Source organism: Arthrobacter sp. G119Y2 (genome assembly GCF_038069765.1).
GTDB lineage: Bacteria > Actinomycetota > Actinomycetes > Actinomycetales > Micrococcaceae > Arthrobacter_B.
In genome coordinates this window covers 1-54,374 of record NZ_JBBPFS010000002.1, presented here as the reverse complement: position 1 = coordinate 54,374, position 54,374 = coordinate 1, and the positions used below count along the sequence as shown (strand labels likewise).

58 protein-coding genes and 1 riboswitch (1 of these 59 running past the window's edge) are annotated in these 54,374 nt (G+C 65.6%); of the genes, 23 read left to right on the top strand and 35 right to left on the bottom strand.

What is annotated here, in order from left to right; genetic code table 11:
• Both WKB88_RS03950 and WKB88_RS03945 read right to left on the bottom strand, forming a co-directional pair.
• Nucleotides 1–194, bottom strand: the 5' end (the start) of a protein-coding gene (locus WKB88_RS03950) for a geranylgeranyl reductase family protein (RefSeq protein ID WP_341393268.1). It extends 1,153 nt beyond the left edge of the window; the window shows 194 of its 1,347 coding nt (coding positions 1–194); the start codon lies at nucleotides 192–194; its stop codon lies off the left edge, out of view.
• The gene (locus WKB88_RS03945; RefSeq protein ID WP_341393267.1) at nucleotides 195–902 is read right to left on the bottom strand and encodes a demethylmenaquinone methyltransferase; all 708 of its coding nucleotides are present in this window, start codon (nucleotides 900–902) and stop codon (nucleotides 195–197) included.
• A 164-nt stretch (nucleotides 903–1,066) separates the two neighbouring features.
• On the opposite strand from WKB88_RS03945, the gene WKB88_RS03940 reads away from it, so the two are divergent.
• The 5 genes from WKB88_RS03940 to WKB88_RS03920 all read left to right on the top strand — a co-directional run bounded on the left by WKB88_RS03940 (nucleotide 1,067) and on the right by WKB88_RS03920 (nucleotide 5,921).
• Nucleotides 1,067–2,386, top strand: a complete 1,320-nt coding sequence (locus WKB88_RS03940; protein WP_445818865.1) for an isochorismate synthase — start codon at nucleotides 1,067–1,069, stop codon at nucleotides 2,384–2,386.
• A 156-nt stretch (nucleotides 2,387–2,542) separates the two neighbouring features.
• The gene (locus WKB88_RS03935; protein WP_341393266.1) at nucleotides 2,543–3,334 is read left to right on the top strand and encodes a basic amino acid ABC transporter substrate-binding protein; all 792 of its coding nucleotides are present in this window, start codon (nucleotides 2,543–2,545) and stop codon (nucleotides 3,332–3,334) included.
• Between the two features lie 145 nt (nucleotides 3,335–3,479).
• The gene (locus tag WKB88_RS03930) at nucleotides 3,480–4,268 is read left to right on the top strand and encodes a transporter substrate-binding domain-containing protein (RefSeq protein WP_341393265.1); all 789 of its coding nucleotides are present in this window, start codon (nucleotides 3,480–3,482) and stop codon (nucleotides 4,266–4,268) included.
• Nucleotides 4,269–4,356: 88 nt separating this feature from the next.
• Nucleotides 4,357–5,142, top strand: coding sequence for an amino acid ABC transporter permease (locus WKB88_RS03925; protein WP_341393264.1), 786 nt, complete (start codon nucleotides 4,357–4,359; stop codon nucleotides 5,140–5,142).
• A 5-nt stretch (nucleotides 5,143–5,147) separates the two neighbouring features.
• On the top strand, nucleotides 5,148–5,921 hold the full coding sequence (locus WKB88_RS03920) for an amino acid ABC transporter ATP-binding protein (RefSeq protein WP_341393263.1): 774 nt from the start codon (nucleotides 5,148–5,150) through the stop codon (nucleotides 5,919–5,921).
• Here WKB88_RS03920 and WKB88_RS03915 read toward each other — a convergent pair.
• From WKB88_RS03915 to WKB88_RS03900, 4 genes are all read right to left on the bottom strand, one after another.
• On the bottom strand, nucleotides 5,918–6,091 hold the full coding sequence (locus WKB88_RS03915) for a hypothetical protein (protein WP_341393262.1): 174 nt from the start codon (nucleotides 6,089–6,091) through the stop codon (nucleotides 5,918–5,920). The two genes, WKB88_RS03920 and WKB88_RS03915, sit on opposite strands and share 4 nt — an antisense overlap.
• A 16-nt stretch (nucleotides 6,092–6,107) precedes the next feature.
• Nucleotides 6,108–7,811, bottom strand: coding sequence for an HNH endonuclease signature motif containing protein (locus WKB88_RS03910; RefSeq protein ID WP_341393261.1), 1,704 nt, complete (start codon nucleotides 7,809–7,811; stop codon nucleotides 6,108–6,110).
• Nucleotides 7,812–8,040: 229 nt separating this feature from the next.
• A complete protein-coding gene (gene menD / locus WKB88_RS03905; protein ID WP_341393260.1) occupies nucleotides 8,041–9,786 on the bottom strand; it encodes a 2-succinyl-5-enolpyruvyl-6-hydroxy-3-cyclohexene-1-carboxylic-acid synthase in 1,746 nt (581 codons plus the stop codon).
• A gap of 191 nt (nucleotides 9,787–9,977) precedes the next feature.
• A complete protein-coding gene (locus WKB88_RS03900; protein ID WP_341393730.1) occupies nucleotides 9,978–10,631 on the bottom strand; it encodes an SDR family NAD(P)-dependent oxidoreductase in 654 nt (217 codons plus the stop codon).
• Here WKB88_RS03900 and WKB88_RS03895 point away from each other — a divergent pair.
• Entirely contained in the window at nucleotides 10,560–10,718 is a 159-nt protein-coding gene (locus WKB88_RS03895; RefSeq protein ID WP_341393259.1) for a hypothetical protein, read from the top strand. The two genes, WKB88_RS03900 and WKB88_RS03895, sit on opposite strands and share 72 nt — an antisense overlap.
• A 75-nt stretch (nucleotides 10,719–10,793) precedes the next feature.
• Nucleotides 10,794–11,156: a winged helix-turn-helix transcriptional regulator gene (locus WKB88_RS03890; protein ID WP_341393258.1), complete on the top strand. Its 363-nt coding sequence runs from the start codon at nucleotides 10,794–10,796 to the stop codon at nucleotides 11,154–11,156.
• A gap of 212 nt (nucleotides 11,157–11,368) precedes the next feature.
• Here WKB88_RS03890 and WKB88_RS03885 read toward each other — a convergent pair whose 3' ends face one another.
• From WKB88_RS03885 to hisC, 3 genes are all read right to left on the bottom strand, one after another.
• Nucleotides 11,369–13,081: a thiamine pyrophosphate-dependent enzyme gene (locus WKB88_RS03885; RefSeq protein WP_341393257.1), complete on the bottom strand. Its 1,713-nt coding sequence runs from the start codon at nucleotides 13,079–13,081 to the stop codon at nucleotides 11,369–11,371.
• 146 nt (nucleotides 13,082–13,227) lie between these two features.
• Nucleotides 13,228–14,895, bottom strand: coding sequence for a thiamine pyrophosphate-binding protein (locus tag WKB88_RS03880; RefSeq protein WP_341393256.1), 1,668 nt, complete (start codon nucleotides 14,893–14,895; stop codon nucleotides 13,228–13,230).
• Between the two features lie 15 nt (nucleotides 14,896–14,910).
• Nucleotides 14,911–15,996 (bottom strand): histidinol-phosphate transaminase, encoded by a 1,086-nt coding sequence (hisC, locus tag WKB88_RS03875; RefSeq protein ID WP_341393255.1) that lies wholly within the window; start codon nucleotides 15,994–15,996, stop codon nucleotides 14,911–14,913.
• A 318-nt stretch (nucleotides 15,997–16,314) separates the two neighbouring features.
• On the opposite strand from hisC, the gene WKB88_RS03870 reads away from it, so the two are divergent.
• Nucleotides 16,315–17,721, top strand: coding sequence for an amino acid permease (locus WKB88_RS03870; RefSeq protein ID WP_341393254.1), 1,407 nt, complete (start codon nucleotides 16,315–16,317; stop codon nucleotides 17,719–17,721).
• Nucleotides 17,722–17,931: 210 nt separating this feature from the next.
• Here the strand turns inward: WKB88_RS03870 and WKB88_RS03865 are convergent, their stop codons facing one another.
• Nucleotides 17,932–19,479, bottom strand: a complete 1,548-nt coding sequence (locus WKB88_RS03865; RefSeq protein ID WP_341393253.1) for an LTA synthase family protein — start codon at nucleotides 19,477–19,479, stop codon at nucleotides 17,932–17,934.
• A gap of 192 nt (nucleotides 19,480–19,671) precedes the next feature.
• Between WKB88_RS03865 and WKB88_RS03860 the strand changes: the two genes are divergently transcribed.
• A complete protein-coding gene (locus WKB88_RS03860; RefSeq protein ID WP_341393252.1) occupies nucleotides 19,672–20,556 on the top strand; it encodes an NAD-dependent epimerase/dehydratase family protein in 885 nt (294 codons plus the stop codon).
• 10 nt (nucleotides 20,557–20,566) lie between these two features.
• Here WKB88_RS03860 and WKB88_RS03855 read toward each other — a convergent pair whose 3' ends face one another.
• Nucleotides 20,567–20,806: a hypothetical protein gene (locus tag WKB88_RS03855; protein WP_341393251.1), complete on the bottom strand. Its 240-nt coding sequence runs from the start codon at nucleotides 20,804–20,806 to the stop codon at nucleotides 20,567–20,569.
• A gap of 139 nt (nucleotides 20,807–20,945) precedes the next feature.
• The gene (locus WKB88_RS03850) at nucleotides 20,946–21,740 is read right to left on the bottom strand and encodes an SDR family NAD(P)-dependent oxidoreductase (protein ID WP_341393250.1); all 795 of its coding nucleotides are present in this window, start codon (nucleotides 21,738–21,740) and stop codon (nucleotides 20,946–20,948) included.
• 243 nt (nucleotides 21,741–21,983) lie between these two features.
• On the opposite strand from WKB88_RS03850, the gene WKB88_RS03845 reads away from it, so the two are divergent.
• Entirely contained in the window at nucleotides 21,984–22,406 is a 423-nt protein-coding gene (locus WKB88_RS03845; RefSeq protein WP_341393249.1) for a hypothetical protein, read from the top strand.
• Between the two features lie 109 nt (nucleotides 22,407–22,515).
• Here WKB88_RS03845 and WKB88_RS03840 read toward each other — a convergent pair whose 3' ends face one another.
• From WKB88_RS03840 to WKB88_RS03830, 3 genes are all read right to left on the bottom strand, one after another.
• The gene (locus WKB88_RS03840; RefSeq protein WP_341393248.1) at nucleotides 22,516–24,213 is read right to left on the bottom strand and encodes a BCCT family transporter; all 1,698 of its coding nucleotides are present in this window, start codon (nucleotides 24,211–24,213) and stop codon (nucleotides 22,516–22,518) included.
• 517 nt (nucleotides 24,214–24,730) lie between these two features.
• Nucleotides 24,731–24,931 carry a stress protein gene (locus tag WKB88_RS03835; protein WP_341393247.1) on the bottom strand — a complete coding sequence of 67 codons (201 nt, stop codon included), beginning with the start codon at nucleotides 24,929–24,931 and terminating at the stop codon, nucleotides 24,731–24,733.
• Between the two features lie 100 nt (nucleotides 24,932–25,031).
• Complete coding sequence (locus tag WKB88_RS03830) at nucleotides 25,032–25,427, bottom strand: VOC family protein (RefSeq protein ID WP_341393246.1); 396 nt, start codon at nucleotides 25,425–25,427, stop codon at nucleotides 25,032–25,034.
• Between the two features lie 91 nt (nucleotides 25,428–25,518).
• Here WKB88_RS03830 and WKB88_RS03825 point away from each other — a divergent pair, with 91 nt between their 5' ends.
• Entirely contained in the window at nucleotides 25,519–26,532 is a 1,014-nt protein-coding gene (locus WKB88_RS03825) for a S66 family peptidase (RefSeq protein ID WP_341393245.1), read from the top strand.
• 10 nt (nucleotides 26,533–26,542) lie between these two features.
• Here WKB88_RS03825 and WKB88_RS03820 read toward each other — a convergent pair whose 3' ends face one another.
• The gene (locus WKB88_RS03820; protein WP_341393244.1) at nucleotides 26,543–27,130 is read right to left on the bottom strand and encodes a TetR/AcrR family transcriptional regulator; all 588 of its coding nucleotides are present in this window, start codon (nucleotides 27,128–27,130) and stop codon (nucleotides 26,543–26,545) included.
• 26 nt (nucleotides 27,131–27,156) lie between these two features.
• On the opposite strand from WKB88_RS03820, the gene WKB88_RS03815 reads away from it, so the two are divergent.
• Complete coding sequence (locus tag WKB88_RS03815) at nucleotides 27,157–28,329, top strand: MFS transporter (RefSeq protein WP_341393243.1); 1,173 nt, start codon at nucleotides 27,157–27,159, stop codon at nucleotides 28,327–28,329.
• Here WKB88_RS03815 and WKB88_RS03810 read toward each other — a convergent pair.
• The gene (locus WKB88_RS03810) at nucleotides 28,326–28,628 is read right to left on the bottom strand and encodes a helix-turn-helix transcriptional regulator (RefSeq protein WP_341393242.1); all 303 of its coding nucleotides are present in this window, start codon (nucleotides 28,626–28,628) and stop codon (nucleotides 28,326–28,328) included. The genes WKB88_RS03815 and WKB88_RS03810 overlap by 4 nt on opposite strands.
• Nucleotides 28,629–28,692: 64 nt before the next feature.
• Between WKB88_RS03810 and map the strand changes: the two genes are divergently transcribed.
• Entirely contained in the window at nucleotides 28,693–29,460 is a 768-nt protein-coding gene (gene map, locus WKB88_RS03805) for a type I methionyl aminopeptidase (RefSeq protein WP_341393241.1), read from the top strand.
• Between the two features lie 112 nt (nucleotides 29,461–29,572).
• Here the strand turns inward: map and WKB88_RS03800 are convergent, their stop codons facing one another.
• The 5 genes from WKB88_RS03800 to WKB88_RS03780 form a co-directional block, all read right to left on the bottom strand.
• A complete protein-coding gene (locus WKB88_RS03800; RefSeq protein WP_341393240.1) occupies nucleotides 29,573–30,004 on the bottom strand; it encodes a hypothetical protein in 432 nt (143 codons plus the stop codon).
• Entirely contained in the window at nucleotides 29,994–31,187 is a 1,194-nt protein-coding gene (locus WKB88_RS03795; protein ID WP_341393239.1) for an alpha/beta hydrolase family protein, read from the bottom strand. The genes WKB88_RS03800 and WKB88_RS03795 overlap by 11 nt, the downstream gene beginning before the upstream one ends.
• Nucleotides 31,187–32,176, bottom strand: coding sequence for a hypothetical protein (locus WKB88_RS03790; protein ID WP_341393238.1), 990 nt, complete (start codon nucleotides 32,174–32,176; stop codon nucleotides 31,187–31,189). The genes WKB88_RS03795 and WKB88_RS03790 overlap by 1 nt, the downstream gene beginning before the upstream one ends.
• Entirely contained in the window at nucleotides 32,176–32,646 is a 471-nt protein-coding gene (locus tag WKB88_RS03785) for a hypothetical protein (protein ID WP_341393237.1), read from the bottom strand. Before WKB88_RS03785 ends, WKB88_RS03790 begins: the two co-directional genes overlap by 1 nt.
• Nucleotides 32,647–32,862: 216 nt before the next feature.
• Nucleotides 32,863–33,177: a DMT family transporter gene (locus WKB88_RS03780; RefSeq protein ID WP_341393236.1), complete on the bottom strand. Its 315-nt coding sequence runs from the start codon at nucleotides 33,175–33,177 to the stop codon at nucleotides 32,863–32,865.
• Between the two features lie 10 nt (nucleotides 33,178–33,187).
• Nucleotides 33,188–33,258: riboswitch (guanidine-III (ykkC-III) riboswitch) on the bottom strand.
• Nucleotides 33,259–33,313: 55 nt separating this feature from the next.
• Between WKB88_RS03780 and WKB88_RS03775 the strand changes: the two genes are divergently transcribed.
• Entirely contained in the window at nucleotides 33,314–33,847 is a 534-nt protein-coding gene (locus WKB88_RS03775; RefSeq protein ID WP_341393235.1) for a hypothetical protein, read from the top strand.
• A 69-nt stretch (nucleotides 33,848–33,916) separates the two neighbouring features.
• The gene (locus WKB88_RS03770; protein WP_341393234.1) at nucleotides 33,917–34,561 is read left to right on the top strand and encodes a DUF305 domain-containing protein; all 645 of its coding nucleotides are present in this window, start codon (nucleotides 33,917–33,919) and stop codon (nucleotides 34,559–34,561) included.
• Between the two features lie 115 nt (nucleotides 34,562–34,676).
• On the opposite strand, the gene WKB88_RS03765 is transcribed toward WKB88_RS03770, so the two are convergent.
• The gene (locus WKB88_RS03765; RefSeq protein WP_445818879.1) at nucleotides 34,677–34,913 is read right to left on the bottom strand and encodes a metal-sensitive transcriptional regulator; all 237 of its coding nucleotides are present in this window, start codon (nucleotides 34,911–34,913) and stop codon (nucleotides 34,677–34,679) included.
• Between the two features lie 434 nt (nucleotides 34,914–35,347).
• Here WKB88_RS03765 and WKB88_RS03760 point away from each other — a divergent pair, with 434 nt between their 5' ends.
• Genes WKB88_RS03760 through WKB88_RS03750 form a run of 3 tightly spaced genes read left to right on the top strand, consistent with a single transcriptional unit; the run spans nucleotide 35,348 to nucleotide 38,276 of the window.
• Nucleotides 35,348–36,745, top strand: coding sequence for an MBL fold metallo-hydrolase (locus WKB88_RS03760; protein ID WP_341393232.1), 1,398 nt, complete (start codon nucleotides 35,348–35,350; stop codon nucleotides 36,743–36,745).
• 30 nt (nucleotides 36,746–36,775) lie between these two features.
• Nucleotides 36,776–37,360, top strand: a complete 585-nt coding sequence (locus tag WKB88_RS03755) for a rhodanese-like domain-containing protein (protein WP_341393231.1) — start codon at nucleotides 36,776–36,778, stop codon at nucleotides 37,358–37,360.
• Between the two features lie 4 nt (nucleotides 37,361–37,364).
• Nucleotides 37,365–38,276: a sulfite exporter TauE/SafE family protein gene (locus WKB88_RS03750; RefSeq protein WP_341393230.1), complete on the top strand. Its 912-nt coding sequence runs from the start codon at nucleotides 37,365–37,367 to the stop codon at nucleotides 38,274–38,276.
• A 36-nt stretch (nucleotides 38,277–38,312) separates the two neighbouring features.
• Here WKB88_RS03750 and WKB88_RS03745 read toward each other — a convergent pair whose 3' ends face one another.
• From WKB88_RS03745 to WKB88_RS03730, 4 genes are all read right to left on the bottom strand, one after another.
• Nucleotides 38,313–39,239: an LLM class flavin-dependent oxidoreductase gene (locus WKB88_RS03745; protein WP_341393229.1), complete on the bottom strand. Its 927-nt coding sequence runs from the start codon at nucleotides 39,237–39,239 to the stop codon at nucleotides 38,313–38,315.
• A 66-nt stretch (nucleotides 39,240–39,305) separates the two neighbouring features.
• Nucleotides 39,306–40,019, bottom strand: a complete 714-nt coding sequence (locus WKB88_RS03740) for a class I SAM-dependent methyltransferase (protein WP_341393228.1) — start codon at nucleotides 40,017–40,019, stop codon at nucleotides 39,306–39,308.
• A 96-nt stretch (nucleotides 40,020–40,115) separates the two neighbouring features.
• Nucleotides 40,116–40,616, bottom strand: coding sequence for a GNAT family N-acetyltransferase (locus WKB88_RS03735; protein ID WP_341393227.1), 501 nt, complete (start codon nucleotides 40,614–40,616; stop codon nucleotides 40,116–40,118).
• 9 nt (nucleotides 40,617–40,625) lie between these two features.
• On the bottom strand, nucleotides 40,626–42,677 hold the full coding sequence (locus WKB88_RS03730; protein ID WP_341393729.1) for a PhoX family protein: 2,052 nt from the start codon (nucleotides 42,675–42,677) through the stop codon (nucleotides 40,626–40,628).
• A 241-nt stretch (nucleotides 42,678–42,918) separates the two neighbouring features.
• Between WKB88_RS03730 and WKB88_RS03725 the strand changes: the two genes are divergently transcribed.
• The gene (locus WKB88_RS03725; protein WP_341393226.1) at nucleotides 42,919–43,164 is read left to right on the top strand and encodes a hypothetical protein; all 246 of its coding nucleotides are present in this window, start codon (nucleotides 42,919–42,921) and stop codon (nucleotides 43,162–43,164) included.
• Entirely contained in the window at nucleotides 43,161–44,156 is a 996-nt protein-coding gene (locus WKB88_RS03720; RefSeq protein ID WP_341393225.1) for an SRPBCC family protein, read from the top strand. The genes WKB88_RS03725 and WKB88_RS03720 overlap by 4 nt, the downstream gene beginning before the upstream one ends.
• Nucleotides 44,157–44,170: 14 nt before the next feature.
• Here the strand turns inward: WKB88_RS03720 and WKB88_RS03715 are convergent, their stop codons facing one another.
• Both WKB88_RS03715 and WKB88_RS03710 read right to left on the bottom strand, forming a co-directional pair.
• Nucleotides 44,171–44,512, bottom strand: a complete 342-nt coding sequence (locus tag WKB88_RS03715) for a hypothetical protein (RefSeq protein WP_341393224.1) — start codon at nucleotides 44,510–44,512, stop codon at nucleotides 44,171–44,173.
• Nucleotides 44,513–44,764: 252 nt separating this feature from the next.
• Nucleotides 44,765–44,917, bottom strand: a complete 153-nt coding sequence (locus WKB88_RS03710; protein ID WP_341393222.1) for a hypothetical protein — start codon at nucleotides 44,915–44,917, stop codon at nucleotides 44,765–44,767.
• Nucleotides 44,918–45,024: 107 nt separating this feature from the next.
• Between WKB88_RS03710 and WKB88_RS03705 the strand changes: the two genes are divergently transcribed.
• Nucleotides 45,025–45,372: a hypothetical protein gene (locus WKB88_RS03705; protein ID WP_341393221.1), complete on the top strand. Its 348-nt coding sequence runs from the start codon at nucleotides 45,025–45,027 to the stop codon at nucleotides 45,370–45,372.
• Between the two features lie 153 nt (nucleotides 45,373–45,525).
• Here the strand turns inward: WKB88_RS03705 and WKB88_RS03700 are convergent, their stop codons facing one another.
• Nucleotides 45,526–46,617, bottom strand: a complete 1,092-nt coding sequence (locus WKB88_RS03700; protein ID WP_341393220.1) for an o-succinylbenzoate synthase — start codon at nucleotides 46,615–46,617, stop codon at nucleotides 45,526–45,528.
• 98 nt (nucleotides 46,618–46,715) lie between these two features.
• On the opposite strand from WKB88_RS03700, the gene WKB88_RS03695 reads away from it, so the two are divergent.
• Nucleotides 46,716–47,627, top strand: a complete 912-nt coding sequence (locus WKB88_RS03695; protein ID WP_341393219.1) for a phosphatase PAP2 family protein — start codon at nucleotides 46,716–46,718, stop codon at nucleotides 47,625–47,627.
• Here the strand turns inward: WKB88_RS03695 and WKB88_RS03690 are convergent.
• From WKB88_RS03690 to pdhA, 5 genes are all read right to left on the bottom strand, one after another.
• Nucleotides 47,599–48,924 (bottom strand): MFS transporter, encoded by a 1,326-nt coding sequence (locus WKB88_RS03690; RefSeq protein WP_341393218.1) that lies wholly within the window; start codon nucleotides 48,922–48,924, stop codon nucleotides 47,599–47,601. The genes WKB88_RS03695 and WKB88_RS03690 overlap by 29 nt on opposite strands.
• Nucleotides 48,925–48,942: 18 nt before the next feature.
• Nucleotides 48,943–49,794 carry an MBL fold metallo-hydrolase gene (locus WKB88_RS03685; protein WP_341393217.1) on the bottom strand — a complete coding sequence of 284 codons (852 nt, stop codon included), beginning with the start codon at nucleotides 49,792–49,794 and terminating at the stop codon, nucleotides 48,943–48,945.
• Nucleotides 49,795–49,904: 110 nt separating this feature from the next.
• Nucleotides 49,905–51,431 (bottom strand): dihydrolipoamide acetyltransferase family protein, encoded by a 1,527-nt coding sequence (locus WKB88_RS03680; protein ID WP_341393216.1) that lies wholly within the window; start codon nucleotides 51,429–51,431, stop codon nucleotides 49,905–49,907.
• Nucleotides 51,428–52,522, bottom strand: coding sequence for an alpha-ketoacid dehydrogenase subunit beta (locus tag WKB88_RS03675; protein ID WP_341393215.1), 1,095 nt, complete (start codon nucleotides 52,520–52,522; stop codon nucleotides 51,428–51,430). The genes WKB88_RS03680 and WKB88_RS03675 overlap by 4 nt, the downstream gene beginning before the upstream one ends.
• A 12-nt stretch (nucleotides 52,523–52,534) precedes the next feature.
• Nucleotides 52,535–53,698: a pyruvate dehydrogenase (acetyl-transferring) E1 component subunit alpha gene (gene pdhA, locus WKB88_RS03670; protein WP_445818864.1), complete on the bottom strand. Its 1,164-nt coding sequence runs from the start codon at nucleotides 53,696–53,698 to the stop codon at nucleotides 52,535–52,537.
• A 184-nt stretch (nucleotides 53,699–53,882) separates the two neighbouring features.
• On the opposite strand from pdhA, the gene WKB88_RS03665 reads away from it, so the two are divergent.
• Complete coding sequence (locus tag WKB88_RS03665; RefSeq protein WP_341393214.1) at nucleotides 53,883–54,350, top strand: Lrp/AsnC family transcriptional regulator; 468 nt, start codon at nucleotides 53,883–53,885, stop codon at nucleotides 54,348–54,350.
• Nucleotides 54,351–54,374: the final 24 nt, after the last annotated feature.

The window sequence follows — 54,374 nt, the reverse complement described above, 5'->3', positions numbered from 1 at the left end:
CAGCCGTCGGCTTCGTCGTGGGGCAGATCCAGGAGCTGGACTTCCCGGACGGCACGCGGAGTAAGGCCGTCGCCGCAGACCTTTTCCCGCGGAAACGAGGTTTTTTCCAGGACGGTAACTTCCACTCCGGCCCGGGCAAGGTGGTAGGCCGCGGTGGAACCGGCGGGGCCGGCTCCGACAATGAGGACGCTCACTTAGATGGCTGTCCTCCCCGGCTTCACAGCGCGGTGAATGGCCACGATGCCGCCGGTGAGGTTGCGGTAGGCGACGTCGGTCCAGCCGGATTCGGCGACCCAGGCAGCCAGTTCGTCCTGATTGGGCCAGGCGCGGATGGACTCGGCCAGGTAGACGTAGGCGTCGGGATTGGACGCAACCTTCCGGGCAATCGGCGGCAGTGCACGCATCAGGTACTCGGTATACATGGTGCGCCACACGGGCACGGTGGGCGCGGAGAACTCGGCGATGACCAGGCGGCCGCCGGGCTTGGTAACACGCAGCATTTCAGCGAGGGCCTTCTTCGGCTCATTCACGTTGCGCAGGCCGAAGGAGATGGTGGACGCGTCAAAGGAGTTGTCCTCGAACGGCAGGTTGGTGGCGTCTCCGGCTACAAAGTCGATGTCGGGGCGGCGGCGCTTGCCCACCTTGAGCATGCCCAGGGAGAAGTCGCAGGCCACCACGTTGATGCCGGCGTCGGCGTAGGGCTCGCTGGAGGTTCCGGTACCGGCGGCCAGGTCCAGGACCCGCTGACCGGGCGAGGCGCCGACGGCGTCCACCACGATGCGGCGCCAGCGGCGTGTCTGCCCGAGGGACAGCACGTCGTTCACGACGTCGTATTTCGGTGCCACGTCGTCAAACATGGCAGCGACTTCATCCGGGCGTTTATCCAACGATGCGCGATTCACTCGATCATTGTCTCAAAGAATGTGCAGGGGACCGAACCCGAGGCGGCTGTGTCTGGTCCCTCACCTGCCCGGGCAGTGCCCGCCCGCCCCGGGCCGCAGGTACGGGGCCGGCGGGGTGCAGGTAACCTCCGGCACATCCGGACTGGGAGTAGGCTGGAGTCATTATGACCACCCTGCGTTCCCTGACCGTGCCCATTGGTGAGCTGTCCGCCACAATCGGGCTGCTGGAGTATCTGGTCCTCAATGACCAGCTTGCCTGGATCCGCAGCGGTGAGGGGCTGGTGGGCTTTGGCGAAAGCGCCCGTTTCACCGCGAGCGGGCCGGAGCGGTTTGCCGATGCGCAGCAGTGGTGGCTGAAGCTGGCCGACGACGCCGACATTGAGAATCCCCTGGAGGTTCCAGGCAGCGGGCTGGCCGCATTCGGCTCCTTCGGCTTCTCCAAGCGCTCCCCCTTTGAGTCCCGGCTCATCGTTCCGGAGATCATAGTCGGCTGCCGCGACGGTGCCGCCTGGATCACGCAGACAACCGCCGACCCCGACGCCGAGCTGAGCCTGGCCACCGCACAGACGGCCCTGGCCCACTATCTGGACGAAGTTCCCGTGGCCCGCGAGCCGGACCCCGAAGACCGCATCCTTCCGGGCGTCCTCACCGAGGCGGAATGGAAGAACGCCGTCGCCCGCTCCGTGGCGCACATTAATGCCGGCGACTTGAGCAAGATCGTCCTGGCCCGCGACATTGTCGCGTCGCTCGGATCACCGGTTTCCGCGGCACAGGTGCTGCGCGAGCTGGCCCTGCGCTACCGCAGCTGCTGGACCTATTCCGTTGACGGGCTGATCGGCTCCACTCCGGAAATGCTGATCAAGGTGGAGAACGGTGTAGCCCGCGCCCGGGTGCTCGCCGGAACGCTGGACCGGGCCACAGCGCCGGCCGATGACCCGGACTACCCGCAGCGGGTGCTCGCCGGATCCGACAAGCAGCGCCACGAGCATCAAATTGCCATCGACTCGCTCACCCGGCAGCTGGAGCCGTTCACTTCCTCGATGACCTCGCACACCGAACCCTTTGTGCTGGAACTGCCCAATGTGTGGCACCTGGCCTCCGACGTCGCCGCTGATCTGGCCCCCGGGGCCGACGGCGGGATCCCCACCTCGCTGGCGCTGGTGGAAGCACTGCATCCCACCGCAGCCGTGTGCGGGTTCCCGACGAGCGTTGCCGGTGAGCTGATCAGCGAGCTTGAACACATGGACCGGGGGCCGTACGCCGGCCCGGTGGGCTGGATGGATGCTGACGGCAACGGCGAATGGGGCATCGCCCTGCGCGGTGCCGTTATTGAGGATCCCCGCACCGTCCGCCTGTATGCAGGCTGCGGCATTGTTGCCGGTTCCAACCCCGCCGCGGAGCTGGCGGAGACCTGGAGCAAGTTCCGGCCCATGCTTGAAGCGCTGGAGCTGGACCGGGCCGCCGGCGCCGTCCAGTGGCCCTAGGTGCCCGGAACCAACCCTTGACCGTGTGATCCAAGACGTGTAAAAGCACCTCCCCGGAGTGCGTATAATTGAGTGAGCATGCATAATTATGCAGGCCCTGATGCGCTCCGGTTCGCCGGAACCGGTTCCGTCTTTTTCCGATCTGAGGTTCTTTCCATGCTGAACAAAGCACGCACCGCACTTGCAGCCGTTCTGGCTCTCGGCGCCCTGACCGCAACTGCCTGCAGCGGCGGCGGCGGGACGGCGGAAACGGAGTCCGGAATCCCTCTGGTCAACGAGGGTGCACTGACCGTTTGCTCCAACGTTCCGTTTGAGCCCTTTGAATACGTGGGCGACGACGGGGAGTACACCGGCTTCGACATGGACCTCACCCGGGAAATTGCTGCGGGGATGGGACTGGAGCTGGAAGTCCAGAACGCCAGCTTCGACGGCCTGCAGAGCGGCACCGTTCTCGCCGCCAACCAGTGTGACCTGATTGCGGCGGCTGTCTCCATCACCCCCGAACGCGAAAAGAACCTGGCGTTCTCCGACCCCTACTACGACTCACTGCAGTCGCTGCTGGTGTCGGCCGATTCCACGGCTAAGTCGCTGGAGGACATGGGCGGGAAGAAGATTGGCATCCAGCAGGGCACCACGGGTGAAACCTATGCCCGCGACAATGCACCCTCCGACACCGAGGTCATTGCCTACCAGACCGACGCCGAACTCTTCCAGGCGCTACAGGCCGGCAACATCGACGCGGTGCTGCAGGACCTGCCCGTGAACCTTACCCACACCGACGGTGATTCCTTTACGATCGCGGCCACTTACCCCACCGGTGAGGCGTACGGCCTGGCGATGAAGAAGGAAGGCAGCGAGAAGCTGGTTGAAGAGGTCAACAAGCAGCTCGCCGCCATGCGCGAGAATGGAAAGTACACCGAGCTTTACGACAAGTACTTCACCGAATAACGCCCGCGCGCGGACCGGTTGCCCGGCCGAGGCTCCGCCGTCGATACCCCCGCGGAATTCAGACGTGCGTAGAATCTAGATTGCTTTCATCTGTTTATGAAGGGGCAATCGCCACTGGCTCCGTCCACGAAAAGGTTATAGATCCATGCTGACAAAAGCACGCAGAACCGCCCTTGCCGCAGTGACTCTGGGCGCCCTGGCACTGACCTCCTGCGGCGGGGACGATTCGTCCGCCGACGCCGGTTCCGGTTCCGAACTTGGCCTGGTCTCGGAAGGAACCCTGACGGTTTGCTCTGAAATTCCGTACGTGCCGTTCGAGTATGTCGAAGACGGGGAATACACCGGTTTCGACATTGACCTTATTCGGGAAATCGCTGCGGGCATGGGACTCGAGACGGAAATCCAGCAACAGGGCTTTGAGGCTATTCAGGGCGGTACCGCCGTCAGCGCCGGAATGTGCGATCTGAGCGCCAGCGCCGTCACCATCACGCCCGAGCGCGCAGAAAAGCTGCTGTTCAGTGACCCGTACTACGACTCCCTGCAGACCCTGATGGTTCCGGAAGGCTCAGACATCAAGAGCATTGATGATCTGGCCGGCAAGCGGGTTGGCGTGCAGCAGACCACCACGGGTGCCGCTTATGCGCAGGAAAACGTCAAAGACGCCGAAATCATTGAATACCCCGGCGACGGCGAACTGTTCCAGGCCATCCAGGGCGGAAGCATTGACGCCATCCTGCAGGACATCGCGGTGAATACCTCCCACACGAAGGAGGGCGGCTACGACATCGTGGAGGAATACGAAACGGACGAGTCCTACGGCTTCGCCTCCAAGAAGGAAAACGCTGCCCTGATCGAAGAGGTCAACGCCCAGCTGGCCGAACTGCAGGACAACGGCAAGTACTCCGAGATCTACGACAAATACTTTGCTGAATAAGCACTGACAAGCACTGAACGTTCCGCCGTCCCGGGTTGCGATCCAATCCGGGACGGCGCCACACATATCTTCCGCGGAAGGCTCCACCTTGAAACCCTCCACCCGCAGACGCCTCTTCCGGGGCAGCCTGTATGCCGTCTTTATCCTGGTCGTTCTGGCCGTAGTCCTGCTTGCGGACTGGAAAGCCATCGGGGTGAACTTCTTTGACCCCGAAGTGGCAAAGGAGGCCTTCCCGACCATCATCACGGTGGCCGCGAAGAACACCATCATCTACACGGCCATCGCCTTTGCCGGCGGCCTGCTGCTGGGCCTGATCCTGGCCCTGATGAAGCTCTCCCCGGTGGCACCCTACCGCTGGGCCGCCACCGCGTACATCGAAATCTTCCGCGGCCTGCCCGCCCTGCTGGTGATCTTCGCCTTTGCCTTCGCAGTGCCGATCGCGTTCTCCTGGCGTCCGCCGGGCGGCAATGCCGGCGCCGGCCTGATCGCCCTGATCGTGGTGTCCGCCGCGTACATCGCCGAGACCATCCGCGCCGGCATCCAGGCGGTTCCTCCCGGCCAGATCGAAGCCGCCCGCTCGCTGGGCATGGGCCCGGCCTGGACCATGGTCTCCGTGACCCTGCCGCAGGCCTTCCGCATCATCACTCCCCCGCTGACCAACGAGCTGGTGATCCTGATCAAGGACACCTCGCTGCTGTTCATCGCCGGCATGGCGCTGGCGGACCGCGAACTCACCACGTTTGCCCGCGATGCCGTCTCGCAGAATGCCAACGCCACTCCGCTGGTGCTGGCTGCCCTGATGTACCTCATCATCACGCTGCCGCTGACGCAGCTGGTGGCCAAGCTTGAACGCCACAACCAGAGAGGCCGGTGACTGCCATGAGCACTGCAGCATCCAGCTCCCCCGCCGCCGCCAACACCGCCGTACCCGCCATCCAGGTGCGGAACCTGCACAAGAGCTTCGGCTCCAATGAGGTCCTCAAGGGCATCGACTTCCACGTGGACCAGGGCGAAGTGGTCTGCGTGATCGGCCCGTCCGGTTCCGGCAAGTCCACCCTGCTGCGCTGCGTCAACCGCCTGGAGGAGCCCACCAGCGGCACCATCCTGGTGGAGGGCGTAGACATCACCGATCCCGAGACGGACCTGGACAAGGTCCGCACCCGGATCGGCATTGTGTTCCAGCAGTTCAACCTCTTCCCGCACCTGAACGTGCTGAAGAACCTCACGCTGGCCCAGCGCCGCGCCAAAAAGCGCGGCAAGGCCGAGGCCGAGGAAGTTGCCCGGAAGAACCTGGCCAAGGTGGGCCTGGGCGACCGCGGCGATGCGTTCCCCGCCCAGCTTTCCGGCGGCCAGCAGCAGCGCGTGGCCATTGCCCGGGCGCTGTCCATGGATCCGGACATGATGCTCTTTGACGAGCCCACCTCCGCCCTTGACCCCGAGCTCGTGGGCGACGTGCTCGCCGTCATGCGCAACCTGGCTGAGGAAGGCATGACCATGATGGTGGTGACCCACGAGATCGGCTTTGCCCGTGAAGTCGGTGACCGCGTGGTCTTCATGGACGGCGGCGTCGTTGTCGAGCAGGGCCGCCCGAGCGACGTCCTGGACAACCCGCAGCACCCGCGCACCCGCGAGTTCCTCTCCAAGGTGCTCTAGGCCTTCTGCCGCAGCAGCCATCCCGCACTTCGGTGCGGGATGGCTGCTTTTGTTTTGGCCGGGCCTGCGCTGTCTGGGTATGCCCAGGCAACGGCGGCTTCTTCATCCAGGACATCGAGGTAGTGCGGTTCCCGGGGCGGGCTGCCGCTTCGTACGACGGGGTCGGACATGAACGGAGAAAGGCACCTAGAACGGCGGCGGGTCTGCGCCGTAGTCATCCGGGCCGTCGCTCTCGGGCACGTTCGGGATCGGGAAATGCGGTTGGACCCGATGGGGAGGTCCGGGAGGTTGCTCGGCATCGGAGGTGTCGGAAGTATCGGAGGCATGGGAAGCATCGGAGGCAAGGGAGAAGTGCGGTTCGGTCCGGTAGGTCCGGCCGGCGGGTGACGTCCACGCGATGATGCCGGGCTCGGGTTGTCGGGCCTTCCAGAAGCCCTCGGTTTTGAACATGTGGTGCCGCCGGCAGAGATGCTCGAGGTTGTCGTGGTCGGTGGCGCCGCCCTGGGCCCAGGGTTTGGTGTGGTCGATTTCGCAGATAACCGCGTTGGACCGGCACCCCGGGAACCGGCAGGTTCCATCGCGCGCCCGCAGCCAACGCTTGAGTCCGGAGGGGACTTTCCTTCTTCGGCCCAGGCGGAGGATTTCCTCGGTGTCCGGTTCCCGCTCCACCAGTGTCCATTTCGCTGCCTCGCGGGCCATTCGGCGGGCGGTCTGCGGACTGATCGGCCCGTACCCGTGCAGTTCGGCGGGCTGGTCGTCTGCGCCGAAGAGGGTTTCGGCGGTGATCAGCACCAGGATCTCTCCCCGGGCTTTGAGTCCGCCGCCGGCGCAGGTGGTACCGGATCCCTCGGCGGTACCGGAACCCTCGGCGGTACCGGATCCCTCGGTGGTACCGGAACGCTTGGGTGATCTGGCTTCCTCTTCCGAAGTTTCGCCGCTGCAGGTGTAGCCGCCATTGAGCAGCAGATCCTGCAGAATGTCCGCACGCAACTGATCCACCGTGCGCGGATCCCCGGCGGCCTGCTCACCCCGGGCCGCCTGGCACAGCTGGGTGAAGATTACTTGCACCTTCTCCGCAGGCAGCAACGCTGAAAGCCAGGACATCCCGTCCTGACCGGGTTCCAGACACACCTTCCGCTGCTCGAACGCAATATTTTGCCGCTCGACAATGGTCTCGGGGTACTGCTTCTCGCGCAGCCGGCGAGCGCGAATAGCGAACTGGGGCCGGGTTTGCCCGTCCGCCATCTCCAGTAGCTTCGCTTCGAAGGCGGGCAGCGCCGGGCCCGGCACACCGACCGATTGTTCCAGCGCTGTCTGGACATGTCCGTAACTGATTCCGCCGTCCTGCAACTTCGCCAGCGTGGCGGCATGGGTCTGGCACAGGGTTCCGGCCTCGACCATGAGCCGTTTCCCGGTGTTATACGGCAGCTGCAGGATCGTTGCCGCTTCCGAGGCAGCGAGGCTGAAGGCCAGCTTGGGGTCGAGTTTGCCGGTCGCGGAGCGAATGTCCTCCCGGTAGACGGTCTCGATCCGGTGCAGGACCTTGGCCTGCTGCGCCTGCGCCCACCGGATCAGGTGATCCAGATGCGAGAGGACGGCACCTGCTGCTTCATCGTCCAGGACCTCGACACCATGCAGTGCCAGCGACCCGGTGAGCCCGTCCCGGTATGCGGAGGCTGGTTCGGCAGCGGAGACCCGTTCGGCCGGATGTTCGGTGGATGTGGCCGCTGCTACGGGACCTTCGCGGGCGACGCCGTCAGATGCTGCCACAGGACTGTCGGTGGAGACAGCGGCAGGGACCAGCTCGGCCTCATAGACCGCCAGACTGCGGGGTTCCGCAGCCTGTTCAGGTCCGGCTTTCGTGCCGGGATTTCTCCGGTGCTGATCCATGACTTCAGGCTTTCACCCGCCTCTGACATTTCCGCTTCGAATAAGGTCCAAAACGGGTCAAAACAGGCCCGTTGTAGACCTTCCAAATACCCGTCTTTTCAGCGGCACCACTTGCTCGATTGTCCTAATACTCAGCCGCCGCTCAGCGGTCCCACCGGCGGAGGAGACTGGTTCAGTGACAGGGGCAGCTGCGGCAGCAATGGAACGCCCCCGGACGAGCCCGCCTGGACTAGGCGAGCACCTTCTGCACGGCTTGCCTGACCTTCGCATGCAGCTCCCGCAGGGAATCCCGGCGCACCGGGACCTCCAGGATGGAACGGCCGGCAACGGGAGCGTCCAGTGCGGCGTCGAGCTCATCCGCCGTGCGGACCAGCCGGTGCGGCACCCCGTAGGCGGCCGCCAGCGCCGAGATGTCCACGGTGTGCGGGGTACCGAAAAAGCGCTCGACGACGGCGGTGTACTCCGCCCGCTCCCCCAGCGCCCCGTGCTCGAGGGTGGAGAAGATGCCGCCGCCGCCGTCGTTCAGCACCACCAGCTGCAGGTCCGGCTCCGGTTCCCCGGGGCCCAGAAGGAGGGCGCCGGCGTCGTGCAGGAAAGTGAGGTCGCCCAGCAGCACCCGGGTGGGGATGCCGTTGGCCAGCGCGATGCCCGCCGCCGTGGCAATGGTGCCGTCAATGCCGGCCAGCCCGCGGTTGGCGTAGACGTCCAGCGGATGCCAGTCCGGGGCCGCCACCAGGTCCATGTCCCGGATCGGGTTGGAAGAGCCGAGCACCAGGTTGCCGTCGGTGTGGTCCCAGACTAGGTCGGCAACGTGCAGGCCGTTCAGTTCACTCTGCCCGTCGAGCAGCGAGGACACCGCGGCCATCGCCGCGGTCGAGGCGGTTTGCCAGCGTTCCAGCCAGCCCTGCGTGCCTTCGCCGGCAAAGTCGAACAGTCCGGCCAGATCGGTGATGATGGTTTCGGGGCGCCGTCCGGCGGTGAACCAGTTGACCGGGCGCGGCACGTAGATTGCTTTCTCCACGTCTGTGCGGGCGAGCAGCCCGGCCACGGGACGGGACAGGGTGGGCCGGCCGAAGACCACCACCCGCTCAATCTCCGGGCCCAGTTCCTCCAGCAGCAGCCGGTACGCGCCGATTGCGTTCGGGCCGAAGCGGGCGTTCGAGGACGGTTCGGCCAGCAGCGGCAGTCCGGCGCGGCGGGCAAACAGGGCGGCGATCTCACCGGCGCCGTCACCGGCAATGACGACGGCGCGGCGGGTGCCGGAGTGCTTGGCGAGCACTGCCGCTTCGCTGCCGGTGGCGACGGGGTCGGCGGGCAGTTCCGTGTCCGGGGCGGCCGCGGCGCCTGCGTCACCTGCGGGCAGTCCGGCCGTGTCGCCGTCCTGCGGGATCAGCGGTTCGCGGAACTGCAGGTTGATGTGGATCGGGCCTGCCGGACTGCCGGCGCTGACCCGGTCAAAGGCGGCGCTGATGGCTCCGGCGGGATCGTCTCCGGCGCGGATGTCGGCAGTGGCGGCGGGGAACTCGGCGAAGATCCCGGGCTGGACGGTGGTCTGGTTGGCGCCGGTGCCGTGCAGTTCCGCGGGCCGGTCGGCGGAGAGCACCACGAGCGGCACGCCGGCGTGGTGCGCCTCCATCACCGCCGGCATCAGTTCACCCACGGCGGTGCCCGAGGTGGTGGCAACTGCCGCCGGGCGGTGTCCGCCGCGGGCCAGGCCCAGGGCGGTGAAGCCGGCAACCCGCTCGTCGATCCGTACGTGCACCGTCACCCGGCCCTGCGCTTCGGCTTCCGCCAGCGCGTAGGCCAGCGGGGCGCTGCGCGAGCCGGGGGCAACGACGACGTCGGTCACCCCGGCTGCAATCAGTGCGGAGACGGCGGAGCGTGCGGCCTGCAGCGAGCTGAGGTTGTTTCCCGCTCCCGGCTCAGCGGAGCCTGCGGCGGAGGACGGGCTGGGAGTTTTCGAAGATCCGGTCACTCCTCCATCCTAGGGTTCGGGTTCAGGGGTGTGATGCCCGGATGCTGCTAGACAAACCCTTCCGCAAAGAGAATTGAACAGTTCGGAGCAGAAACAGTCATATGTCGGATAGTTCGGGTGCGAAGGGCATGAGATCAAGCCGGAGGGAACCGCTGATCCGCCAACGCTGAGCGTTGGCATGGCGGGCTGCTCTACATCGCAGCAACCATGCGGCTGACTCGCTGTGGGGTAAGCCGCATGAGCGTCGGAAGCATCTTGGTTCCTCCTGGCAGGGCCATCGGTTGCCGGTGAGCCAGGGCCTGAAGGGTTGCTTCGGCGACCGCTGAGGGTGGAAGCATCTTCCCGCTGGCCCCGGCATTCATGGGGGTGTCTGTTGTGGGAGGAAGCACCTCTAGTACATGCGTGCCATGCGGTGCGAGTTGTCTGCGAAGGCCATCTGCGAAACCGTGCAGTCCCGCTTTTACCGCCCCGTAGGTGGGGGCCCGTGTGGGCGACACCAGTGCGAACCCGGAGGTGATGAAAACAATCGCTTCCAGTTTCGGCCAATGGGACAGAGCTTCGCCGGTGAGCCGGATCGGTGCGGTGAGGTTGAGGTGTACTTCCTCTTCCAGATCGCGCATGGCGAGAGCGGCGGTAGTGAAGTCGCGCTCAATGAAAGTTCCGGCGTTGTTGACCAGGATATCGAGGCGCCCAAACCTCTCCGCAACCTTGTTTAGCATGGCCGCTCGCTTGGCGTCATCAGTCACATCTGCCTGAATGGCAAGGATTTCCGGGTGCTTGAGGCTGATGCGGTCGAGGGCGGGCCGGGATCTTCCGCAGACGGCCACAGCATCACCGCGACGCAGAAAGGCCTCCGCGAGGGCGAGCCCGATACCGGAGGTGCCGCCGGTGATGAGGACGACTCGTTGTGTATTGATGATGCATCTCCCTGATTACGGTGACATAGTTGGTATCCATCAGTTACTGACTCTATGCACAGAGTTGAAAGCCGTCGAGGGGGCACTTTTGTGAAACTAGATGACCTGCGGGAAACCGCCGACTGTGATCGCGCGACGGAAACGCTGGCACGGGTCGGTGACAAGTGGTCGGTCCTGGTCTTCATGCAGTTGGAGATCGAGGCAACACGATTCGCTGAGTTGCGGCGCCGCATCAGCGGGATTTCCCCCAAGATGCTTGCGTCGACTCTCCGCGGTCTGGAGAGGGAGGGATTCGTCGCTCGCACCGTGTATCCGACCAAACCTCCAAGCGTTGAGTACGCCCTGACTGATCTCGGCCGGGAGATGGCGGCCCCTATTCGGGCAGTCGGCACCTGGGTGCTGAACAACATTCATCGCATCGAACAGGCACGTCAGCGTTTCGACGCCCAGTAAGCAACACCGCGGAAGCCGGGCCCGGCGTCCGCTCCCTTAGCGCAACTTCGACTGACTGCGCGGGATGAGTGAGGTCCTCCTCCCTGCATGCTGTTGCGCGGTGATCCCGCCGCATAAAGGCTGCACGCCCCGTAGCTGAAGGCCAACGACGACGGCGATCTGGTCGTCGCCGCCGCCGGCGACGGCGGGCTCCCGCTCCCCCGCACCCGTCGTTAGTACGCCTTGACCCGCTGCTCCACAACCAGGTGGATAAGCGCAAACGTCTTGTCCTCATCAATCGCCCGGAGCGCAGCCTCAACAGCGGCGGGAACATCGGCGTCGAGCTCCACCTTGATGCCGAAGCCGCCAAAAGCCTGGGCCATGAGTGCAAACTCGGGGTTCTTCAGCTGGGTGCCGGAGACCCGGTCCGGATAATGGCGTTCCTGGTGGGTGCGGATGGTGCCGTACTCCTGGTTGTCCATCACGATCACCAGAGGGGTGGCCCCGTACTGGGCCGCGGTGGCCAGCTCCTGTCCGTTCATCAGGAACTCGCCGTCGCCGGCAATGGTCACCACACGCCGGCCCGGGTAGGTCAGTGACGCCGCGACCGCCGAAGGAACGGAGTAGCCCATGGAACCGTTGCGGGCGCTGACCATGGAGGCGTACCGCTTGGTGGGGAAATAGCGGTGGGCCCAGTTGGTGTGCTCGCCGGCGCCCAAAGTGATCATGGCGTCGTCCGGCAGCGTCGGCACCAGATGCGCCATCAGGGTATCCATCCGCGCCGGTCCGTCCCCCGGGCCGGCCGGCGGCAGGGCGGAGAACATCTCCTGTTCGCGGCGCATGCGCGAGGTCCAGGCCTTCCACTCGTCCTTGACCGGCAGGTCCATCAACACCAGGTCCCGGACAAACACGTCAGGCTTGGCGACGATCTGATAGGAAACCGGGCCGGACCGGCCGCGCATCGAGGGGTCAATGGTGACCAGGAAGTTCTTATTGGTCCAGTCCTGGCGAACCAGGAACCCGTCAGTGATCACGTCGCCGGGCACGGTGCCGACAAAAATCAGCAGGTCGGTCTCCTCGAGCAGGTCATAGGTCGGCTTCGGCCGGCCGTACCCGATCGGCCCTACGTAGGAAGGCGAGTCGAACGGCACGGTGCCCTCACAGCGCCATTCCGCGGCGGCAGGGAGGTGGTGCTCTTCCAGCCACCGGGTCAGGGCGTCTGCCCCCTCCTGGGTCCAGTCGTTGCCGCCGGTGACAAACAGCGGCTTTTCGGCTTCCTTCAGTGCAGCCTTCAGCGCCTTCCAGTCCGTAACGGTCATGCCGCCCGGCGCAACAGGAATCGGCGGGTGCAGAACGGCACTGATTTCCTGCCGGATGATGTCTTCGGGGAGCCCGACGACGACGGGTCCCGGGCGGCCGCTCATGGCGGCGAAGATGGCTTCAGCCACGATTTCGGACGCCCGCTCGGGGTGGTCCAGGACCATCACCCGTTTGGCGCCCGTATCGAACCAGGCTTTGATATCGAATTCCTGAAACGCCTCGCGGTCCCGGTGCTCGAACGGGATCAGGCCCACAAAGAGCACCATGGGCGTGGAGTCCTGCCAGGCCGTGTGCAGGCCGACGTGCGCGTTGGCCGCACCCGGCCCGCGGGTGACCATGGCGATGCCCGGCAGCTGCTGCATCTTGCCCGCGGCCTCGGCCATGTAGGCGGCCCCGCCTTCGTGCCGGCACACAACGGTTTCAATGGCCGACCGGTGTAGTCCGTCCAGCACATCCAAAAAGCTCTCGCCGGGCACCACATAGGTCCGTTCCACCCCGTGGGCAGCCAGCGAGTCAACAATGACGTGGCCGGCGGACTTGGTTGCGGGGGCGTTGGCTGCCGCCGCGGCGGGAGCTGGCACGCGGGAAAAGGAGGATGCCTGAGGCAGCCCTGACGTCGTTGTCATCTATTCACTTTCGTTGCTCGGATACATCAATGCGCCGTCAAACCGTCAACGACCGTTAGATATCCTCAGCAAAGCACCTGCTTGGTCTGAGGTGGGATCATACTAACCGCACCGGGCTGTTATACGGCGAAGTATGACGACGGCGCTTAGCCCCGCTCCGCGCGGGCGGCTGCATCCGCGGCAAGGATGGGCGCCATGCTTTCGCGCATATAGTCGGCAACCTCGCTCTGGGTGACAGCCACGTCGAGCACAAAGAGTCCCTGCGCACCGGCAGCGAGCCAGTTTTTCAGCACCTGCAGGTCGGCGAGGGAGCGCATCTTCACACCCTGCGCGCCCATCGCGATGCCCAGGGCACTGAAATCCACTTCGGGAATCTGCATGGCCGTATCGTCGAGGCCGCGGGCGGCATACTGGTGAACCTCGGCCCCGTAGGCTGCGTCGTTGAACACCACCATTACTCCGCTCGGGATGGCACGGACGGCCGATTCGAGGTCGGCCAGTGCCATCAGGGCTCCGCCGTCGCCGGCAATGAGCACCGTGGTCCGGTCCGGGCGGGCCACAGCCGCCCCGACCGCCGCCGGAATGCCCAGGCCGATCGATTGGAAGGCAGTGCCCACCATCATCAGGCCCTGCGGGTCCGGAGCCTGGCAGTACATGGGTATCCACCCGCAGAAGTGCCCGCCGTCCTGAACGATGGTGCGTTCAATCGGCAGGATGTGGTCGAGCTGCTGGGCGACGGTGCGGGGGTTCAGCCGCCCGTCGGCAGCGAACTCGTCAGCGGGCCGGTCCGCCGCGAACGACGGAGCGGTTACCTCGGGGTGCAGGGTCCGCCATCCGCCGTCGACCGCAGTAACCGCAGCGGCGAGGGCCAGCGCCGTTTCCTTGGCGTCCGCGGAAACGAAGCAGGAGACCCGGGGGTTGGTGGCGGCGTCGAGCTCATCAATCTGGATGACGGCGGCGTCGTCCGCGAAGAGGGAACCGTAGCGGGTCTGGAAGGCATTCAGGCTGGCACCGGCAACAAGGACGAGGTCCGCCGACCGCATCAGTTCCAGCGGAGCCGTCCGCGCAAATCCGCCGGCGATGCCCAGGTCCCAGGGCGTATCGAGGGAATTGCGGGCCATGACGGAGGTGGCAAACAGGGCGCCGATTTTGTCACCCAGTTCCACCAGTGCCGTACCTGCTCCCGAGATCACGGAGCCGTTTCCGGCCAGGATCAGGGGCCGCTTGGCGCGGTTCAGCAGCGCTGCGACGTGCTCGACGACGGCGGCGTCCGGTGCCGTCGGGGCGGCCGGCTGCAGCTGCGCTGCCGGTTCCTGCGGTCCGGCGGCCTCGTTGGAGAGGTCGTAGGGAATGGATACGATGACGGGTCGCCGCTCGTGCCGTGCCGTGAACCAGGCCTCTTCAGTGAGGCGTTCGGCGTTTGCCGCCGAGACGGTGAGTGTTGAGACTCCCAGTCCCCGGGCAACCATCAGCTGGTCGATGTCCCACGGGCGGGGCCCGGTTGTCGGAGCCTCGCCCACAACCAGCACCATGGGGGTCCGGGCCTTGGCAGCCTCGGTCAGCGCAGTCAGCGAGTTGGTGAAGCCTGCTCCGTACGTCACGGTGGCCACGGCAATCTTTCCCGAGGCCCGGTAGTAGGCATCAGCCATGGCCACCGTTCCGGCTTCATGCCGGGCGCTGATATACGGCAGGCCCCGGGCGGTGAGGTTGCTGGTGAAAAATGCGTTCCCGTTGCCCATCAGGCCGAAAACAACTTCGGCGTGCCGCGCGCATACTTCGGCGACGACGTCGGATACGTTCAGGTGCTCTGTCATGTCTGTGGTCCTATTTCAGTGCAGGGGTGCCAGCAGGGCGGCTGCGTGCCGGGCTACGTCCAGGATCCTGTCGTTCGCCTCAGGACTGCCGATGGTGATGCGGATGCCTTCGTCCGGGAAAACGCGGACAGACAGCGCGCTCTCTTCAAAGAGTGCGGCCAGTGCTCCGGTCCGCTCCCCGCTGTCGAGCCAGAGGAAGTTCGCTTCGGAGGGCAGCACCGGCAGCCCGGCCTCCAGCAGTGCTGCGTGCACACGGCCGCGTTCAGTGACGAGGAGGTCGATCCGCTCCTGCAGCTCGTCTTCGGCCTGCAGGGAGGCCAGCCCGGCCTGCTGGGCCAGGGAAGTGACACCAAACGGAACTGCCACCTTTCGCAGCGTGGTGGCCAACTCCGGCGACGCAATGGCATAGCCAAGACGCAGTCCGGCCAGCCCGTAGGCCTTGGAGAACGTGTGCAGAACGGCAACGTTGGGGTACTTGCGGAACATATCGATCCCGACGGCGGTGTCGGCGTCGCGGTTGAAGTGAACGTACGCCTCGTCCAGCACCACAAGGACATCCGCAGGGACGGACCGGATGAAGGTGTCGACCTCCGCGGCGCCGAGAACGGTTCCGGTGGGGTTGTTCGGGTTGCAGAGGAAGACCACCCGGGTCTCCGGGGTAACGGCGGCGGCCATGGCGGGCAGGTCGTGTCCGCCGTCGGCAGTCAGCGGGATGGGCTGCGGCGTCGCCCCGGCCGTGGTCACCAGGAGCGGATAGGCCTCAAAGGAACGCCACGCGAACATCACCTTCTCGCCCGGGTTGGTCACGGCGAGGATGATCTGGCTGGCAACTTCCACGGAACCAGCGCCGAGAGCAATGTTCTCCGGCGACACCTGCCAGCGCTCGGCGATGGCGGCGGCGAGGTCCCCGGCAGCCATGTCCGGATAGAGGTTGATACTCGATACTGCACCGGCCACTGCTTCCATCACGGACGGCAGCGGCGGGTACGGATTCTCGTTCGACGAGAGTTTGAAAGCCTTCAAACCATCAATGTCGGCCGGAGTTTTTCCCTGGCGGTAGGGCGGAAAATTTTCGAGTCCGGCGCGGTGCGGAATGTTCATGGGGTTCTCCTAGGAGCCGGAAACTGAAGGAAACGTGCAGCGTCAGCGCGCTCCGGAAGAGGCTAAGTAAGATTTGTCACATAAACAAGCTGCACAGCAAACAGGTAACAGGTTGCCTGCCGGAAGGTCCCCGACACCATCGTTTTATGTACAAATTGTCTAGTTTTTGTCCCTCAATTTGCTCCGCAGGTATTTTGTGACTAGCGTCACGGCGAGGTGCCAGGCGCTGGTCTTTTCCACGGACCCGCGGCGCCGCCGGCAATCCTGTTTTTTTCGAGGCGGAGCTCGTCCGCCTCCCGACGCTTGTGAGGCATCCGCATGAAGACTGCTGATACGACAACCCCCGGGGTGCTCCGCGCGCCGCGGCCCGGTCTGGGACGGTCGATGAATTCCCGCCAGCTGACCATGATGGGGCTGGGCAGCGCCATCGGCGCCGGATTGTTCCTCGGATCGGGGGTCGGCGTACAGGCAGCGGGACCTGCCGTGCTGATTTCCTATCTCGTGGCCGGCACCCTTGTCATCATCGTGATGCAGGCCCTGGGCGAATTGGCCGCGGCCAACCCCAGTACGGGTGCTTTCTCCGTCTATACGGAGAAGGCGTTCGGAAAGACGGCCGGATCGGCCGTCGGCTGGCTCTGGTGGTTCCAGCTCGTTGTCGTCATTGCCGCTGAAGCCATCGGTGCTGCCGGACTCCTGGCAAGTGTGTTCCCGGACGTGCCGGTGTGGCTGATGGCCTTGTTCTTTATTGGCGTCTTCTCACTCATCAACGTCACGGGCGTCAAAAACTACGGCGAATTCGAATTCTGGTTCGCGATCCTGAAGGTCGCGGCCATTGTCGCATTCCTCGCTATCGGCGCCGCCCTGATCATGGGCTGGCTGCCCAACGTCACTTCGCCCGGGCTGACGAACCTGTTTGATAACGGCGGTTTTGCTCCGACCGGATGGGCAGGCATCGCCTCGGCACTGCTCGTGGTGATCTTCGCCTTTGGCGGTACGGAAATCGTGAGCGTCGCCGCTGCAGAAACCGCCGATCCCGTCCGCAGCGTAGGCAAGGCCATCCGGACTGTCGTCTGGCGGATTTTGGTCTTTTACATCGGCTCCGTGGCGATCATCGTGACCGTCATTCCCTGGGACTCCGAAGAGCTCAGCTCTCCCTTCGCCGCAGTCCTGGCCTCCGCCCGGATTCCGGGTGCGGAAACCGCCATCGTCCTCGTGGCAGCCCTTGCCCTGCTGTCGGCACTCAACGCCAACCTGTACGGCGCCTCCCGGATGGTGTACTCGCTGGCCGAGCGCGGCGATGCCCCCAAGGGGCTGCTGCGGCTCAACAAGGCCAAGGCTCCCTTCCTCGCCGTCATCATCTCGGTCGCCGTGGGAGTGGTGTCCACCGTGCTGGAACTGTTCTTCCCCGACCGGATCCTGCCCGCGCTGCTGAACGTTGTGGGGTCAACCGTGCTTCTCGTCTGGGCCTCGGTCCTGCTGTCCCAGTTTGTCCTCCGCCGCAGGGCCGACCGTGCCGGAGAGGCCCTCAAGCTGAAAATGCGGGGCTTCCCGTACGTGTCCCTCGCCGGGATCGTGATGCTCGCAGCCATTCTCGTGCTGGCCTGCTTCGATGCCGCCGCCAGGACTCAGCTGCTGTCCACCGTTGCGCTCACGGTGTGCATCGCCGTCGCCTGCAAAATCGCGAGGAACTCCCGGGAACGCCAGGCACTCAGGGTCAACGCCTAGCTCCAGGAGGCTAGGAGCACCGCCTGCCCGCCACCGGCCGCCGTCCGCGCTGCTGCACACACTGCAGCCGCCCGGGCGGCGGCCGGTTGGCATCTATCGTGCAGATGGCGCGTGCTGGCGGGATCTATCGCGCAGATGGCGGGCCTAAAACCGGCTCATCTCGGTTTGACGCTCCGGAGCTGCTCCGCCCGAGCTACTACCCGCGAGCTACTACCCGCGATTGCCGATCCACGCCTCCGCGTAGAACCGCGGAGAAAGCGAGTCCAGCAATTCCCGATAGACACTCGGGTCCATGGCCTGCGCTGAATCACCGGGGACTTCCGGGGCAAAGGCTGACACGCCCAGTCCGGCGGCGTGATCCTGCACGGTCAGGCCCGCGGCCTCAAGGATGGTGGGGTACATGCTCAGCTGGTCGATGCCGGGGCGCAGCGGGCCGGGCGTCTCCTGGCCCGGAATCCAGATTCGGTTGAAGATGGTGCGGTTGCCGTGGTGGTCCAGCTGCTCGTGGAAAGCGTCGCCGGCGCTCATGTGCTTGAGGTGGTCCCCCATGATCACCACTGCGGTGTCCTCGAGGTACCCCATTTCCTTCATGTAGTCCACGAACCCTGCCACCTGGGTCATCGAGCAGGAAAACACGGACGTCACGTTGTTCTGCGTGTCCACGTCGCAGTAGTCGTACACGTGGACCGGCTCGTGGGTGTCCAGCGTCAGAAGGGAGAGGTTGAAGGGCTGGCCGGTCTCTTCCGACTCGGCGTGCAGCTCATCGAGCGTTTCCTTCGCGTTGGCCATGAGGCGTTCGTCGCTCAGGCCCCAGTCGCTGCGGAAGCTCGATTCCGGTTCACCGGCGGCGCGCCAGTCATCCAGGCCCTTTTGCTCGGAATAGCCGTGCGTACTCAGGAAGGTGTCTTTGGCGGCGAAGGAGGAGTTGGCGCCGCCCAGGAAAACGTTCTTGTAGCCCTGGTCTTCCAGGACGTCACCGAGGCAGGTTGCCCCTCCCAGGTAGGTGTCGCCGTCGTCGTCGAGCTCGCGCGAACTACTGCTGCCCCCGGAGCCCACGCCCTTCAACGGAACGCCGCACTGCGTTGAGACGAAGCCGGCCATGGTCCAGCCTCCGCCGTCATACTGCCGGAAATCCTGCACGCTCTGCCAGCCGTCGGCGGCGCTGGTGGCCTCTTTGAGGGGGAGAAAAGCGTCCTTTTCAAAGAGCTGGTCATCCGCAAGGGTTTGCTCGCCGGACTCGAGGTAGATCAGCACGAGGTTGCGCTTCTGCTCGCTGCCGGTGACGGTCGGCTCCACGTAGTAGTCGCCGATGTTGTACGGAGACTTTGCCGCCTTGATGTAGTCACCCACGCCTACAGTGGTGGCGAAAGCCGTGGTGCCGCCAATGACCACTGCTCCCACCAGGACGGTGGCAACGGTGCGCACGATCCACGGCGAGCGGCGGGAACGGAGGTCCTCTCCGCTGCGGCGGCGCCTGCGGCGGAGCATATGGTGTCCGAAGGCTATCGCCAGGGTGATGAGCAGGGGCACGACGCCGATCCCCAGAATGCCCATCCACACGATGGACCCTCCCCCGCCGTCGGTTTCCACCGAAACGAGGTTGAGGAGCATCTGGTTTACGGATATCTCGCCCCAGAAGAAACGGATGCCGATCGCAGCGATGAGCAGTGCCAGCCCGGCCCAGATCAGGACGTATAAGAGGATACGTCCCATCACGCCGCCGACCCGTCGGGTCACGTGCAGAATCCGGCCTGACATGGCACACCTCGCGTTCCGGGTGCCGCATATTTGCTGAACACCCTTGACATCCAGCCCGTTTCTCGGGCGGACAGAAGACTAGTAACGTCATGCTACCCGTTCAACCGCCGTTCATCCGGTAGTAACGCGTTGTCCACAGCAGGAAATGGCCGGGCCGCTCCTGCCGCCGACTGCACCGACCCAAGGAGAATTATGAAAGTCCTCATCACCGGCGCCCACGGAAAAGTAGGCCGCGCCGTCACCCGGGCCATGATGGACGCCGGGCACGACGTCATGACTACTGACCTCTCGCAGCCCGGTTTCGAGCGCAAGCTTCCGGGAGCACCCCGCTACATGAAGGCCGACCTCAGCGACGCGGGCGAGGCCTACGCCGTCGTCCGAGGAGCGGAGGCAGTGGTGCATGTGGCCGCCATTCCGGAGCCCACCGGCAACCCTCCGCATGTCGTCTTCCAGAACAACCTCATGTCCACGTTCAACATTCTGGAAGCCGCCGTCCGCTTCGGCGTCAAGCGCTTCGTTTACATCTCCAGTGAAACCGTGCCGGGGTTCTTCTTTCCCGAACGCGACTTCCTTCCCGAATACGCGCCCGTGGACGAGGACCATCCGATCCATCCCCAGGACCCCTACGCCCTGTCCAAGCATTTCGGCGAGCAGCTCATGGACGCCGCAGTGGCACGGTCCGACATCCGGTGCATCTCCATCCGGCCCAGCTGGGTGCAGTTTGAAGGCAATTACGAGCTGAATCTCGGCCCCCAGATCCGGGACAGCTCGGAACTGAGCGCCAATTTGTGGAGCTACGTCGATGTCTATGACCTGGCCGACGCCATTGTCCTCGCCACCGAATCAGGCCTGCCCGGGCATGAGGTCTTCTACATCGCCTCGCCCGACAATGTGGGCGGCCACAACTTTGCCGAAGTCCTGGCAAAGCACTACGGAGACCAGATCGAGCTGCGCAGCCTGGACCGGCCGGACGCCTCGGGGATTTCGAGCGCCAAAGCCCGCAGGATGCTCGGCTGGCAGCCGAAACGGTCCTGGCGCGACTACTTGGATGCTGAAGGCAAAGCGCGCAGAAAGTAGGTCCGGACGGTCAACGGCGGGGGCTCTGCCCGTTAGGCCCCCGCCGTTCCGGGAAACGCTGTTGCCGGAAACGCATCACGAGGACGGCAACTGCGAGCAGCAGGGTCAATCCGCCCAGGGTCCCCGTCAGCCACAGCTGGGCGGGATCGTGCGGGCTAAAAAGTGCCGGAAGCGACAGCAGGAGAGCCGATCCCAGAACTGCCAGCCCGATAAAGGTGCCAAGAAACAGACGGTTTGTTTTCTGCTGCATGACCAGCCTCTCCTAAAACATGTGCGGCGGCGTTAACCGAACCGATGGCTTTCAGTGGCCCGGCCCACACTACCGGAGGCCCCGACTCCTGCCGCGGAGTTGGTGAGGGCGGGGGCGCCGCGGAGCCGGCGGATCGCTGTCACCGATCACCCGTTCCGCCAAGAAGGTGCTCGGCGTAGTCGGGCAGCCCGCGCAGGTGGGTGCCGCCGTCGACCAGGAGATCGACGCCGGTGATCCAGGCGGCGTAGTCGGAGGCCAGAAAGACCACTGCCTTGGCGACGTCGGACGGTTCACCCATCCGGTCAATGGCAAAGCTGCGGTGGAAAGCCTCCGTCATGGACCGGGGCAGGGCACCCTCCGCCGGCACCACTCCCGGGGAGACGGAGTTAACCCGGATGCCGTAGCGGCCGGCTTCAAGGGCTGCCACTTGGGTGAACTTCAGGATCCCGGCTTTGGCAGCAGCGTAGTGCGCGTTGCCGCGGGTGGTCCCGTACACGTCAACGGCACCGATGTTAACGACGGCGCCGGCGGTGCCGCTGGTGCGCATCCGACGGATCGCCGCCCGCGTACTCAGGAATGTCCCGGTCAGGTGGGTGGCCAGCACGGCGTTCCAGTCGTCGTCGGGCAGATCGGTGATCTCCCCGAGACTGTAATTGCCGGCCACATTGGCGACGACGGCAACCGGTCCGAGCTCGTCCTCGGCAACCCCGTACATCCGTTCCACGTCCGCGGCCGCCGCGACGTCGGCGACCACCGGAAGCGCGCGGCGCCCGGGATGGGCGGCGGTGAGATTCTCCGCCGCGGCCCCCACCTCCGGCGGAGTGCGGGAGGAGATGACGACGTCGGCGCCGTGGGCCATGAGATAGTTCGCGACGGCGTAGCCGATGCCTTTGGAGCCGCCAGTCACGATGGCGACGTTTCCTGCCAATTGCACGATGCTGCCCTTCCTGTCGCTCCTACCCGATCACGGCTAAAGTGCGGGCGGAACGGGTTTCCTACTGCCCCATCCGCAGCCCGGGGTTTCAGCCTGCCAGCCGCACGCCACGCCCACAACCAGCTCCGCGGGCGCCGCGTTGACGAAGACCAGTGCGGCCCGTAGCCTCGGCGGGCGCATACAGAGTGTTTGATCCGTGTTTGATCCTCAGGAGGCCGGATGACCGGGGGCCCCGATTCACCAATGTCGGGGTGGAACCCAACGTGGGCCGAGCTGCCTCCCAAACAGCGGCGGTTCTGGCTCTGGCTTGTCCTGCTGCTGTTTCTGATCGCCCCCGGAGCGCGCATTCCGCTGGAAGTTCTCGGAGTCTCTTCCTGCGTAGCCACGCTGATTGTGCTGGGGATGGTGTCGCTGGTCCTGTTCCCCCTCGGGCGGGCGGCCTGGCTTGAACTGCGGAACAGTTATGCCACAGGTAAGGAAACTCCGCCCCGGGTTACGTCCCGCGGCGTCGCCGGATGGGCGGTTGCGACAGCCATCCTGTGGGGTGTGGTGGCCGCCCTGGCCGCAGGGTCCGGGCCGCTGATTCCCACGCTGCCTGTCTTTGTTACGGTCATGGCGGCGCAGCGGTGGTACCAGTGGCGTGTCCAGCTTGGCGAAGCGGCATGATCCGGTTGTTGCAGCATGATAAATCGTTAAAGCACGGAAGCGGGAACCTCCAGGTTCCCGCTTCCGTTTAGATCCGGTTCTGTCTTAGATCCGGTTGTCCGCTCGAGTGCTAGTCTGCGGCGCCGGCCTTGACCTTGTCCGGCTGCTCCTCGTCCGGTTCCTGGACACTGTCCGTGTACCACTCGGTGAGGGCGGGGTCGTCGCTCTCAAAGTCTGCGCCGGCACCTTCGGCCTCCGGCACGTGGGCAGCACCGAACACGAAGTCGTCGCCGTGCTCGTCAATGCCGCGGCGCACGCCGCCGCTGATCGCCTCCAGCGCATACCGGCGCCGGATCATGTAGGGATCGTTGCGGAGGTCCTTGGCCCACGAAACCATCACTCCGATCAGAATGATCGTGAACGGCAGGGCGCAGGTCACCATGATGGATTGGAGACCCGAGAGTGCATTCCGGCCGCCGGCCAGCAACAGGGCCATCGAGATCAACCCGAGTGCAGCCGCCCAGACGATGGTTACCGGCTTCGAGGGCACGGCCCGGCCGGACTGGGACATGGAACCCATGACGTTGGCGGCGGAGTCCGCGGCGGTGACGAAGAAGACCAGAATGGCGATGAGGCAGATAACCGATGTTACGGAGCTGAAGGGAAGATGGCCGAGCAGGTCGAACATGACGTTCTCCCCCGCCGCCTTCACTGTCATGTCCAGGCCGTTCTGGTTCATCCAGATTGCGCTGCCGCCGAAGACCGTGAACCAAGCGATGGAGATCGCTGAGGGAACAAAGACCACAACGGTGACGAACTGACGCAGGGTCCGGCCCTTGGAGATTTTGGCGATGAACATTCCAACAAACGGGGACCAGGAGATCCACCAGGCCCAGTACAGAGTGGTCCAGGCAGTCAGGTATTCCTCTTCCCCGGCGCCCTGCCCGGCAAAGACGGTGAGCATGTCCGGCATGTTGCCGACAAACGCGATGAGCGAGGCCGGCAGCAGATCGAGCACGAAGAACGTTGGTCCGGCCAGCAGAACGAACACGGCAAGCAGGATCACCAGGGTCATGTTGGCGTTGGACATCAGCCGAATGCCCTTTTTGATGCCCGCCACGGCGGAAACGGTAAAGACAATCGTCAAGAGACTGATGGCCGCCACAACAAATCCGTTGCCCAGTTCCTGGCCGGTAATGATCGAAACTCCGGTGCGGATCTGCAGCGCGCCGATACCCAGCGACGTCGCAGTCCCGAACAGGGTCACCAGGACCGCAAAGATATCAATGATCTTGCCCAGGACGCGGTTGTTGCCGTCCGGGAACACTGGTTCAAACAGTGAGGAGATCAGCGGCAGGCGGCCGCGGCGGTACGAGGCGTAGGCCAAGGCGCCGCCCACCAGTGCGTAGATGCACCAGGCAATGCTGGCCTGGTGCAGGAAGGCATCCGTCATGGCCGGCAGGATGGCGTCGGAGGTGCCTGCCTCGGCATCCGTTGAAGGCGGAGGGCTCAGGAAGTGGCTGAGCGGTTCCATCGGTCCATAGAAGATCAGGCCGATGCCAAGGCCGGCGGCGAACAGCATGGAGATCCACGAAACAGTGGAGTACTCGGGCGTGCTGTCATCGGCACCGAGGCGGATCTTGCCGGTGGGTCCAAAACCCACAACCAGCATGAACACAACAATGGCAACCACGGTGGCGTTGAACAGCCAGCCGAAGTGGGTCACCACCCAGCCCTGCATGGTGATGCCCACCAGGTTGAGATTGTCCGGCGCAAGGGTCGCCCACGCCAGCACCGCCAGCGAAACGGCCAGCGCGACAACGAACACGCTGCGCCGCGTTGGAAAGCTGACCCCTGTGTCCTCGACGCTGATGCCCGGTACGAGCCCGGGATGAATGCCAAAAGTTGGTTCCGAGGCAGCATGCCGCAGTGCTTTTTTTACACGTTCAACCGGCCGGCTACCGGCGGGTCTCCGCTCCGGGAAACCGGAGGAGGATGACCCGTCAGTACGGCCTGAGGCGTGCTCTGGTGGTGAAGAGTCGGAATTCATAAGCAATGACACTACCCAAGAGTTATGACAACTCCGATTTCCGGGAAAGCGTGAATGCCGTCCGTAGCAGAACACTTCGGCGCTAAAGTTCGTCAAATTCCGTCACAATGGATTAAAAGCCACGGCCGGCGTGACATAGTATGCGGCGGCAGTGCAGCCTCCTGTAACTTCCGGTCCTCAGGGGCGGTCGAGGGGCAAGCCCGCGATGGCCGGTGTTCCTGCCCCTTTAAATAGACGAACTTAACAGGGAAACGGAGAGGAAGCTTGGCTTCCTCTCCGTTTCTGTCAGCGGATACTAACTGCCGTTATGGCTGTTTTCCCCGCCCTGAGCCTTGGCTTCAGTAGGCTGCGCTTCCGCGCCCTTTCGGCCTGCCTCGCTCGGGTCGGCACTGTTTGCACTGCCGAAACTTCCCGTGCTGGCCTGCCCGCCCTTTGAGGCCTGCTCTTCAGTGTCGTTGCGGTTTCCGAATTGTCCGGGATTGTTCTGGTCAGCCATAACGCTCTCCTTCTTTTCGTCTGCGTATCGACAACTTACGCAAACTAATTTAGGACATCCCGAGCAAAAAGCCAAACGCTAAGCCCACTTAGCATCTCTTTCATCGAACTGCTGCCCGACGTTCGGCGTCGCTGCGCAGAATGCAGAATTCATTGCCCTCGGGATCGGCCAGCACCACCCATCCCGTACCGTCGGGGAGACGCCGGTCATCAACTTCGCGGGCTCCCAGGGCGAGCAGCTGCTCGAGCTCCTGGTCGCGGCTACCGTCGGCCGGCTGCAAGTCCAGGTGGACCCGGTTCTTAATCTGCTTGGCGTCCGGCACTTCAATAAACAGCAGCCGCTGGGAACCGTCCGGCGAGAAGATCATGCATTCCTCGTCCCCGGGCGCATTCGGGTCATTCGGGTCTTCCCGAAAGCCCAGCACCTCCGCCCAGAACCGTGACTGGGCGAAGGCGTCAAGACTGTCGAAGGACGTGTGGGAGATGAGGGCTGTCATGGCGCCAGCCTAGTGCCGTTCAGCAGCGGGTCCACCGGCCCAGGGCCGTTTCGATCCGGATTCACCGGCGTGCGGCCGCTAGGTTGGGTTCATGCCGGAATCCACCACCCACAAAACCATCGTCCCTGCCCGCTTGAAGGCCGGGGATACGCTGCGGGCCATCGCCCCGAGCTTCTCCCGTACCTTCGTCATGGAGTACGACAACACCGCTTGGATCAATCAGCGGATGACCGACATGGGCTTTTCCCTGGATTTCGGTACGAACATCGAAGCGCACGACGCTTTCCTCAGTGCACCCATCGCCTCCCGCGTCGCTGACCTGCATGAAGCTTTCGCCGATCCCGCGGTAAACGGCATCCTCAGCGTCATTGGCGGCTTTAACTCCAATGAGCTGCTGCCCTATCTGGACTGGAAACTCATTGCGGCGAATCCTAAGGTCTTCTGCGGTTACTCGGACTTCACCGTTCTGGCCAACGCCTTGTACGCCATGACCGGACTGCTGACCTACATAGGTCCGCACTGGTCGACTTTCGGGATGCGCGACCACTTTGAGCCCACCGGCCAGTGGTTCGCTGCAGCCACCGGAGGCGACCGCTGGAGCGTTGCTCCCGCGGAAACCTATACCGATGACTTGTGGTTCATGGACCAGGACGCGCGCACGGTGCATCGCACGGACGGCCCCTGGGTGCTCCGGGAGGGTTCCGCTGCAGGCGTGGTGGTGGGTGGAAACCTCAGTACTTTCAATCTTCTCGCCGGAACCGCCATGATGCCGGAGCTGGCCGGATGCGTGGTTTTTTTGGAGGAAGACTCCGGCGCGGACCTGCATGACTTCGCCCGCCAGCTGGCCAGCCTGCTGCAGCAGCCCGGCGCCGACCGAATCGCCGCGCTGGCCATCGGCAGGTTCCAGCTGGAATCCGAGGTCGGCCGCGGAGAGCTGGAGGCGCTCATCGCAAAGTTCCCCCTGCTGGAGGGCAAGCCGGTCCTAGCGAACCTGGACTTCGGACACACCAGCCCGATGTTCACCCTCCCGATCGGCGGCTGGGCAAACCTGGAGACGGGGCCTGACGGCTGTGCCCTGGAATTCGCGCACCGGCCGGACGGGTAACCCCTCCCTGCTATCCGCTCTGGCCGCCCGCGACGGCGGCGATGACCGCTTCGGCAGTGCGCCGCCCCATGTCGACGGCGGCTTCAGTGTCCGTTCCGCGAAGAATCATGCCCAGCACGCCGGTAAAGATCAGCACCAGCTGCCCGGCCAGCCGGTCGGCATCCCCTGCACCGACGACGGGTACGGAAAGCTCGCGGAGGCGGCCGGTCAGCAAGTGTGTGTCACCGGACAGCGCCTCCCGGAGCCCCTGCCCCGGATCCGGTGATTCGGCAGTGACGCCGAGGAACGCACACCACCGCGCAGCACTGGCCCCCTGCCGGAAGCGTTTGATGGCCGGCAGCACCGCCAACAGCTTTCGTTCCGGCGTCGTCGCCTCATCAATTTCCTGCTGCCAAACCTCATCCCAGCGCGCGAGCCTGCGCAGCAGCGCGGAAACAATGAGTCCTTCCTTGTTTCCGAAGTGCGCATACAGAGTGGCAGGGGCGACGTTGGCCCGCCGAAGAATCTCGTCGACCGGCGTTGCCGCAACCCCCCGGGTAAAGGCAAGGTCATCGGCGGCATCCAGAAGACGTTCGCGGGCTGTCGGTTGCGTTGTCATGCCTCAAGACTATAACGTTCGTTTCAATGAAACGCACGTTACAGCCCCGCACCCGCCAGGCCGGCCCTCTGTTTGCAGTGGGTGCCGTCGCGCTGATCGCTGCCACCTACGGCTTGGCACGCCTCGGCTACGGCCTTTTCCTGCCTGCCTTTTCGACCGCCTTCACCCTCAGCCCCACGGTGGGCGGGCTGCTGGCATCCGGAACATCGGTGCTCTACTGTGCGGCAGCCCTGGCCGGCTTCCGGTATGCCCCAAGCCGTCCGCGCCTCATGACCCTGCTGGCCGGCACGACGGCGGCCCTGGGCAGCGCAGGCATCGCCGCGGCCCAGAGCACGCTCCTTTTTTCCGGAGCCGTCCTGGTGGCGGGGGTCGGGGCCGGCTTCGCGTCCCCGGCCCTGGTGGAACTGGTCCAGCGCAACACTGCAGACGAGGACCAGAAAAAGCTCCAGTCGGTGGTGAATTCGGGAACCGGGTTTGGGGTGGTTACGGCCGGGATACTTGCCCTCGGCTTCGGGACCTCGTGGCGGCTGGCCTGGGTGCTCATAGCCGTCATCACGCTCGCAGCCATGATCGGCGTACTGCGCGCAGACACATCCAAAGACCTTTCCGCTTCCGATCGGAGCAGCAACGACGCCGGACAGCCACCCCGCGCGCTGACCGCACGGACCCTCCGGCGCCCCGTGACCGCCGCCTTCATTTTCGGCACCGGCTCCGCCGCCGTCTGGGTGCATGGCCGGACCCTGCTCGAAAACCAGGGCGGCCTGCCTTCCGCCGTCACCGCAGGTGCCTGGATTGCACTGGGGCTGGGCGGAGCTGCTGCGGTCCTGGCGGCCCCCTGGCTCGCCCGGCACCGGACCAGGACAACCTGGCGCGTGACAGTACTGGCGGTCGCCGCCGCCACGGGCGCCTTTGCCGCGGCGCCGCACCTTGCCGCCCTCAGCTTCACGGCCTCGGCGCTCTTCGGCCTCGCCTACACGAGCGCAACCTCGGTGCTCATCATCTGGGCGGGGCGCGTCTCAACCAGCAGCGCTGCCGGAACTTCCGTCCTGTTTACCAGCCTCGTTCTGGGGCAGTCGGCAGGCTCGGCCCTGACCGGGGCACTGATCGACGCAGGGGGTTTTGGGCCGGCATTCCTGTCCGCCGCCGTCGTCTGCGCCGTCGGGGCCCTGGGCTTCGCACCCCGCGGAGAGCAGCGCTAGGAAGCCAGCCGCTCCCCGGCGCCGGGGCCGGTTCCGTTAGGCACAGCGCCATGGCCGGGCCGGCTAACCTCGGCCCAGACCTCATCGAGGGAAAGTCCGAGGACATCTGCAATGGCGGCGATGGTGGGAAAGGCAGGGGTGGCCACGCGGCCCGCTTCGATTTTCCGCAGCGTCTCAGGTGATACGCCGGCGTCGAGCGCAGTCTGCAGCATGGGGCGCTCTCCCCTCGCACGGCGCAGCAAGACGCCCAGACGCTGGCCGCGTTCGACCTCGGCGGGAGTAAGCGGCAATCTGACCATGGCTCCAATAGTAATACCGGGATACCATTGCCGGGATAGTTATTGGAGAACAGAAAGGTCCCGCATGATCGAGATCATGACTCCCGCCGAGCTGGTCCGCGCCAGGGAAACAGGCGCGCTGGTCGCGAACATCCTGCAGACGCTGAAGGGCCGCAGCGCGGTGGGAACCAACCTCTTGGACATCGACCGGTGGGCCAAGGCCATGATTCTCGAAGCCGGAGCCGTCTCCTGCTACGTCGACTACGCACCCTCCTTCGGCCGGGGACCGTTTGGGCACTACATTTGCACGTCGGTGAATGATGCAGTGCTGCACGGACTACCGCACAACTATTCACTGGCCGACGGCGATCTGGTCTCCCTCGACCTGGCGGTATCCCTGGGCGGAGTTGTTGCAGACTCGGCCATCAGCTTCACGGTGGGTTCGCAGGCGGCCCAAGATGCAGTGATGATCACCACCACGGAACGCGCCCTGAAGGCGGGAATCGCGGCTGCCAAACCCGGCGCCCGGATCGGCGACATCTCTTATGCCATCGGCACCGTCCTTGGCGCCGCCGGCTATCCGGTGAACACTGAATTTGGCGGTCACGGCGTCGGATCGACCATGCACCAGGATCCGCACATTTCAAACTCCGGCCGGCCCGGGCGGGGCTACAAGCTGCGCCCCGGGCTGCTGCTGGCTCTGGAGCCGTGGGTGATGGCAGACACGGCAGAACTCGTGACCGACGCCGACGGCTGGACCCTCCGCAGTGCCACCGGATGCCGGACCGCGCACAGCGAACACACGATCGCGATCACCGACGACGGCGCTGAAATCCTCACCCTGCCCCGCTAGCTGCAGCCGGCCGGCGCCGGACCCGGTTCCGGACTGAGTGCCGGACCCGGGCTCGGGGCCGGGCCCATTCCGGGGCCGGTCCATTCCGGGTCCGGTCCATTCCGTTCCGCGGTTAGTACTTCTTCGAATCGTCCAACAGCGCAGCGATCGCGTCGAGGGTTTCATTGTCCACATCGGCCAGCGTGCGGGTGGCGAATTCCTTGACCTTCGCCCGGCGCATGGCGGCCAGCAGTTCCAGTTCGTGCTGGATCCGTTCCGGGACCGCTCCGTCGGAGTTGAGCAGGTAGTCCGGATTGACCTGGAAGAATTCAGCCAGGGCAATGAGCACTTCCGGCGGCTGCCTGACGGTGGCGTCTCCGGCCTTAATATGATGCCACCGGGTCCGGGAGAGCTTTACGCCTTTTTCAAACAGGGCCGTCTGAATGTCCTGAAACTCATAGGGCCTGCCCTCGGCCGTCACCATCACATCGAGAAGCAGGTCGATTTTGCGGGCAAGAATCTGCGAATTCCTCAGGTTGCGCTGGGCAGCACCTTCAGCGGCCATGGTGTATTTCGCCTCCGAAACGTACGTCGATTAAGTCTTTGCCGGCATTCAGGCCCAGGGAACGGCACCAGGCCTGGACTGATTGATTCCACAACTGCGGAGCGGCGTTCCACTCCAGGGTGTGGTGGGCGCCTTCAAACTCAACGAATCGCACAGGCTGGCTTTGCCTGGACACGAACATTCGGGAGAGCTCTACCGGAACGGATTTATCCTCCGTCCCATGCAAAATCATAGTAGGGATAGTTGAATGTTTTTGCATGTACGTGCCGGGCATCTCTTTCCACCGGATGACAGGGTCCCCCTGGGGCCGCAGCAGGTTCACTGTGTGCGGCAGCAGTTTGGCAATGATGCGCGGGCAACCCAGTCCCTGCAGCTGTGCAGAAATGATCGCCGGCCAGTCAAGCGCCGGTGAGACCAGGACAACTCCCGCCGTACTGTTGTCCGCAGCATGGGCAACGGTGCGGAGCACGATGGAGGCTCCGAGAGACCACCCGACAAACACGACGGCACGGGCCCCGCGGGCCAGCGCATAGCGTCTTGCGGCTTCGATATCCCGCCATTCGCTGATGCCCAGATGGCTGTGGTCCGGTTCCGGCGAGACATCCAGCGACGTGCGGTAGGACGGCAGCAGCGAGGTGCAGCCGAGGCCGGCAAAAGCTTCCACTCCGCGCAGGCACTGGCTGCGCGAACTGCCCAGCCCGTGGACGTGAATGACCCATACGCCGCTGCTGGCTTCCGGGGAACCGGGCGGAATGACCCAGGCCGGAAGCCCGGCAATCAGTGTTTCTTCATGCGGGTAGCCGAAATCGGCCGGGCTCTCGCCCAGATGGCCGCTGAGCTGCCCGCTGCCGTCCCGAAGAAGGTCAGAGGCGCTGCCTCGTTCCACGACCCGCCGCAGCCGGTCCCCGGCAATGGTTGCCGGGCCAAGAACCACAAGATCCCCTCCGGATGCAGCGCGCATGCTCAGCCGGCCCGGATGGGCGGCGAAACCATCGGGTGAAAATTCCAGGTATTCCCGGCCTGCAGCCTGCCCGCTTCCCTGTATCGGGACCAGGCGCCTGCTGCGGCCGGCGTCGGTAATTTTGGCACGCAGCAGCGATCCGCCGAGAGCCGCAAGGGCGCCGGCGGCAACGGCGGCCACCCCTGCCACGGCGGCAGGGACCGGCAGAACGATCCTGCCCATCAGAGCATGCGCCCCTGCTTCAGGCACAGCGCCTCCGCCTTGCGCAGGGCAGCTGCCTCATCCGGTGATAGTTCCGCGGATCCGGATACAGCCAGCCAGTCATGGATTTCAATGACCAGCCGGTGAATGACGTCGGTGGTCTCGCGCGCACTTTGCCGGGGAACGGCCACCGTGTCGGCCCCGGTTCCCATCAGGCTGACAGCCGGAGTCCGGGCAACCGTTCTGTTCCAGAGGGCCTTCAGCTGCGGCTCGAGTTCCCTGAGCTGCCGTCCCATAGTGATGTCGCTGATGATTCTCCCCAGCGGCGGAACAGCCAGGCCCACGGACAGCAGGACCACCGTCAGGGGATTAAGCACGTCATAGATGCCCCCGACGGACCTCATAACGCCCTCCTGCCCCGTCACATGCGTTACGTCCATGACAATGACGGATGAGCACAGCAACAGGCCGACGCCGCATCCCGCGCCGATGATGCTGAAGCCGGCCCGGAAACGCCTGCGCCTCATTTTGGGAACGTTCCCGACGCAGGTTCGCAGCGTCGCCGCCATCACGGCGAAGATGTACAGGTACTGGATCGCAGAGTAGAGGGCAGCGGCGGGCTGGTCTCCGTAGTCGAGCATGAATTGTGTGGAGGGTGCCGGGTTGTCGATCCGGGCGAAGCTCACCACCATGACGGCAATCGTGACCACGGCGCCGACCCGGCCCCATCTCCCTCCTCCGCCCCGGCTGCTGCCGGCGGTGGCGCCGAGGGTTATGGCGCGGGACAGGTAGAAAATACCAAGAATGAGCAGGATGTTGGAGACGAGGTCCAGTCCATTAGCCCAGGGGGAATGTTCCGCCGCCCACAGATACACCTCGTTGATGTTGGTGGTCAGCGACGCCGCGATGACCACCGCAGCCTTCAGCATGGAGTTGTCCCGGCGGGCACGGGCGCGGAGGGAAAGGGTCAGGACCAGCAACCACATGAAGGTCGCCACGAGCAGGCTCATCATTCGAAGTATGCCTCGTATCTGAAAATCTCTTGGGTGGATTCCCGGATTGCGGCCGCCAGGAGGTCGGCCAGATGTTCGGCAGTTGCTTCCAGATCGGACCGGAAATCGCCCCGGGCCAGGGCTTTGGCAACCACCTCGCCCGATAATTCCTGAAAAATCTTTATGCCCTGCCAGGTGGCACCTTCGTATTCATCGTGACGAAGGATCATGTGTGAAAGTTCGTGGAGAATCATCTGCTGCCGGTGCAGCATTCCCCTGGTGACCGAGTGGTAAACCACGTCCACCTGTTCCCGCGGAATCCAGAGGCCGCAGATTTTCTTTCCGGTGAGCTTTTCACTCTCAACTATCACTATTCTGCGTCCGCGGAGTTCTTCAACGTGCCGAATCAGCGATTCAAGGGTGATGCGCTCGGGCAATCGGAGACGGTCAAAAGCGTCTTTGGCGGTTTGGCGCAGCTGCTCATCCATGGGAATCCTCAATGTACCTGATTCCCCTCACCGGGCTAGTTCGGAACATGTTCCGATCATGTATTATGAAACGACCGGCCCGCGGCCGGGCATTGCGAAAGTTGGGGGACTTGCGAGAGTTTTCGCAGCTATGCCCGGCACGGGCCGGTTTCATTTCTCGGTGAATTGATCAGCCGTACTCACGGCTGCGGGGCTGGTTGTCCTGTCTCAGTACAGCTAGTGGCTGAGTTTCAGTCCCACGACCCCGCCGACGATCATCATGAGGAACACGACCTTCAGCAAGGATGACGCCTCAGCACCGGTCACCATTGCATAAACAACGGTCAACGCTGCGCCAATTCCCACCCAGACCGCATAGGCCGTGCCGGTGGGCAGGTCCCTCATCGCATACGCAAGGCCGGCCATGCTGGCCAGCAGCGACGGGATGAACACCAAGGTCGGTCCGACTTTGCTGAAGCCGTCGGATTTGCCCAGGGCAGTTGCCCAAACAGCTTCCAGCACACCGGATATGACAAGAATGATCCATGACATGGGAATCTCCAATGGGCCGTCTTGTCGCACACCGGGTACGGCACCCATCGTCCGGGAGGCTCACTGTGATAGCGAGGCTCTGCCTTAAAGCTCTCACGCCGCACGGCCCGGGTCGAATTTGGTGAGGTATCTGACCGTGGCTACGCTGATCGGACAGCGGGGAACGAGCAGCAGGGAACCGAAGCAGACAAGGCTGGTGAGTGCAGTGGTGGCAGCAGGCCGTACATCAGGTGCCGCCTCAGCTACCCCGCGCGCCGTTTTATCGCTCCTCGGTTTATCCGCCGTCATTGCCGGGCTCCTCACCATGCATATCTGGGTGGGCGGATTTGGAGCCCCTTCCCACCACGGGACTGTGGCGGTGGGCAGCACAGCAGCCGGACCTGCCGCGGCATCTCCGGGAACCGGGCACCTTCCGGCACCGGCCGCCCTCATCGGCGCCGCAGCCGCGGATCATGACTCCATGCCCGGCTGCGCAGGCAGCTGCGCCGACGAAGCGGCCTTCGGCATGTGCATGCTCGCACTGGTCATCATGGGTGCATTCGCACTGCGCACTCCTTCAGGGTGCGCGCCTGCCTTCTCGCTGGCCAACAGGGGTCCCCCCACACTGCCCCGGGCGTTCCGCCCGGCCCCGTGCCCTTCACTCACTCAGCTCTGCATCAGCCGCACGTAAAATCCGCGTCCTTTGGACAGCGCACAGCAGCCAATGCACCCACAACCTGAGTATTGAAGGATTTATCCAATGAAACGCCATACATCCCAGCCCCCGCATGCCTTGTCCGCGCTCGCCCTCGCCGCCGCCCTGGTTCTGGCCGGATGCGGACAAAGCGGTACCGGTGACGCAGCCTCCGGATCAGCGGACTCCAGCGCAGCGGAGACCGCTGCTCCGGATTCCGCTGCCGCAAACCATAATGATGCCGACACGATTTTTGCTCAAATGATGATCCCGCACCATCAGCAGGCGGTCGAGATGAGCAACATGATGCTCGCCAAGGACGGCCTCAGCCCTGAGATCGTGGATCTGGCCAGCGGGATCAAGGACGCCCAGGGGCCGGAAATCGAGACAATGACCCGCTGGCTGGAGAGCTGGGGAGAACCCGCGGAGCCGGCCGACGGCATGCAGGGGCACCAGCACACGGGGTCCGTGGACACCATGGAGGGAATGCTGAGTGAAGAGCAGCTGTCCCGGCTCAAAGAGGCCCGGGGCGCTGACGCATCGCGGATGTTCCTGGAGTCCATGACGGCCCACCACGAGGGCGCCGTCAGCATGGCCCGGGACGAGCTTGAGGGCGGCCGCAATCCGGAAGCCCTGGAGCTGGCCGGCACCGTAATCAGCACGCAGCAGGCCGAAATAACAGAAATGGGCAAGCTGCTCGCAGCCCTCTAGGCACCGCCAACCGCTCGGGTTGGACGACTGACCCCTGCACCGGTGGGCGGCGGGGCCGGAGTTCCGGCCCCGCCGCCCATGGTGTTAAGGGGATGGTTCCCTAGGCAGATCCGGGCTAGGCGAGCGTGAGGAAGAGTTTTTCCATGTCGGCGCGGTCGGCCGTGGAGTCCTCGTTGGCGAGGCACTGCTCGAGACCGGTGGCAATGATGGAGAATCCCGCACGGTCAATGGCCTTGGACGCTGCCGCGAGCTGCGTAACCACGGCCTTGCAGTCGGTGCCCTCTTCCAGCATGCGGATGACGGCATTGAGCTGCCCGCTGGCCCGCTTGAGCCTGTTGATGGCTGGTTTCATGTCGTCTGACTCCAGGTGCACGGTGGCCCTCCTCGGTAGATGTTCTCCAATGTTATACCCCAGGGGGTTTATTCAAGCACGGCAAAGGCCGATTTGAATACCCCCGGGGGTATGTGCCAGACTCGAAGCGGCGGATGAACGCCGCCAGCCACCTGCACCAGAGGAGAAACACATGTGCCGCGCAGTTCCCTGCCGCAAGTGCCGGAAGATGACGTGGGCCGGATGCGGACAGCATGTCCAGCAGGTCATGGCCCATATCCCCCGCGCCGAGCGCTGCACCTGCGATCCGAACGCGCCAAAGGCCTCCCCGTCAAAGGGCTGGCTGACGCGGCTTCTCGGTCGCTAACCGAAGTAGCCGTCATGCACCGGAGGCATGACGGCACAGGGAAACCCCGTACCCCTCCGGGTATCACTATTCGAATCCAAGGAGACAAATGCTTCTCGAACGCATCTATGACGAGGACCTCGCCCAGGCCAGCTACCTCATCGGCTGCCAGGCCAAGGGCGAAGCCCTGGTGGTGGACGCCCGCCGCGACATCGAGGTGTACCGCCGGCTCGCTGCCGCCAACGGCATGAAGATCGTTGCCGTCACTGAAACGCACATCCACGCCGACTACCTCTCCGGCACGCGTGAGCTTGCCGCTGCCACCGGCGCGCAGATCTACGTTTCGGGCGCAGGCGGCGAAGACTGGCAGTACGGCTTCGACGGCGAGCGCCTCTTCGACCAGTCCGCGATCACGCTGGGCAACATCACCGTCAAGGCGCTGCACACCCCCGGGCACACGCCGGAACACCTGTCCTTCCTGATCACCGACGGTGCCTTCAGCGACAGCCCCGGCTACCTCCTCTCCGGAGACTTTGTATTCTCCGGAGATCTGGGCCGCCCCGACCTGCTGGACGAGGCCGCAGGCGGCGTCGATACCCGCTTCGACGGAGCTCACGATCTGTTCGTCTCCCTGAAAGAGAAGTTCCTGACCCTGCCTGACTATGTTCAGGTCTTCCCGGGCCACGGATCGGGCAGTGCATGCGGGAAGGCGCTGGGCGCCCTCCCCTCCTCCACCGTGGGCTACGAACGCAAGTTCGCCTGGTGGGGCCCGTTCCTTGCCGCAGACGACGAGGCAGGATTCATCGACGCGCTGCTCGACGGACAGCCCGATGCACATGCCTACTTTGGCCGGATGAAGCGCCAGAACCGCCAGGGCCCCGCTGTGATGGGAGAGCGCACGCCGCTCGCCGAAATCCCGGTGGAAACAGTTGCCGCCCGTCTGGCAGCCGACGAAATCTCACTGGTGGACACCCGTTCCCACAACCTGGTCCATGAGGGCACGGTGCAGGGGGCTGTGAATATCCCCGCCGGCACCAAGTTCGCCAGCTTCGGGGCCTGGGCGCTGGACCCCGATCAGGATGACCGACCGGTGATCCTGCTGGCCGGGGACCGGGAAACAGCCATGGACATGTGGGACCACCTGGTCCGCGTAGGCATCGACGGGGTCACGGGATACCTGACCACACTCGACGGGCTGCCGGTCTCCACGCCCCGCACCATTTCCCCGGCGGAGCTGGAAAGCTTCGACGCGGCACTGGTGCTGGACGTCCGCAACAAGACCGAACATGCCGCCGGCCATGTGCCCGGTTCCGCACAGCTCAGTGCCGGACGCGTGCTGTGGCACACCGACCAGCTGCCGGCAGACGGGACCATCGTCACCTACTGCCAGTCCGGTGTCCGCAACTCCGTGGCGGCCTCGGCCCTGCGCCGTGCCGGATTCGACGTCGTCGAACTCGAAGGCAGCTACGCGGGCTGGGATGCCTGGAACCGGCAGCAGAACGCCTAACCCGCCAATCCTCCGACAGAAAAGAACCCCATGAACAACACCCCGCAGACCGTAATCCCCGAAGACCTCAAGGGCTGGATCTCCTCCGGCGACGACGTCGTGGTGCTGGACGTCCGTTCTGCCGCCGAATTCGAGACCCTGCACATCAAGGGCTCCTACAATGTGCCGCTTCCCCTGCTGGCTGAACACACCGATGAACTCGCCGCGAAGCTGGACACCAAAGTGGTGCTCGTCTGCCAGTCAGGTGTCCGTGCCTCCGAAGCCAGGAAGAACCTCGCCGGCGTCGGCTTCAACGACGCCCACGTTCTGGTCGGCGGCGTGCCCGCGTTCCATCAGGCCGGAGGCGAGACCGTCGAAGGGACCAAGCGCTGGGAGCTGGAGCGCCAGGTACGCATGGCGGCCGGCTCCCTCGTGATTGCCGGACTGGCGGGCGGAAAATTCCTGTCCCCGAAGATCCGCACCGTTGCCGGATTTGTCGGTGCCGGGCTGACCTTCTCCGCAGCCAGCAACACCTGCGCCATGGGCAAGGCACTGTCCGCGATGCCGTGGAACAAGACGGCCAACGAACCCACCCGTGAGTCCGTTATTGCCCAGCTGCCCGCCGTGAAGAGTTAGCCCCATGACCGCCACCCTCGTTGCGACCCTCCTGCTATCGGTACTCATCGGCCTCTCGCTCGGTCTGCTCGGCGGCGGCGGGTCCATTCTCACGGTTCCGATCCTGACCTACGTTGCGGGGATGAACCCCAAGGAGGCCATCGCCGCATCGCTCTTCGTTGTCGGCGTCACCTCCGCCGTCAGCGCCGTCACCCATGCCCGCAAGGGGCGCGTAAAGTGGCGCACCGGACTCATCTTCGGTGCCGCCGGCATGGCCGGTGCCTTTGGCGGCGGCCTCCTCGGCGGGCACATTCCCGGAACCATTCTGATGATCGCCTTCGCCCTGATGATGGTTGCCACCTCCCTAGCCATGATCCGCGGCCGCAAGGACGTGTCGGCGGCGGCCCACAACAATGACCTGCCCGTTGGCAAGGTCATCCTCGAAGGCCTCGTCGTTGGCCTCGTCACTGGGCTGGTCGGTGCCGGAGGCGGTTTCCTCGTAGTGCCCGCACTGGCGCTTCTCGGCGGCCTGTCCATGCCCGTTGCAGTGGGCACCTCGCTGGTTGTCATCGCCATGAAGTCCTTCGCCGGGCTCGGCGGTTACCTCACCAGCGTCAGCCTCGACTGGGCACTTGTCGGCGGGGTCACCGCTGCCGCCATCCTCGGGTCATTCATTGGAGCCCGCCTCGCCGGACGCATTCCCGAGGCAGCCCTGCGCAAGGGCTTCGGAATCTTTGTGCTGCTCATGGGCGTCTTTGTCCTGGTCCAAGAGCTGCCTTCCCCTGCCAACGCCGTGGTTGGGGTTGGCGCCGGAGTGATCGCCGCAGCCGCAGTGGTGTGCTGGTTCTTCGTTCCGGCCTGCCCGCTGCGCAAGGTGCTGGCTTCTCCGAAGGTCCCCAGCCCCGCCGAACGTACCTCAGAACAGGCCTCTTCCTAACAGGGAGTTCCGGCCGCAGATTGGAGCCCGCCTCGGCTATGCCGGGGCGGGCTTCGCTGTTCCCTCCCTTCTCCGGGCAGCGGCGACCAGCTCCCGCACCTGCGGCGCCACCTCACGCCCGAAGCGGGCCAGATCCTCCGCACTGTCGGTGCCGAGGAGAAACCCGGAAATGCCGTGGGCCAGGGCGATATCCGCCAATTCCCGCGCCCACTGACCGGGAGGTCCCTGGAGCAGGCCGCCACCGGCGGCGGAGAAGCTGCCGTTGATGTTCAGCAGCCGGCGCACGACGGCGGGATCCCTGCCTGCTGCTGCGGCGGCGTCGTCAATTGCCTCGTTCATCGCTGCCAAATCGGCCGGGCCGCCCGGCAAATAGCTCAGCGTCGGCACCCATCCGTCCCCCGTTTCCCCCGTAAGCCGGAGCATGCGGGGTTTGTAGGCGCCGATCCAGATGCCGACGCCGTGCGCCGGCGCCGGCCCGCGCTTGGCCCCGTGCGCCCGGTGAATCTTTCCGTCCACCCGCAGCGGGGTGCGTTCGGCCTCGTCCCAGATGCCCCGGATGATGCTGATCGCTTCCGCAAGTCCGGTGACGGCATCCCCGGGTTCCAGCCGCTCTCCCCCGCCGGCCACAATGGCGTCCCAAAAAGCTCCGGCGCCGAGCCCCAGTTCAAACCTGCCGCCGCTGAGCAGGTCCAAGCTGGCGGCGCTGCGGGCCACAATCACGGGCTGGCGCAGCGGCAGGTTCAGCACGTTGGTGGCCAGCGTAATCCGCTCGGTGCGGGCAGCCGCATAGGACAGCAGAGTCCATGTGTCCAGGAACCGCGGCTGGTACGGGTGGTCCTGGAAGGTAGCCAGGTCCAACCCCGAAGACTCCGTTGCGACAGTCATTTCCACAGCCCGGCGGGGAGGGGCGGCCGCCGGCGTAATGAACGAACCAAACAGCAGGTCGCGGCCGTAGTCGGGCATGGTGTGCTCCTCGGAAGCTCGGCAGGTGGCGGCTGAGGGAGCCCAGTGTAAACCGCTGCGGCGGAGCTACACCGGGTGGGTCAGGAAGATCCATTCCGGGCAATCCGCGCTGACCGGACGCCGGTCCCAGTCGCCCCAAGTGCGGTCGACCGTCAGCCCTGCCGATTCCAGGCCCGTCAGGATGTCTTCCCGGGAAGGAAATCTCAGGGTTTCCGTTGTGGTCCGGGAGCTGCCGTCCCGGATCCAGTGGTCGGTGTGGGTGACCAGGTCACCGTCGCGGCGCACTTCCGTGCGGACCGGCCCCTGCCCGGTGCTCCGGCCCGCCGTCGTCCAGTTCCGCCAGGCTTCCGCCGCGGGATTGCGCGTTTCAAAGGCCAGCCGGCCGCCGGGCTTCAAGGCCCTTTTGGCGTGGGCAGCCGCAGTTGCCCACGCTGCGTCGTCCAGGAAGTACTGGGCAACGTGTCCCGTCATCAAGACCAGATCGGCCCACCCGGCCGGCAGCGTTTCGGCCGCTCCGTGCAGCCACGAAACGGCGGCCGCGTGTTCCTGCTGCTGCGCGAGCGCAAGCATGGTCCGTTCCGGCTCGACGCCGGTGACGTCGTGCCCCCGGCCGGCCAGCAGACTGCATAACAAACCCGTTCCGGCGCCGACGTCGGCCACCCGCACTGCCCCCAGCCCTTCGGCCAGGTCCAGGTAGAAGTCCAGGTCGCGGCGGTCCCGGCTGTCGGCATCGTAACCGGCGGCGAGCTCCGGAATGGCGTAGTAGTTCCCCGGTTCCACGGCCTACCCCCGAACCAGGTTCTCGGCCAGGGACAGCCCGCGGCGGCCAAATGCGGAAAGCCGGGGAAGCAGCAGCGTGGCCGTCATGCGGACAACCTAGCCAAAGCTCAGGCCCAGCACCTTCCGCAGCCCGTCCGGGCGCAGGGCATCTTCCCTGTCCCGCAGGCCGATCTTCTCTGCAACGCGCCGGGAGGCCACATTGCCGGGATGAATGATGGCAACCAGCTGCTGAACCTGCAGCTCGTCCCGGGCGAAGTCCCGGCAGGCAGCCGCCGCTTCCGTTGCGTAGCCCCGCCCCTGCACTTCAGGGCGCATGTGGTACCCAACTTCCAGTTCAGCCCGGCCGTTAACGTCCTGCCAGGTCAGGCCGCAGTCCCCCAGGAAGGTGCCGTCGGAGCTTTCCACGATCCACAGCCCATGGCCGTGCTCCGCGTAGTTCTTCTCGTTCCAGGCGATCCAGCCCAGCGCTTCACTCCGGGTCTTGGGTGCCGGGTAGTAGGTCATCACGGCGGGATCACCAAGCAGCGCTGCCATATTGTCCAGATCAGCGGGGGACATTTCACGGAATCGAAGCCGGGAGGTGGGAGGGGGAAGCATCCCCACACCCTATGCCCCCGCACCGCGTTTCGTCTCCAGGCTGAAGACCTGCACCACTGACGGGCGCGGAACCCGGACGTCACCCGGCGCGGGCGTCCCGCCGTCGGCCACGTAATCCGGAAAATAGGAGGTATGCGCGCCGTAGCTGCCGTCCTCGCCCGGGTGCTGCACGGCCACGAACACCATGGATTCCTCATCGTGGATCACCGGTCCGCAGGTTTCACCGTCACGCGGCACGGACAGGAACTGCTCCACCCTGCCGCGGTCACTTCCGGAGAGCCCCACCTTGAACAGTCCGTCGTTATAGCCAATGCCCGACGGCGCGCCGTCGGTGGAGATCCACAGGTTGCCGGCTGAATCAAAGGCCAGATTGTCCGGGCAGGAGATGGGGCTAACCTTGTCCTGCGGATAGCCGCTGAAATAGGTGGCGTCACCCTGGGCCGGGTCACCGCAGAGCATCAGCAGGTTCCAGCGGAAGTCGGTGGCCGTGGCGTCGTCGCGGGCCTCGATGATCTCCACGATGTGTCCGTCGCGGTTTTCCCGCCGCGGGTTCACCTCGTCAGCGCGTGCACCGGCGTCGACGCCGCGCTTGGAGTTGTTGGTGCAGGCCACATAGACGCGCCCGGTGGCGGGGTTGGGTTCCACGTCCTCACAGCGGTCCATTTTGGTGGCCCCGGCCTTGTCCGCCGCGAGCCGGGTGTAAACCAGCACTTCCTCCACGCTCATCCCGGCCACCGCCGATTTGCCCCGCACCACCAGCGGCAGCCAGGTGCCCTGCCCGTCGAATCCGCCGTCTGCGGGAACCGCTCCGGTGCCGTCGATTTCCGACTCCGGTGAATTGCCGGCAAACCGTGCCACGTACAGGTCGCCTTCGCTGAGCAGCGTCATGTTGTGGCGCTTGTCGTTCTTCCGGTACTTGTTCTTCGAGACGAACTTGTAGAGGTAGTCGAAGCGCTCGTCGTCGCCGGAATAGGCCACGGCCTTTCCGTTGCGGGCAATGATGACGTTGGCGCCCTCGTGCTTAAACCGGCCCAGGCTGGTGTGCTTGCGCGGCACCGAATCCGGGTCCTCGGGGTCCAGCTCCACGATGTAGCCGAACCGGTTCGGCTCGTTCCGGGTTTCCGGGGTGCGGGCGTCAAACCGCGGGTCCTCCTGCTCCCAGCCCATGGCCGTGGGAGCACTGCCCAGCCCATACCGCTTGTCCTCGGCACTGGTGCCCTCGGCGCGGAAGAAACCGTTGAAGTTCTCCTCTCCGGAGAGCACGGTTCCCCAGGGAGTGCTGCCGCCGGCGCAGTTGCCCAGTGTGCCGGCAACGTACCGCCCCTGCGGGTCGGCGGCGGTTTTCAGCAGAGCGGAACCGGCTGCGGGTCCGGTGAGTTCAAAAACAGTGTCCAGGGTAATGCGGCGGTTCAGCCGGGCGCCGCGGACGTAGGACCAGGGCTTCCCGCGGTTGCTGCGTTCCAGTTCCACCACTGACATGCCGACGGCGTTGCGGAAGATGTTGCGCCGCTGCAGTTCCTCGGCGGCGGAAGCCGGAGCCGCGGGGAACATGATCTCCGGGTTGACGTACTCGTGGTTGCAGACGAGCAGCCCCTTCTTGCCGTTCGGCTGCCGAAGAATTTCCAGATAGTCGTTGTTGTAGCCGAACTGGCGGGCCTGCGCGGCGGGGGTCTGCCCGGCGAAGGCGAACTCGGGCGAGTCGTCGAAGAGCGGGTCTCCCCAGCGCAGCAGCGGTTCCCAGTCATATCCTGCAGGCACGTCGAAGCTGTCCGCTGCAGCGTCCACGGGTGCGATCGGAGTGAAGGCCAGGCGCCCCGCCTTCGGCCCGCGGCCGGGCGGTGCCGCTGCCGCCGTCGTCGCCGGGCTGCTCAGCGCCAGTACTGCCGCGCCCAGCACCCCGGCCGCTCCGGCACCGAGTGCGGTCCGCCGGGAGAACTCCGCGGAGACGATGTCCCGGAAGTAACTGTTGGCGGAGGTATTGCACACCGCCTTGCTGCAGGCGTTGTCGCATTTCAGCGCACAGGTAACGGCGCTGCGCTTGCCTCTGGTGTGTCCCAGCATGGGCAGCAGCCGTTTCTTCGGGGCGGAGCTGGCAGCGGCAGAGTCGGGGTTCAGCAAGTCGGTCAAGGTCAGGCCTTCCATCCGGCGGGTGTGTCGCTGCCCACGCTGACAGCGTTAGGTGACGCGAAGGAGACCGGCGGTTTAACCCGGGGTGAACAGAGAGTGCTGCCTGTTTTCCTTGAATCAACCGAGTAGCAACCTAGGTTGACAGTCCGGAAGAGAGCAACGTAGGTTGACAGACATGGAGTCATCTCGGACGGCGGCTGTTGCCGCAGATACCAGCGATCCGCGTGCCGGACTGCGGGCCGTGGCAGCCCTGCGGGTGCTCGCGGATACCCTCGAGCTGCGCCAGGTCGAAGCTGCCCTGCGCGCCGGAATGAACTGGCAGGCCATTGCCGATGCCTTGGGTGTGACACGCCAGGCAGTGCATAAGAAGTACTCCAAGCGCGTTGACCCCTCGATCCTCAAGCCCAGGAGCCATGGATGAACAAGTTCACCCGCTACGCAACAACCAGTCAGACGCTCTCGCTGACGGCGATGGAGGAAGCCTCGCGGCGGGGTCTTCGGGAAGCCGACCTTGAGGACATGTTCCTGGCACTGGTACTCAATGACCAGCCCGCCGGCCGGGTCCTCCGTGACGCGGGTATCAGTATTCACTCGGCCCGGACGGCCGTCGAGGCATACCAGAAGGATCAGATTGCGTCCCTGGGCATCACCGCCGAGCTCCCGCCGCCGGGAGACATCGTCTTCCACGAAACCGGCGGGTACGCCTGGTCCAAGCGCGCTTCGGACCTGCTCGGCCGGGCAGGCCAGAAAGGACGCACGGGAGACGCTTCCGCAGTGCTCCGCGAACTCCTGAACGAGCCCAGCGGACTAATCACCGGGGTGCTGCAGCGGCTCGGGACGGCACCGGCGAAAATTCTGGCGGAACTCGAGCGCACCGAATCATCCATTGAGTCACCGAAGAAACCGGCAGCAGGCAGCCGGGGTGAGGCCACCGGTTCGTTCGAGGCCTTTGTCCCGGCCCCCGTCAAGGATGTCTGGGCGCTGCTGTCCGATCCGGCCCGCATTCCGGAATGGGAACCGGGGATCGGCTCGGTGGAGGATACCGGCGGCCCCCTCATGCCCGGCCACACGTGGACCGCGCACGCCACCCTGACCCGTCCGGACGGCAAACCCCTGAAAGTCCACGAGAAATTCCGGCACCGGGAAATCGAACTCCTGGAAGCTCGGCCGCCGGCACAGGTCACCTGGCGCTTCACTTTTCCGGACACCCGCGCCAGCGGGCCCACGATGATCTGTTTCGAGCTCGCCCCGGCTACGGGCGGAACCCAGGTCAGCATCACCTTGACCTGGTTCCGGCATCAGGGCTGGCGGGCAATGATCGGCACGCTTCTGGCTCCGCTGCAGCGCTTCCTCGTCTGGATCAAGCTGTCCCAGATCGGCAGCTCCGTCAGCCGTGTTTTCCGGCAGTCATAACCGGCTGGCTGGAACTATCGCCTGGCGGGGGATGTGCGGTAGAGGCGGCGCAGGTACCGCGTGTGGAGGAAATCCCGTTTCACCCACGTCCAATAGGAAAGCCCGGGCTCCAGATCGAGCTGCTGCCACAGTCTGCCTCCATAAAGGGCCGCCCCCGCGGTGATGGCGAGCAAAAAGAGAAAGGCTTCGGCCGCGGAAATTTCCCAGATAACCAGAAGCGCCGCATAGCTCCAGCCTGTCGCGACGCCCGTGCCCAGCCAGGGAATCCACTTCATCTCCGGGATGCGCGCCGGGCCGCCCGTGATGCCCAGGCTTAACCCGACAAGAATGATGACACTTAGCTGCAACGCCTGCATGGTTCTGTCTCCCCGTGGATCGGCCGCGACTTTCCCCGAACTGCTTCGTAGGTGCGAGGCTACCAAACGCCCCTACTAGACAGGGGTAGGGCAGGGGCCGGGCCGGTTCAGAGCCGGGCGGGGTTTTCCGTGCACCTTGTATCTCGGCTCGCCGCGGGGTCAGCCTTAAGGAACCGTCACCGAAGTCCGCGGTCAAAGGAGCGAGCATGAAACCCATCCCAAAACTGCTTGCGGCCTCAGCGGCGCTTTGCCTCAGTCTTTCCGCCTGCACCACTGCCGGAAACGAAGCTGCTCCATCCCCCGAACCGACCACGATTCCTTCTTCATCACCCAGTTCTTCTTCTGCGCCGCCTGCGTCTTCTTCACCGCCTGCGTCTCCTTCAGCACCCGCTTCCCCTTCAGCACCCGCTTCCCCTTTACCGGCGACGCCGCCTGCCGGCACTTCCGGGACGGAAGGGCGCACCGCTCCGCCCCTTCCCACTGCCGGCCCCGGTGGAAAGTCTGCGCTCGAAATGACGCCGGAGGAGGCCGGCTATGCCGTCATGGCCGGGGTAATCACCCTGGGAGAGTACTGCGCGAGAGACACATTCTGGACGTCCGGAGACACCCAGATGTGCTATTACTACAACAACCCGGAGTTCCTGATGCCGCCGGACTACCGTGAAACGTCCTGGCGCGACAGCCCTACGCGGCATTGGTTCACCTACGACGAGGCGTACGAAGCTTGGCAGTCCGGGATGCCCTACTACGTGGCTTTCTGCCTCAGCTATGTGCCGGTGACAGCAGGCGGTGTTTCTCAGTGCGAGGGCATTCAGGCGGGAACTGTGGATGCCTATACCGGCGAGTACATAGGCCCTTAGAGCGAACCGGATTGCCAGGATGCAGCCCGGTGCTGGCTGAGAAACCCGCCATTCCTCCTCAGAATGCCGGCTTCCTGCGGGTCCCGGCGCACGCGTTCCCACTCTCTGTGGCGCATATGCACTTCTGTGACCACAGCAGCCACGGGAGGCCACTTACGGTGGGAACCCGTGCGGTGCGGGGAATGAACTAATGGATCCCGGCGTCCCTGGACCGCCCGGACCGCCCGGAACAGCCGGAAGCTGCGCATAGACCCGCGCCAGCCGGTCCAGCCACCACCGGGTCACGTCCGGGCCGGCGGCATACCGCTCCAGCAGCTCCTCCGACACAGGCACTTCGCGCACCGCCAGCGCACCGCCGTCGGGCAGCAGCGGCTCCGCGGTGACGTCGCCGTCCATCAGCGACAGCGTGCCCAGCCCGCAGGCATACGGCAGCTGTGGCAGGGAGGCGGCCAGCGCGACGCCGGCGCGGATGCCCACGGAGGTGTCAAGCGCCGAGCTGACGACGGCGGGCAGGCCGGCTGCCGCCACGATGGACAGGGCCCGGCGCACGCCGCCCAGCGGCGCCACCTTGACCACGATCAAATCAGCAGCGTCTTCACGGGCCACCCGCAGCGGATCGGTTTCCTTGCGCACGCTTTCATCGGCGGCAATCAGCACCGGGACCCCGCGGCGCGCCAGCTCTTCCCTCACCGCACGCAGTCCGGCGATGTCCGACACCGGCTGCTCGGCGTATTCCAGCCCCGCCTCGGCCAGTGCTTCCAGGGCGCCGACGGCGGTGGGCACGTCCCAGCCCCCGTTGGCGTCCACCCGGATCCCGGCGCCGGGGAGCAGCCGCCGGACCTCGGCCACCCGCGCCAGGTCCTCGGCAACGGTTTGGCCGCGCTCGGCCACCTTCACCTTCACGGCGGACACGGCGCCGAACCGGGCCAGGACCGTTTCAACCTGATCCACGCCGACTGCGGGCACGGTGCCGTTGACCGGCACGGAGGTCCGGACCGGTTCGGGGTACCCCTCCCCCGCCGCCTCCAGGGCGGCCGCCAGCCAGGGAGCGGCTTCGGCGTCGTCGTATTCGGGGAACGGGGAAAACTCGCCCCAGCCGGCCGGGCCGGGGAGCAGCAGCGCCTCCCGGTGCAGGATGCCGCGGAATTTCACCCGCATGGGCACCGACACAACGCGGGCATCGGCGAGCAGTGCGGACAGGTCCGGACGGAAGCCGGTCACCGGGGGAAGATCAGGAGTAGCCACCCAGCCAGCCTAGTCCCGGCACCCGTCCGCAGGGTCATGACGGCGGTCACAGCGGTCGTTCAGCCAAGTGCCAAGTTCCAGTGGCAGACTAGGAGGCAATGAATACCCGCAATCTCCTGAACAGCCGCGCTCCGACCCGGCGACGGCCAGCCCACAACGCCGCTGTGTTCCTCTTCGGGGCACTGCTGTGCGCGGCCGCCGTGGCCGTGACCTACTGGGCGTTTGTCCGCACCACCACCGGCCAGCTGGCCGATGAGTCGGCCTGGCGCGAAGCCGAGGTGGCGATGCCCGCCTCGCCGCTTCCGGTCCTGGAATTCCTGGACAATTTGCCGCTGCTGTCGGTGTTCATTGCGGGTGCGGTGGTGCTGGCCGTGACGGTGCGACGGCGGCGGCTGGCCCCGGCGGTCATCGCCCTGAGCACCTTCGCGTCCGCGAACATCAGCAGCCAGCTGCTGAAGCGGCTCTTTTTTGACCGGCCCGACCGCGGGGTCATCACCCTGGACTTCAATTCGCTGCCCTCCGGCCACACCACGCTGGCTGCCTCTGCTGCCGCGGTGGTCTTCCTTCTCGCGTCCCCGCGCTGGCGCCCGGCCGTGGCTGCTGCGGGCGGCAGCTACGCCGTACTCGCCGGAGCGGCCACCTTTGTTAACCTCTGGCACCGCCCGGCCGACGTCGTTGCCTCCTTCCTGGTGGTGGGCACCTGGACGCTGATCGGCGGACTGGTCATGATGCGGACAACACCGGACTGGAACTACTGGCCGCCCGGCGGCCGCAGCCGCGGCGGGTCCCCGGTGTTTACGGCCCTGTGTGCGGTTCCGGGCCTGCTCGCCCTGGTGCTCGCGGTGGGCGCCTACCTGTACGCCACCAGCGGCACCACGGTGCTGGGCAGCAGCGAATCCATGTTGCTGTACTTCTGGTCCGGGCTGAGCCTGATTGTCGGAGTGGGCTACGTTCTCAGCGCCCTGGCCTGCTGGTTGTTCTCTATGCAGGCGGGAGACCCGGCCCGCTGACAGGTCCTGCCGGTTCGCCCGCCGGATTTCCGGCCGGCTGCCCGTAGCCTGGCCGACCCTTGGGCACCCACCGCCACAGCGCGGCGGCCCCCAGCAGGCCCAGCACAGCAGTGGCTCCGATGCCGGCCGAGAGACTCGCCAGCGCGGTGACCGCCGAGAGCAGCGCCGGTCCGGCCATCGTGCCGCTGTCAGCGAGCAGACGCCAGATCCCCAGGAACTGCGGGCGTCCCGGGGAAGGCGAGAAGTCCGCGCCCAGCGTCATGACAATTCCGGATCCGATGCCGTTGCCGAATCCCAGGACCAGGGACACCAGCAGCAGGCCGGTGCCGCTGGCGGTCAGCGGCATCAAGGCCAGGCCCGCGGCCATGGTGAGCATGCACGGCACCGCCACCCAGCGCCGGCCCTTCAGGTCCATGACCTTGCCCGCGGGATAGAAAATCAACATGTCGATGGCGCCGGAGACCCCGTAGATGAGGGCCGTCTGCGTGGGGTCCAGGCCAATGTGCTGGGCCCACAGGGGAATCACTGCCTGCCGGGAGGCCCGCACTGCGGCAATCAGCAGGATCCCGAGGCCCAGGGTCCGGAACACCCGCCCGTGGCTGTGCAGAACGGAGCGGACGGTGGGGGCCGGGACCGCCGGCCCTGCGCCGGTGCCGGCACCCGTGCCGCCGCCGCGAGAACCTGCCCAGCCGCGAGAACCTGCCCCGCCGCCCGGGGTCCCGGCTGCCGGCAGGCGAAGTTCGGGAACCTTCAGGCTGATGACGCCCGCCAGCAGCGCGCCTGCGGCGCCCACCCAGTAGGCGCCGGGCGTGCCGGCAAAGTGAATGGCAGCGGCACCGGCAAACGGCCCGGCAAACACTCCTATCCGGTTCACTCCGCCCAGCGTGGACAAAGCCCGGGCCCGGAAGTGCACCGGCACCGCCTCGGTCAGGTAGCTCTGCCGTGCCAGCCCGAACACCGATCCGGCCATGCCCACCATGAACACGGCCAGGGCAAAGAGCCACAGCGCCGGTGCCAGGGCCGCGGTGACCATGGCAGCCGAGCACCACAGGGACGCGATGACCAGCGCCCACTTTTCACCGAAACGGGTGGTGAGCACGGTGGCCGGAACGTTGGTCAGCAGCGATCCGACCCCGGTCAGCGTGATGACCAGCGCCGCCAGCGCCACGGTGGCTCCAAGATCCCGCGCCGTCAGCGCGATAACCGGCAGGATGGCACCGGTGGCCACCCCGTACAGCAGCGTCGGCCCGAACGCGGGGACGGCTATGGTTTTGAGGCTGAAGGAATCGGCAGGCACCGATTCAGGGTACCGCCCTTACTGCTTGAGCCATTTCCACCGGGCCAGGGTGCGCAGCCGCAGAAGCAGGGCCCGCGACTGCTCCGGCCCGTACGGCAGGATCGGAATGGCCTTGGTCATGTCCACCGAAGCCTGGTCCATGGCGCTGCGGGTAACGGCGACGGCGGTGCGCATCTTGTTCATCTGGGTGGTCACAAAGCCCACGGTCACGGGCTCCCCGTGCCCGGGCACAAAGACGCGATAGAGGTCGTCAAGGGCCGTGATTTTGCCCAGCGTCCGGATCCATTCCTTGGGAAACGAATCCTCGAAGGACGGGTCCGCGCCCTGCTCCACCAGGTCTCCGGTGAACAGAACGTCGCCGGCTCCGACGAGCAGGTCATGGTCGGTGTGGCCGCGGCCCAGGTGGAACAGCGTCACGGAGATCCCGCCCAGATCCAGGTCCACCGGAGCTCCGTCCACGAGCCGGGTGGGCGCCAGGATTTCGGTATGGACGCCGGTGCCGGCTGCCATTTCCGCTTCCAGGGCGACGACGGCGGGACGCTGCGAGTCACCGTGCTCGGTGATGGCGGCAGCGCAGCTGCTGGTGGCCCAAATGTCCTCCACCCCGTTGGCGGCGAGGACGGCGTTGCCGAAGTAATGGTCAAAGTGGGCGTGCGTATTGACGGCAATCAGCGGCAGGTCCGTGCGCTCCCGGACCGCCTCAAGGATGGCGCAGCCCTGCCGCGGCCCGGCACCGGTGTCAATGATCAGCGCCCGCTCATCGCCGATCACCAGACCCGTGTTCATCCCGAACCCGGGGTTGGTGCGTACCAGCACCCGCGGAGCGACCTCCCGCCACGTTGCGGTGTCGTGTCCGGCTGCGTCCGTCATGGGTCCGTCCTTTTTGGTCCGTTGGCTGGATGTCGCCTCCAACCTACCGCGGCGGTGCTGCGGGGGCGGCGCGGAACGGCAAATGTTGCGTCCGCCCGCCCCGAGCCCGCTTACAGGTCTGCGAGCACGCTGCCCGGATTCTCGATGGCGTCGGCAACGTAGCGCAGGAAGCCTCCGGCGGTGCCGCCGTCGCACACCCGGTGGTCGAACACCAGGGTCAGTTCGGTCAGCTTCCGCACGGCCAGTGCTCCGTCCACCACCCATGGCTTGTCGATGATGCGGCCGATGCCCAGGATGGCCGATTCCGGATAGTTGATGATCGCGGCGCTGCCGTCCACCCCGAACACTCCGTAGTTGTTCAGCGTGAAGGTGCCCGAGGTCAGCTCGGCCGGCGTGGCCCTGCCCGCCCGCGCGGTGGCGGTGAGGCGGCGGATCTCGGCGTCCAGCTCCCGGGCGTTCATGGTGTCCGCCCGCCGGATGGAGGGAACCATGAGCCCGCGGTCGGTCTGCGCCGCGAAGCCCAGGTTCACGCCCTCGTAGGAGGTGAGCTGCGCGCCCTCCGCCGGGGAGGCCGCCGGATCAAACCGGGTGTTGAGTTCGGGGAACTTCGCCAGCCCGGCCAGGACAAACCGGGCAAGGAAGGCCATCAGGCCCGGAGTGGTGTCCGGATTGCGCCGCTTGAGGTCCGCACGCAGCTCAAGCAGGGCGGTTGCATCCACGTCCACCCAGACGGTGGCCTCGGGAATGCTGCTGCGGCTGGCGGTCAGGTTCGCGGCGACGGTCTTGCGCAGCCCGGTGACCGGGGTGCGCGAGGCGACGTTCAGCCCGGTGCGCGGGTCGACGGCGGTTGTGGCGGCGGGCTCAACGACGGCGGTCACGACGGCAGCGGCGCCGACGCCTGCTGTTCCGACGCCTGCTGTTCCCGCCACGGTCCCGTTGCTGCCGGCGGCCGCGAGGGCTGCCTCAACATCGGCGCGCAGGATCAGCTGATCCGGACCCGAACCGGAGATCTCGGCGAGCCGGAGGCCGCCGTCCCGGGCCAGCTTGCGCACCAGCGGAGAGATGCACCGCGGTGCCTGGGCGGACCCTCCGGAAGCGGAAGCGCGGGCCGGAGCGGCAGCGGCTTCGGCAGGAATCGTTTCGGCGAGGATTGCTTCAGCGGGGATTGCTTCGGCGGGGATTGCTTCTGCAGGAATAACCGCCGGTGCCGTCCGAGACCGCCGGGTCCGGCGCGCCACGGTGTGTCCGCCCGGGGTGCCGTAGCCGATCAGCACGTTGCCCGATCCGGCCTTTTCCTCCTGCCGGTACGCTTCGCCGTCGGGATCGCTCTGTCCGGGGGCAGGGCTTGCCGGGGCAGCAGCAGGCGCCGGGGCCGCTTCGGCTGCGGCAACCGAAGCCGACGGCGACACCGAAATCAGGGGACGGCCAACGTCGAGTGTCTGCCCGGCTTCGCCGTGCAGCTGGGCAACGGTACCGGCGAACGGAGAGGGCACCTCGACCAGTGATTTGGCGGTCTCCACCTCGGCGACCGGCTGGTCGACCAGGATTTCATCGCCCACGGCCACCAGCCAGGTGACCAGTTCGGCTTCGGTCAGGCCTTCGCCCAGGTCCGGGAGCAGAAAGGTGCGCACGCTCATCGGTCCTCCCACTGAAGTTCGTCAACGGCGTCAAGAATCCGGTCCACGCTGGGCAGGAACCAGTGTTCCAGCTTGGGGGCCGGGTAGGGAATGTCGAATCCGGTGACGCGCAGCACGGGTGCCGCCAGCGAATGGAAGCAGCGTTCCTGCACCCGGGCCACGATTTCCGAGGCCACTGACGCAAAACCGGGAGCTTCCGAAATGACCACCGCGCGCCCGGTCCGGCGGACCGACGCAGTGACGGTCTCGTCGTCGAAGGGCACGATGGAGCGCAGGTCGATCACTTCCAGGGACCGGCCCTCAGCGGCAGCGGCCTCGGCGGCAGCGAGGGCGGTCGAGACGGACGGGCCGTAGGCAATCAGCGTTGCGTCGGTGCCGGCGCGGGCCACCGCGGCAGTGCCGATGGCACCGGGCCGGGGGCCGCCGTCGTGCAGTGGAGCATCTGCTGCTGAACCGCTGGGAGCATCAAAGCGGCTGCGCAGGGCGGCCAGATCGACATCCTCCTTGGTCCAGTAGAGCTTCTTGGGTTCCAGGAACACCACGGGATCGTCCAGCCGGATCGCTTCACGCAGCAGGGTGTAGGCATCGGAAACCGTGGCGGGCGCGACGACGGTCAGGCCCGGCGTGTGGGCGTAGTAGGACTCGGAGGAGTCGCAGTGGTGTTCCACTCCCCCGATGCCGCCGGCGTAGGGAATCCGGATTACCAGCGGCAGCCGGACCTTGCCGCGGGTGCGGTTGGCCATTTTCGCGGCGTGGCTGACCACCTGTTCAAAGGCGGGGTAGGCGAAGGCATCGAACTGCATCTCGACCACGGGGCGCATGCCGTTCATTGCCATGCCCACCGCCATGCCCATGATGCCGGACTCGGCCAGCGGGGTGTCGAAACAGCGCTCCTCCCCGAAACGCGCCGTCAGCCCGTCGGTGATGCGGAAGACGCCGCCCAGCGGGCCCACGTCCTCGCCGAACATCAGCACTGAGGTGTCGGCGGCCATCTCGTCGGCCAGCGCGGTATTCAGCGCCTTGGCGAAGGTCAGGGACTCAGGTGCCGCGGCGGCGGGTGCGGGGGCTTCCGCGGTTTGGGGAACTGTCATGGTGCTCATCTTTCAGCCGTCCTGGCGCGAGAGTTCGTCGCGCAGCTGGGCGGCCTGTTCCTCAAGCTGGGGTGTGCGGCGGGCGTATACATGGGCAAAAAGCTCCTGCGGATCGGGCTCGATTTCAGCGTTCAATCCGTCGCGCATGTGGGCGGCCACGATTTCGGCGTCTTCGGCGAAACGGGCTTCAGCGTCGTCGTCGAGCAGGTTCAGGTTCTGCAGGTAGGTGCGCATCCGGGTCATCGGGTCCCGGGGAACCCAGTTCTCCACGTCCTCGCGGCTGCGGTAGCGGGTGGCGTCGTCGGCGTTGGTGTGTGCCTGCATCCGGTAGGTGTGCGCCTCCACCAGTGACGGACCGGAACCCTCGCGGGCCCGTTCCACCGCGGCACCGAGTACGGCAAGCAGCGCGGCCAGGTCATTGCCGTCCACCCGCTCGCCGGGCATGCCGTATCCAATGGCCTTGTGCGCCAGCGACGGCGCCACCGACTGGTTTTTCAGCGGAACGGAGATGGCGTATTCGTTGTTCTGCACAAAGAACACCACGGGCACGTGGAACACGGCCGCGAAGTTCAGGGCCTCGTGGAAGTCCCCCTCGCTGGTGGCGCCGTCGCCGCACATGGCCAGCACCACGGTGTCTTCGCCGCGGAGCTTGGCGGCGTGGGCAACCCCGACGGCGTGCAGCAGCTGCGTCGCCAGCGGCGTGGCCTGCGGTGCCGTGCGGTGCTCGTAGGGGTCGTAGCCGGAATGCCAGTCGCCGCGCAGCAGCGTGAGCACCTGCAGCGGCTCCACGCCGCGGGCAATCACGGCTACCGTGTCGCGGTAGGTCGGAAAGAGCCAGTCGGTCGATTCCAGAACGACGGCGGCGGCCACCTGGCAGGCTTCCTGACCGTGCGAGGAGGGATAGACGGCAAGCCGGCCCTGGCGCACGAGCGCGTTGGCCTGGTCATTGATGCGGCGTCCGGCAACCAGCCGGGCGTAGGCCTGCAGGAGGGTGTCGCCGTCGGGCAGCGGGTACCTGTCGTCGTGGCGGTGGCGGCCGTCCTGATCCACGAGCTGTACCGGAACCTCGGAGGGCAGCAGGTGGGAAGAGGTGTCGGTGCGGGCGTCGGAACGCGGGGAGTCCCGGCGGGGATCTTCCATGGCGCCTGGGGGCGGATTGCCCGTTGAAATAGTCATTTTGCCTCCGTCAGCGGCCATCCCCGGGCTTCTTTGCCGTGGATGTTCTGTTATCCCAGTATGCTGACGGACCCTGATTCGTATCCACACGGCGCCAAAACGGCAGATGATTCCTCTTCATACGGCTAGACTTGTGGACAGATTGCACATGTGAACTGGATTACAGGAGGGGTGCGTAGACACTATGCCGCGGGACACATCTGAACAGGCGCCGCTTCCCCGACTGGATGACATCGACCGAAACATCCTCGCCGAGCTCACCGGCAACGGCCGGGCCTCCGTGACCGCGGTGGCAGAGGCGGTGCACATCTCGCGGGCGCATGCCTACTCGCGGATCGCGAGGCTGACTGAAACCGGCGTGCTCAGCCGCTTCACCGCCGTCGTCGATCCGGTCAAGGCGGGCCTGCGCTCCTCTGCCTACGTAACCCTGAAGGTCCGCCAGCATTCCTGGCGGGAACTGAAGGAGCAGTTGCGGGCGGTTCCGGAAATCCACCATATTGCCCTGGTGGGCGGCTCCTTCGACGTCATCCTCCTGGTGCGGGCCGAGGACAACATCCACCTTCGGCAAGTGATATTCGACCAGCTGCAGTCCATGCCGGGCGTCCTGGACACGCAGACCTTCCTGGTATTCGAGGACCTGGACTCGCGCTAGGGCCCGGCGGGCGGAACCGCACAG

Excerpts from the sequence above, each read along its gene's own strand:
- WKB88_RS03685 (WP_341393217.1), bottom strand. The coding sequence starts at position 49,794 with ATGACGGACGCAGCCGGACACGACACCGCAACGTGGCGGGAGGTCGCT.
- WKB88_RS03855 (WP_341393251.1), bottom strand. The coding sequence starts at position 20,806 with ATGCAGCAGAAAACAAACCGTCTGTTTCTTGGCACCTTTATCGGGCTG.
- WKB88_RS03930 (WP_341393265.1), top strand. The coding sequence starts at position 3,480 with ATGCTGACAAAAGCACGCAGAACCGCCCTTGCCGCAGTGACTCTGGGC.
- WKB88_RS03885 (WP_341393257.1), bottom strand. The coding sequence starts at position 13,081 with ATGACAACGACGTCAGGGCTGCCTCAGGCATCCTCCTTTTCCCGCGTG.
- WKB88_RS03810 (WP_341393242.1), bottom strand. The coding sequence starts at position 28,628 with ATGGTCAGATTGCCGCTTACTCCCGCCGAGGTCGAACGCGGCCAGCGT.
- WKB88_RS03935 (WP_341393266.1), top strand. The coding sequence starts at position 2,543 with ATGCTGAACAAAGCACGCACCGCACTTGCAGCCGTTCTGGCTCTCGGC.
- hisC (WP_341393255.1), bottom strand. The coding sequence starts at position 15,996 with ATGAACATTCCGCACCGCGCCGGACTCGAAAATTTTCCGCCCTACCGC.
- WKB88_RS03785 (WP_341393237.1), bottom strand. The coding sequence starts at position 32,646 with ATGGATGAGCAGCTGCGCCAAACCGCCAAAGACGCTTTTGACCGTCTC.
- WKB88_RS03790 (WP_341393238.1), bottom strand. The coding sequence starts at position 32,176 with ATGAGCCTGCTCGTGGCGACCTTCATGTGGTTGCTGGTCCTGACCCTT.
- WKB88_RS03755 (WP_341393231.1), top strand. The coding sequence starts at position 36,776 with ATGAACAACACCCCGCAGACCGTAATCCCCGAAGACCTCAAGGGCTGG.
- WKB88_RS03860 (WP_341393252.1), top strand. The coding sequence starts at position 19,672 with ATGAAAGTCCTCATCACCGGCGCCCACGGAAAAGTAGGCCGCGCCGTC.
- WKB88_RS03675 (WP_341393215.1), bottom strand. The coding sequence starts at position 52,522 with ATGACAGTTCCCCAAACCGCGGAAGCCCCCGCACCCGCCGCCGCGGCA.
- WKB88_RS03870 (WP_341393254.1), top strand. The coding sequence starts at position 16,315 with ATGAAGACTGCTGATACGACAACCCCCGGGGTGCTCCGCGCGCCGCGG.
- pdhA (WP_445818864.1), bottom strand. The coding sequence starts at position 53,698 with ATGACTATTTCAACGGGCAATCCGCCCCCAGGCGCCATGGAAGATCCC.
- WKB88_RS03695 (WP_341393219.1), top strand. The coding sequence starts at position 46,716 with ATGAATACCCGCAATCTCCTGAACAGCCGCGCTCCGACCCGGCGACGG.
- WKB88_RS03845 (WP_341393249.1), top strand. The coding sequence starts at position 21,984 with ATGTCGGGGTGGAACCCAACGTGGGCCGAGCTGCCTCCCAAACAGCGG.
- WKB88_RS03830 (WP_341393246.1), bottom strand. The coding sequence starts at position 25,427 with ATGACAGCCCTCATCTCCCACACGTCCTTCGACAGTCTTGACGCCTTC.
- WKB88_RS03765 (WP_445818879.1), bottom strand. The coding sequence starts at position 34,913 with ATGAAACCAGCCATCAACAGGCTCAAGCGGGCCAGCGGGCAGCTCAAT.
- WKB88_RS03715 (WP_341393224.1), bottom strand. The coding sequence starts at position 44,512 with ATGCAGGCGTTGCAGCTAAGTGTCATCATTCTTGTCGGGTTAAGCCTG.
- WKB88_RS03820 (WP_341393244.1), bottom strand. The coding sequence starts at position 27,130 with ATGACAACGCAACCGACAGCCCGCGAACGTCTTCTGGATGCCGCCGAT.
- WKB88_RS03780 (WP_341393236.1), bottom strand. The coding sequence starts at position 33,177 with ATGTCATGGATCATTCTTGTCATATCCGGTGTGCTGGAAGCTGTTTGG.
- WKB88_RS03680 (WP_341393216.1), bottom strand. The coding sequence starts at position 51,431 with ATGAGCGTGCGCACCTTTCTGCTCCCGGACCTGGGCGAAGGCCTGACC.
- WKB88_RS03865 (WP_341393253.1), bottom strand. The coding sequence starts at position 19,479 with ATGTCAGGCCGGATTCTGCACGTGACCCGACGGGTCGGCGGCGTGATG.
- WKB88_RS03910 (WP_341393261.1), bottom strand. The coding sequence starts at position 7,811 with ATGGATCAGCACCGGAGAAATCCCGGCACGAAAGCCGGACCTGAACAG.
- WKB88_RS03835 (WP_341393247.1), bottom strand. The coding sequence starts at position 24,931 with ATGGCTGACCAGAACAATCCCGGACAATTCGGAAACCGCAACGACACT.
- WKB88_RS03940 (WP_445818865.1), top strand. The coding sequence starts at position 1,067 with ATGACCACCCTGCGTTCCCTGACCGTGCCCATTGGTGAGCTGTCCGCC.
- map (WP_341393241.1), top strand. The coding sequence starts at position 28,693 with ATGATCGAGATCATGACTCCCGCCGAGCTGGTCCGCGCCAGGGAAACA.
- WKB88_RS03920 (WP_341393263.1), top strand. The coding sequence starts at position 5,148 with ATGAGCACTGCAGCATCCAGCTCCCCCGCCGCCGCCAACACCGCCGTA.
- WKB88_RS03735 (WP_341393227.1), bottom strand. The coding sequence starts at position 40,616 with ATGCTTCCCCCTCCCACCTCCCGGCTTCGATTCCGTGAAATGTCCCCC.
- WKB88_RS03800 (WP_341393240.1), bottom strand. The coding sequence starts at position 30,004 with ATGGCCGCTGAAGGTGCTGCCCAGCGCAACCTGAGGAATTCGCAGATT.
- WKB88_RS03770 (WP_341393234.1), top strand. The coding sequence starts at position 33,917 with ATGAAACGCCATACATCCCAGCCCCCGCATGCCTTGTCCGCGCTCGCC.
- WKB88_RS03665 (WP_341393214.1), top strand. The coding sequence starts at position 53,883 with ATGCCGCGGGACACATCTGAACAGGCGCCGCTTCCCCGACTGGATGAC.
- WKB88_RS03705 (WP_341393221.1), top strand. The coding sequence starts at position 45,025 with ATGACGCCGGAGGAGGCCGGCTATGCCGTCATGGCCGGGGTAATCACC.
- WKB88_RS03760 (WP_341393232.1), top strand. The coding sequence starts at position 35,348 with ATGCTTCTCGAACGCATCTATGACGAGGACCTCGCCCAGGCCAGCTAC.
- WKB88_RS03725 (WP_341393226.1), top strand. The coding sequence starts at position 42,919 with ATGGAGTCATCTCGGACGGCGGCTGTTGCCGCAGATACCAGCGATCCG.
- WKB88_RS03795 (WP_341393239.1), bottom strand. The coding sequence starts at position 31,187 with ATGGGCAGGATCGTTCTGCCGGTCCCTGCCGCCGTGGCAGGGGTGGCC.
- WKB88_RS03730 (WP_341393729.1), bottom strand. The coding sequence starts at position 42,677 with ATGCTGGGACACACCAGAGGCAAGCGCAGCGCCGTTACCTGTGCGCTG.
- WKB88_RS03750 (WP_341393230.1), top strand. The coding sequence starts at position 37,365 with ATGACCGCCACCCTCGTTGCGACCCTCCTGCTATCGGTACTCATCGGC.
- WKB88_RS03915 (WP_341393262.1), bottom strand. The coding sequence starts at position 6,091 with ATGTCCGACCCCGTCGTACGAAGCGGCAGCCCGCCCCGGGAACCGCAC.
- WKB88_RS03815 (WP_341393243.1), top strand. The coding sequence starts at position 27,157 with ATGAAACGCACGTTACAGCCCCGCACCCGCCAGGCCGGCCCTCTGTTT.
- WKB88_RS03720 (WP_341393225.1), top strand. The coding sequence starts at position 43,161 with ATGAACAAGTTCACCCGCTACGCAACAACCAGTCAGACGCTCTCGCTG.
- WKB88_RS03745 (WP_341393229.1), bottom strand. The coding sequence starts at position 39,239 with ATGCCCGACTACGGCCGCGACCTGCTGTTTGGTTCGTTCATTACGCCG.
- WKB88_RS03880 (WP_341393256.1), bottom strand. The coding sequence starts at position 14,895 with ATGACAGAGCACCTGAACGTATCCGACGTCGTCGCCGAAGTATGCGCG.
- WKB88_RS03825 (WP_341393245.1), top strand. The coding sequence starts at position 25,519 with ATGCCGGAATCCACCACCCACAAAACCATCGTCCCTGCCCGCTTGAAG.